At 69.4% G+C, this 56,996-nt stretch carries 43 protein-coding genes and 1 pseudogene; 25 read left to right on the forward strand and 19 right to left on the reverse strand.

Annotated features, from left to right (window positions below; translation table 11 throughout):
• Window positions 1-126: 126 nt before the first annotated feature.
• Window positions 127-477 (forward strand): hypothetical protein, encoded by a 351-nt coding sequence (locus INT49_RS16355; RefSeq protein ID WP_193118828.1) that lies wholly within the window; start codon window positions 127-129, stop codon window positions 475-477.
• A gap of 189 nt (window positions 478-666) precedes the next feature.
• Here INT49_RS16355 and INT49_RS16360 read toward each other — a convergent pair whose 3' ends face one another.
• The 11 genes from INT49_RS16360 to INT49_RS16410 form a co-directional block, all read right to left on the reverse strand.
• Window positions 667-1,779 carry a type IV toxin-antitoxin system AbiEi family antitoxin domain-containing protein gene (locus INT49_RS16360; RefSeq protein ID WP_096164501.1) on the reverse strand — a complete coding sequence of 371 codons (1,113 nt, stop codon included), beginning with the start codon at window positions 1,777-1,779 and terminating at the stop codon, window positions 667-669.
• Between the two features lie 231 nt (window positions 1,780-2,010).
• Window positions 2,011-3,840, reverse strand: coding sequence for a hypothetical protein (locus INT49_RS16365; RefSeq protein WP_096164502.1), 1,830 nt, complete (start codon window positions 3,838-3,840; stop codon window positions 2,011-2,013).
• A gap of 162 nt (window positions 3,841-4,002) precedes the next feature.
• Window positions 4,003-4,632 carry an OmpA family protein gene (locus INT49_RS16370; RefSeq protein WP_096164503.1) on the reverse strand — a complete coding sequence of 210 codons (630 nt, stop codon included), beginning with the start codon at window positions 4,630-4,632 and terminating at the stop codon, window positions 4,003-4,005.
• Window positions 4,629-5,342 carry a hypothetical protein gene (locus INT49_RS16375; protein WP_141393698.1) on the reverse strand — a complete coding sequence of 238 codons (714 nt, stop codon included), beginning with the start codon at window positions 5,340-5,342 and terminating at the stop codon, window positions 4,629-4,631. The genes INT49_RS16370 and INT49_RS16375 overlap by 4 nt, the downstream gene beginning before the upstream one ends.
• 118 nt (window positions 5,343-5,460) lie before the next feature.
• Window positions 5,461-6,714 carry a serine/threonine-protein kinase gene (locus tag INT49_RS16380; protein WP_096164505.1) on the reverse strand — a complete coding sequence of 418 codons (1,254 nt, stop codon included), beginning with the start codon at window positions 6,712-6,714 and terminating at the stop codon, window positions 5,461-5,463.
• Window positions 6,714-7,382 carry an RNA polymerase sigma factor gene (locus tag INT49_RS16385; RefSeq protein ID WP_096164506.1) on the reverse strand — a complete coding sequence of 223 codons (669 nt, stop codon included), beginning with the start codon at window positions 7,380-7,382 and terminating at the stop codon, window positions 6,714-6,716. Before INT49_RS16385 ends, INT49_RS16380 begins: the two co-directional genes overlap by 1 nt.
• A 136-nt stretch (window positions 7,383-7,518) precedes the next feature.
• Window positions 7,519-8,361, reverse strand: coding sequence for an ATP-binding cassette domain-containing protein (locus INT49_RS16390; protein ID WP_096164507.1), 843 nt, complete (start codon window positions 8,359-8,361; stop codon window positions 7,519-7,521).
• Entirely contained in the window at window positions 8,358-9,161 is an 804-nt protein-coding gene (locus INT49_RS16395) for an ABC transporter ATP-binding protein (protein ID WP_096164508.1), read from the reverse strand. The genes INT49_RS16390 and INT49_RS16395 overlap by 4 nt, the downstream gene beginning before the upstream one ends.
• On the reverse strand, window positions 9,158-10,105 hold the full coding sequence (locus INT49_RS16400) for an ABC transporter permease (protein WP_096164509.1): 948 nt from the start codon (window positions 10,103-10,105) through the stop codon (window positions 9,158-9,160). The genes INT49_RS16395 and INT49_RS16400 overlap by 4 nt, the downstream gene beginning before the upstream one ends.
• Window positions 10,102-11,169 (reverse strand): ABC transporter permease, encoded by a 1,068-nt coding sequence (locus tag INT49_RS16405; protein ID WP_096164510.1) that lies wholly within the window; start codon window positions 11,167-11,169, stop codon window positions 10,102-10,104. The genes INT49_RS16400 and INT49_RS16405 overlap by 4 nt, the downstream gene beginning before the upstream one ends.
• A gap of 11 nt (window positions 11,170-11,180) precedes the next feature.
• Complete coding sequence (locus INT49_RS16410) at window positions 11,181-12,779, reverse strand: ABC transporter substrate-binding protein (RefSeq protein ID WP_193118829.1); 1,599 nt, start codon at window positions 12,777-12,779, stop codon at window positions 11,181-11,183.
• A gap of 138 nt (window positions 12,780-12,917) precedes the next feature.
• Here INT49_RS16410 and INT49_RS16415 point away from each other — a divergent pair, with 138 nt between their 5' ends.
• Window positions 12,918-13,496 carry an Lrp/AsnC family transcriptional regulator gene (locus INT49_RS16415; RefSeq protein WP_096164511.1) on the forward strand — a complete coding sequence of 193 codons (579 nt, stop codon included), beginning with the start codon at window positions 12,918-12,920 and terminating at the stop codon, window positions 13,494-13,496.
• A gap of 31 nt (window positions 13,497-13,527) precedes the next feature.
• Here INT49_RS16415 and INT49_RS16420 read toward each other — a convergent pair whose 3' ends face one another.
• Window positions 13,528-13,872 (reverse strand): hypothetical protein, encoded by a 345-nt coding sequence (locus INT49_RS16420; protein WP_217990150.1) that lies wholly within the window; start codon window positions 13,870-13,872, stop codon window positions 13,528-13,530.
• A gap of 585 nt (window positions 13,873-14,457) precedes the next feature.
• Here INT49_RS16420 and INT49_RS16425 point away from each other — a divergent pair.
• The 6 genes from INT49_RS16425 (at window position 14,458) to INT49_RS16450 (ending at window position 22,050) form a co-directional block, all read left to right on the forward strand.
• Window positions 14,458-15,825 (forward strand): aspartate kinase, encoded by a 1,368-nt coding sequence (locus tag INT49_RS16425; RefSeq protein ID WP_193118830.1) that lies wholly within the window; start codon window positions 14,458-14,460, stop codon window positions 15,823-15,825.
• Entirely contained in the window at window positions 15,822-16,949 is a 1,128-nt protein-coding gene (locus tag INT49_RS16430; RefSeq protein WP_193118831.1) for an aspartate-semialdehyde dehydrogenase, read from the forward strand. Before INT49_RS16425 ends, INT49_RS16430 begins: the two co-directional genes overlap by 4 nt.
• A gap of 110 nt (window positions 16,950-17,059) precedes the next feature.
• A complete protein-coding gene (locus INT49_RS16435) occupies window positions 17,060-17,848 on the forward strand; it encodes a TetR/AcrR family transcriptional regulator (RefSeq protein ID WP_226850766.1) in 789 nt (262 codons plus the stop codon).
• 14 nt (window positions 17,849-17,862) lie between these two features.
• Window positions 17,863-18,438: a PRC-barrel domain-containing protein gene (locus INT49_RS21425; protein ID WP_193118833.1), complete on the forward strand. Its 576-nt coding sequence runs from the start codon at window positions 17,863-17,865 to the stop codon at window positions 18,436-18,438.
• Window positions 18,435-19,727, forward strand: a complete 1,293-nt coding sequence (locus INT49_RS16445; RefSeq protein ID WP_193118834.1) for a glycosyltransferase family 4 protein — start codon at window positions 18,435-18,437, stop codon at window positions 19,725-19,727. Before INT49_RS21425 ends, INT49_RS16445 begins: the two co-directional genes overlap by 4 nt.
• Before the next feature lie 280 nt (window positions 19,728-20,007).
• Entirely contained in the window at window positions 20,008-22,050 is a 2,043-nt protein-coding gene (locus tag INT49_RS16450) for an acyltransferase family protein (RefSeq protein WP_319021669.1), read from the forward strand.
• 26 nt (window positions 22,051-22,076) lie between these two features.
• Here the strand turns inward: INT49_RS16450 and INT49_RS16455 are convergent, their stop codons facing one another.
• Entirely contained in the window at window positions 22,077-24,257 is a 2,181-nt protein-coding gene (locus INT49_RS16455; protein ID WP_193118836.1) for a potassium transporter Kup, read from the reverse strand.
• A gap of 107 nt (window positions 24,258-24,364) precedes the next feature.
• A complete protein-coding gene (locus INT49_RS16460; RefSeq protein WP_193118837.1) occupies window positions 24,365-26,335 on the reverse strand; it encodes a glycoside hydrolase family 127 protein in 1,971 nt (656 codons plus the stop codon).
• A 174-nt stretch (window positions 26,336-26,509) separates the two neighbouring features.
• Here INT49_RS16460 and INT49_RS16465 point away from each other — a divergent pair, with 174 nt between their 5' ends.
• A complete protein-coding gene (locus INT49_RS16465; RefSeq protein ID WP_319021670.1) occupies window positions 26,510-27,517 on the forward strand; it encodes a LacI family DNA-binding transcriptional regulator in 1,008 nt (335 codons plus the stop codon).
• A 199-nt stretch (window positions 27,518-27,716) separates the two neighbouring features.
• Here the strand turns inward: INT49_RS16465 and INT49_RS16470 are convergent, their stop codons facing one another.
• Window positions 27,717-28,838 carry an adenosine deaminase gene (locus INT49_RS16470; protein WP_193118838.1) on the reverse strand — a complete coding sequence of 374 codons (1,122 nt, stop codon included), beginning with the start codon at window positions 28,836-28,838 and terminating at the stop codon, window positions 27,717-27,719.
• Between the two features lie 252 nt (window positions 28,839-29,090).
• On the opposite strand from INT49_RS16470, the gene INT49_RS16475 reads away from it, so the two are divergent.
• The 7 genes from INT49_RS16475 to arr all read left to right on the forward strand — a co-directional run bounded on the left by INT49_RS16475 (window position 29,091) and on the right by arr (window position 37,240).
• Window positions 29,091-30,665: an alkaline phosphatase D family protein gene (locus tag INT49_RS16475; RefSeq protein WP_193118839.1), complete on the forward strand. Its 1,575-nt coding sequence runs from the start codon at window positions 29,091-29,093 to the stop codon at window positions 30,663-30,665.
• A 52-nt stretch (window positions 30,666-30,717) separates the two neighbouring features.
• Window positions 30,718-31,563, forward strand: coding sequence for a hypothetical protein (locus INT49_RS16480; RefSeq protein ID WP_193118840.1), 846 nt, complete (start codon window positions 30,718-30,720; stop codon window positions 31,561-31,563).
• Between the two features lie 150 nt (window positions 31,564-31,713).
• Window positions 31,714-32,598, forward strand: coding sequence for a glucose-1-phosphate thymidylyltransferase RfbA (gene rfbA, locus INT49_RS16485; protein WP_193118841.1), 885 nt, complete (start codon window positions 31,714-31,716; stop codon window positions 32,596-32,598).
• Window positions 32,599-32,747: 149 nt separating this feature from the next.
• Window positions 32,748-33,749 (forward strand): dTDP-glucose 4,6-dehydratase, encoded by a 1,002-nt coding sequence (rfbB, locus tag INT49_RS16490; RefSeq protein WP_193118842.1) that lies wholly within the window; start codon window positions 32,748-32,750, stop codon window positions 33,747-33,749.
• The gene (locus tag INT49_RS16495; RefSeq protein WP_193118843.1) at window positions 33,746-35,143 is read left to right on the forward strand and encodes a sugar nucleotide-binding protein; all 1,398 of its coding nucleotides are present in this window, start codon (window positions 33,746-33,748) and stop codon (window positions 35,141-35,143) included. Before rfbB ends, INT49_RS16495 begins: the two co-directional genes overlap by 4 nt.
• Window positions 35,144-35,288: 145 nt before the next feature.
• Window positions 35,289-36,797 carry a sodium:solute symporter gene (locus tag INT49_RS16500; protein ID WP_193118844.1) on the forward strand — a complete coding sequence of 503 codons (1,509 nt, stop codon included), beginning with the start codon at window positions 35,289-35,291 and terminating at the stop codon, window positions 36,795-36,797.
• Window positions 36,798-36,838: 41 nt separating this feature from the next.
• Window positions 36,839-37,240 carry an NAD(+)--rifampin ADP-ribosyltransferase gene (gene arr, locus INT49_RS16505; RefSeq protein ID WP_404801955.1) on the forward strand — a complete coding sequence of 134 codons (402 nt, stop codon included), beginning with the start codon at window positions 36,839-36,841 and terminating at the stop codon, window positions 37,238-37,240.
• Between the two features lie 53 nt (window positions 37,241-37,293).
• On the opposite strand, the gene INT49_RS16510 is transcribed toward arr, so the two are convergent.
• The 3 genes from INT49_RS16510 to INT49_RS16520 form a co-directional block, all read right to left on the reverse strand.
• Window positions 37,294-37,713: a ribonuclease HepT family protein gene (locus INT49_RS16510; protein ID WP_193118846.1), complete on the reverse strand. Its 420-nt coding sequence runs from the start codon at window positions 37,711-37,713 to the stop codon at window positions 37,294-37,296.
• Complete coding sequence (locus INT49_RS16515) at window positions 37,710-38,171, reverse strand: helix-turn-helix domain-containing protein (RefSeq protein WP_193118847.1); 462 nt, start codon at window positions 38,169-38,171, stop codon at window positions 37,710-37,712. The genes INT49_RS16510 and INT49_RS16515 overlap by 4 nt, the downstream gene beginning before the upstream one ends.
• A gap of 91 nt (window positions 38,172-38,262) precedes the next feature.
• On the reverse strand, window positions 38,263-38,982 hold the full coding sequence (locus tag INT49_RS16520) for a hypothetical protein (protein WP_193118848.1): 720 nt from the start codon (window positions 38,980-38,982) through the stop codon (window positions 38,263-38,265).
• 515 nt (window positions 38,983-39,497) lie between these two features.
• On the opposite strand from INT49_RS16520, the gene INT49_RS16525 reads away from it, so the two are divergent.
• The 9 genes from INT49_RS16525 to INT49_RS16565 all read left to right on the forward strand — a co-directional run bounded on the left by INT49_RS16525 (window position 39,498) and on the right by INT49_RS16565 (window position 55,870).
• Window positions 39,498-41,366, forward strand: coding sequence for a glycosyltransferase (locus INT49_RS16525; RefSeq protein WP_193118849.1), 1,869 nt, complete (start codon window positions 39,498-39,500; stop codon window positions 41,364-41,366).
• Entirely contained in the window at window positions 41,356-42,249 is an 894-nt protein-coding gene (locus INT49_RS16530) for an ABC transporter permease (RefSeq protein WP_193118850.1), read from the forward strand. Before INT49_RS16525 ends, INT49_RS16530 begins: the two co-directional genes overlap by 11 nt.
• Window positions 42,250-42,364: 115 nt before the next feature.
• Window positions 42,365-43,285 carry an ABC transporter ATP-binding protein gene (locus INT49_RS16535; RefSeq protein WP_226850768.1) on the forward strand — a complete coding sequence of 307 codons (921 nt, stop codon included), beginning with the start codon at window positions 42,365-42,367 and terminating at the stop codon, window positions 43,283-43,285.
• Between the two features lie 27 nt (window positions 43,286-43,312).
• Window positions 43,313-44,485 (forward strand): non-hydrolyzing UDP-N-acetylglucosamine 2-epimerase, encoded by a 1,173-nt coding sequence (wecB, locus tag INT49_RS16540; RefSeq protein WP_319021671.1) that lies wholly within the window; start codon window positions 43,313-43,315, stop codon window positions 44,483-44,485.
• Between the two features lie 43 nt (window positions 44,486-44,528).
• On the forward strand, window positions 44,529-48,614 hold the full coding sequence (locus INT49_RS16545; protein ID WP_193118852.1) for a glycosyltransferase: 4,086 nt from the start codon (window positions 44,529-44,531) through the stop codon (window positions 48,612-48,614).
• A 37-nt stretch (window positions 48,615-48,651) separates the two neighbouring features.
• Window positions 48,652-50,421 carry a heparinase II/III domain-containing protein gene (locus tag INT49_RS16550; protein WP_193118853.1) on the forward strand — a complete coding sequence of 590 codons (1,770 nt, stop codon included), beginning with the start codon at window positions 48,652-48,654 and terminating at the stop codon, window positions 50,419-50,421.
• 78 nt (window positions 50,422-50,499) lie between these two features.
• Window positions 50,500-52,233 (forward strand): asparagine synthetase B family protein, encoded by a 1,734-nt coding sequence (locus tag INT49_RS16555; protein ID WP_193118854.1) that lies wholly within the window; start codon window positions 50,500-50,502, stop codon window positions 52,231-52,233.
• Window positions 52,230-55,031, forward strand: a complete 2,802-nt coding sequence (locus tag INT49_RS21430; RefSeq protein WP_193118855.1) for a heparinase II/III family protein — start codon at window positions 52,230-52,232, stop codon at window positions 55,029-55,031. The genes INT49_RS16555 and INT49_RS21430 overlap by 4 nt, the downstream gene beginning before the upstream one ends.
• Window positions 55,028-55,870 (forward strand): hypothetical protein, encoded by an 843-nt coding sequence (locus tag INT49_RS16565; protein ID WP_193118856.1) that lies wholly within the window; start codon window positions 55,028-55,030, stop codon window positions 55,868-55,870. Before INT49_RS21430 ends, INT49_RS16565 begins: the two co-directional genes overlap by 4 nt.
• Window positions 55,871-55,876: 6 nt before the next feature.
• Here INT49_RS16565 and INT49_RS16570 read toward each other — a convergent pair.
• Window positions 55,877-56,996 (reverse strand): annotated as a pseudogene (locus tag INT49_RS16570) (hypothetical protein); the annotation flags it as partial.

The following is a 56,996-nucleotide window of genomic DNA, read 5'->3' on the forward strand; positions in this document are numbered from 1 at the left end:
ACGACAGCATAAGAAATCAACCGAATCCGCTGTCCGAAATCACCGCAGCAGCTCAGACTTCCCGGACGGATCACACCACGCCAAGCCTGGGACGCGACTGAGCCGGCACCGTCTCCCCGGCCTGTCGTGGAGCCCAGCCTGATCATCGAGTCCGTCGGGGACAGCAAGAAGCGTTCCCGGAAGCTCCCCCGGGAGCGGGTCATCCAGACCGGTGAACGAACACGGGTGGTGAACAACAACGGCACGATCACCCTCCACGGCGTCGCGTTCCAGGTCTCCTACCCTCATGCCCAGCAGGAAGTGCACGTCCTCGTCGAACAGGCCAGCGTCACGTTCGTCGACCTTCACGGCGAGATCCTGGCCGAGCACGCTTGGCCCCCGCTCGGCATCCGATACGCCTCCAAGCACACGGGTCAACGGAGCGGCAAACGCCGAGGCCGGCCACCGAAGAACCCCGAACCGTCACCGATGTCCTGAGACATCAACTGTCACCGATGTCCTGATACAGAACTGTCACCGAAGTCCTGAGACATCACACCTCCCGTGCGCAGCAGCAAGGCACTTCCTCCGAGCACCATCCATTGATCACCGTCCACGCTAAAGAATCTGCGGTAGAGCAGTGCGAACGCGAACTGCTTGCGGATCGGGTCCGAGGCGACTCCGCGCTCACGAGCCTTCGCGTTCAGCTTCGCCTTCAGGGACATCCTCAGTCCAGCTGGCGTCTGCGGCCTGGATTGCTTCGTCGCCATCGCTCACTTTCTTTCGTTCCGAGGCCTGGACATCCATGCCCTGGCCACCCGAAGGGTTCGTGGCCCATGGGGAGCCTAGGCGCATCGACTTGTTCAGGTCGCGGAGGGTCGAGGAGCGGAGAGCATCCAGAGCGGGCATCCGGAATGATTCGAGCACATTCGACGTGGTGGCTCTCCATCGTGTAGCCGTGTGCTGAGCGGGAAGGCTCCGGATAGCGTCGAGGGCCGGTGGGTCGGCAAGTCCCCATAGGGTGCTCGCACGATCAGCGGTGAGGGTCTTCCACTGGTCCGCGAACATGTCGCCGAAGGTCTTCTCCATCAGCTCGCGGACCGCATCGCCCCCGAGGGTCCGCATGAGAGATTCGCGCGCAGACGCGAGATTCTCCGCGACTGGCGGGAGCCCAGCGCGCTCAAGGCACGCCTCGACCAGAACGTCGCCGTCCTCGAACCCGTGGCGTGCCGCCGCCCTGTCGAGGCGGCGTGCCAGATCGCGTGGCCGGACCTGCGGCGACGAGAGCGCGTCTCGCACGACGTAGGCGAGATGGTCAAGGTCGACGCCGCCGTCGGCGATGTCGCCAACGGTTCGCGGGATCGAGGTCACAGGGAGGCCACTGATGATGGCGACGTCGTCGTCGGGCAGATCACCGCGGTGGATACGCACGTCGGGCTGACTGGTGCGCCGCCTGATCGTCGAGGTGAACTCGTGGTGGGGGGCCACGAGATCGCCGAGACCATGGACTCGAGCGGCTGAGACATGAGAGACGGCGACGTCGGGCTGGCCAAGGCGCTGCTCTGCAATCTCTGTGGGATCAGTGCTCAGCCATGCGGCGTGAAGGTCCTGAAGCGACTCGTCCCCGGCGGTGGGAAGTGCGTAGACGCCTCGGCGGGCCTGGTAGATGAGCTCGCGCTCTCGGAGCCTCCCGAGAGCGACACGGGAGATTCCGTACTGCTCTGCCTGGCTGGTGGTCACGAGTCCTCGCTGACTGGAGCCCAGCTCCTGTAGCGTCGCTAGCGCATCGACTGACCTCATCGCACACCTTCCTGGCTCAAATGTTACATCTGAGTGTTACATCTTTGCCATCAATGTGCCAGGGGGTGCCCCGAAAGTAACAGAGGTCGCGGCGTCAGGGCAGACTGTGCAACTCAGAACTCGGTCACCGACGCAGCGGACTCGCCGTCGGCGACGGGGCCTTGGTGCCCGAAGATGTGTTCGTCGAGGGGCACGATGACGTCAACTGGGCAGAGCTGACCACGTCGCCCCTCACTCCGACTGCAGCACGTCCCGCTCCTGCAGCAGCTTCGCACGCATGGAGCCCAGCAGCAGCCCGGGATCGGCGAGCGCGATGCCGGCGAAGCGATGGGGGAGCGCGGCCGCCTGCGCCAGCGTGCGAGCGCGCTGGCTCGGGGCGCTGCGCAGGTCGAAGGCTGCCCGCAGGTCCTTCTCGTGCAGGGGCGCCGGCGCATACCCCATGAGGTCGTTGCCGCGGGCGATGATCGAGACGACCGCCGCAGCGGTGTTGCGGGTGCTCGCCTTCCGTCGCAGCACCGCATCATCGAGCTGGGCGACGCGCACCAGCAGGCGCCGGCAGGCGGTGAGGAGCTCGTTGAGATCGGCGGATCCGGGGTGGTGCTCGAGAAGCGCGGACGCCCCCTCGATCAGGTGCGCGTCGATCTCGGCGGCGAGGTCCCGCAGCTCCTCGGGGAACTGCTCGAGAGCGAGCTCCTCTGCAGGCAGCGGCGTGGTGTTCAGCGTCGCGAGCGCCTCGACCCCGCCCGCCCGCAGAGCGAGATCCGCCAGGCGCAGCGCGCTGGGGTCCTCGAGCTCGAGCGCGAGGTCGACCTGCTCCTCGAGTCGGCGAGCGCGCATTCGCGGATCGGCGTGACGCGCCGGGAACTGCTCGAGCACCGGAGCGATCGCGCTCAGGGTGCGCGCACGCACGGACGGATCCTCGTCGGTCCGCTCGAGGGACCAGGCGATCAGCGCCGGGAGGGCGGACGGGATCAACGTGACCGCGTCCTCGGAGAGGAGCGGGCTCGTGGGCAGCACGTCGGTGACGATCCACTCGGTGAGCTCCGGATCCCAACCCAGCGGATCGCCGAAGCCCGCGTCGAGCAGGATCATCAGGTACGCGACCAGATCATCCAGCGCCTTGCCGTGTGCGAGGCCCACGGCGTGCTCGGAGGCGGTGAACTCCTCGATCAGGTCGGTGCCGTCCTCGAGGAGCCACGGCGGGCGCTCGGGGACGGGGCGAGCGGCATCGCGGGAGACGCCGGCACCGAGGCCGTCCTGGTCGTACCCCGTCCCTCCCTCCGGCATGAGGGTGACGACGAACTCGACGAAGGGTCGCAGCATCGGCCACTGTTCCCAGTCACGAGACTGCTCCACATCCGCCGCAGTGGACGCGAGGGCCTGGTGGAAGCGGGCGCGCGCGTCCGCCGGGTCAACGATCTCGAGGACCTCGTCCAGCGACGTCCCGTCGTTGGCCATGATCTCCCGGTACTTGTCGGTGACCTGCTCCATCGGCTCGCCGATCACGAAGGCGTCCTTCACGTACGGTGCGGGGCTCCACGGGATGTAGGCGATGAGCACGGCCCGCACGCCGCGGGGAAGGGCCAGCTCCACCATCAGGTTCTCCCCGGCACCGTCGGAGAAGGCGACTCCCTCGGTGACGGAGGCCTGCGCGAGCCCGGAGACCTGCGGCGGCATCGGCTGGCGGCGGGCGGTGACTCCCACCCGCGCCCGGGAGCGGAGCTCCGCATCGGGACACATCGCCGCGACCATGTGCAGCAGTGCGGTGGTCTCGGCGACGTTGATCTCGAGGAAGGTGTCCAGCAGGTCCACCCCTTCCGGCAGCTCCTCGGAATGGTGCTGCAGGTCCGCGATCTCCGTGACCAGCGGTGCTGCGGCGACCCAGAACGCGGTGGGATCGTCGGAGCGCAGCGCCGGGCGGAGCACCTGGATCAGGGGGTTCTCCGCCGCCGGTTCGGCGGGAGTGGTCGCGGGCCGCGCAGGGTGCGCGGTGCGACGGTGCGGGTGCTGGCGGGCGGCGCCCTGCCCGAGCGGGTTGCGGTTGCGAGGGCGTGGACTCATGGGGCCATTCCATCAGGTGCGGGCCGACAGGGCGAGAAGGTGACGGTGAGGCGCGAGAACGGGAGAGCCCGGCCTCGCGCCGGCTACCTCGCACCCGGGCCGCCGACTCTCTGCCCCGGCGGGCGTCCGAGCACGGCCACGAGGTGGGCGCCTTCGACCGGCTCAGTCCCCGTAGCGCATCTCGACCCGGCGATTGGCCGCGTAGGAGGACGGGTCGTCGGGGTCCTCGGTCGCGGCCAACTGCTGGCTGCCGTGTCCGGTCACCTCGAGGGTGAGGTCGGGGCGCTGCGCGGTGAGCGCGTCGGCGACAGCCTGGGCGCGGTGCTCGGAGAGCTCCTGGTTGTCGAAGTCGTACAGTGCCTGGTTCACGGGGCGGGAGTCGGTATGCCCTCCCACCTGGACACTCGCCCCCTCGGGGATCTCGGCGGCGAGCTCGGCGATGCGGGCGGTGGCGCTTCCCGGCAGGTCCCAGGTGTTGGAGGCGAACAGGATATCGGCCTCGAGCACGATCACCTGGTCGTCGGCCGGTTCGGTGCTGCCCAGCGAGGTGATCGAGCTGGGCGCGACGTAAGTGGTGATCGAGTCGTCCAGGACCGTCTGGGTGATCTCGAAGGGCTGCTCGGGCGGCCCCTCCGCCTCACCATCAGCGAGTGCCGGTGGACTGGCGATCGCCAGGACCAGCAGCGCCGCCGCGCATGCGGCGAGGCGGCCCACGGGATGTCGGTCGAGCGCGATGCGCAGGTCGGGCCTCCGGGCGGGGGAGCGGCGCGTCGTGGTGTCGGTCATCGTCATCCCTCCCCGTCCTCGGCGCCGGGCTCACCCGTCGCATCGCTCGGGCCCTGCTCGATCGGGACGTCCTCGAACTCGGGGCCGGCCGGTATGCCGACGTTGACGGTGTCGATCTCGTCCACGGGTGCGGCGTAGTTCGCCCAGTACGCCTGGGTGTCGCCGGAGGCGAGCTCGTGCACGGCCTGCTTGCTGTTCCAGACCCCCTCGGTATCCCAGCTGCCATTGGTGCGCAGGATGTCGTAGCGCTTGAGGTTGACGCGGTCGAAGAGCGCCGGCCCCACGTTGCTGTGGTTCTCCCCGTGCAGCTCCCAGAGCGTGAACGCTCCGGGCTCGGTGAACTCCGGGGTGAAGGTGAGCAGCAGCTCCATGGTGTCGCCGCGCACGCGCAGATGGTGCAGGCCGACGGTCATCGTCCCGTCGATGTCGCCGCTCGGCAGGGTGTAGCTGATCGTATCGACCGCGTCGGCCGGATCGATCACGGCGGCGGGCTCGGCCTCGTCGGCCTCCTGCGAGGGATGCTCCTGCCCGCCGCCGTCTGAGGCATCGGATCCGTCGGCCTGCTCGTCGGCGGTGGGCTCGTCGGCGGAATCCTCGAACTCAGCCTCGCCGCCGCCGCCGGAGCAGGCCGTCATCGACAGCCCGGCCAGCGAGGTGAGGGCCAGCACGGCCTGGCGCCGCGTGGGCCGGAGAGTGCGGCGGTCTGTCATGGTCATGCTCCTTCGGTCGGGCGCCGGCTGCGCGGACGCCATCGATGTGGTCTCACGGTGTATGTCGTCGCGGAGGGCGGTTCGGTTGCATCGGATCCCGAGAAAGTTCTCAGCCGCCGCGAGGTCACTCGAGAACCCGCACCGTGCGCCGTGCCTCCAGCTCCTGCCCGTCGGGGGCGCGGGCGCGCAGCACCACCTCCGCGGTGCCGGGCCCGGAGGCGGTGAGGACCGTCTGCTCGGCATCGACGAGGTGGGAGCCGGTGGGCAGGGACCACACCCAGGAGTCGGCACCCTCCACCTCGGCAGTGAACACCGCCTCCTCACCGACTCTCACCTCGTCCGGACCCTCGATCGCCAGCGAGACACCGCCCGCTGCCGACGGCACGGCGCCGCGGAGGTCCAGCAGGCTGCCGAGCCCCAGCCCGGTGACCAGGGCGAGCACCAGCAGCGCTCCGAGGACGGCGCGACGGCGCAGGCGGTATCCGACGCCGGCGCTGGCCGAGAGCGACGAGGCGGACGACGGCTCGGGGCCGACCGGCGAGGCGGCCGACGGCTCGTGCGCGGCCGGTGCAGTCTCGAGGGCCAGGGCCTCCTCGACCTCGCCGAGCCATGTCGTCGCGTCGGCCTGGCGGGCGCCGGGATCCTCCTGCAGTCCGCGCTCGAGCGTCCGGTGCAGCGCCGCGGGCAGGTCGGCATCCTGGACGAGCCAGCGCAGCACGGAGGACATCGCCCAGATGTCGGCGCGGATGTCGACCACAGCGGGCCGGGACTGCTCGGGTGGACGGAACCCGTCGGTGCCGGCGGCGACGGTGAGGCCGGAGCTGACGGCGAGGTCCTTGCACATCCCGAGATCGGCGACCAGCAGGCGCTCGTCGGCGCCGAGCACCGACGCCGGCGGAGTGACGGCATCGCCCTGAGTCACACCGGCGACTCCGCCGGTGCTGGTCAAGAGCAGGTTCCCGGGGCTCAGATCGCGGTGGACCAGCCGGGCCCGATGCACCGCCCCCACCGCGGCCGCCAGCGGCCGGGCAAGAGCCAGCGCATCCTCTCGGGTGGCGCGCCAGCCCTCGGCCCGCAAATTCTCGACGCGCTGACGCAGGGTGCCGCGGTCGGCGATCTCGAGCACCAGGTACGGCTGCTGCCGGGAGGTCTGGCCGATGTCGTGGACCGTGACCAGGTGCGGGCCGCCGACGCGGCGCAGGGTGCGGCCCTCGGCGATGAAGCGCTCCCGGATCTCGGGGTTCAGGCTGTGGTTCTCAGCCAGGACCTTGACGGCCACGGAGGCGTCGAGTCGCTCGTCGTGTGCGCGGTGCACCGTGGCGAAGGAGCCGACACCGAGCACCTCGTGCAGCCGGTAGTGGCCCAGCAGCTCTGCCATCAGAGCTTCTCGGGAGCGGGCTGGTCCGCGCCCAGCCGGCCGGCGAGCATCGCGCGGCCCCGGCTGACCTGTGACTTCACGGTTCCTTCGGCGCGGCCCAGCCGTGCGGCGATCGCCGCATAGGGCAGCTGCTCGAGGTCACGCAGCTCGACCGGCGCCCGGTAGCGGTCCGGCAGACCGGCCAGCACCTGCTGCACGCTGACCCGGTCCGCGATCAGCGAGCTCATCCGTGCCGCAGGGCGGTGCTGCTCCTCGAGCTCCACGGTGCGTCGCTGACGGCGCAGATGGTCCGCCACCCGTCGGCGCACGATGCTGTGTACCCAGGTGGTCACCTTCGACCGGCCGTCATAGCTGTGGATCGACTGCGCGATCGAGATCAGGGAATCCTGGGCGACATCATCCACGGCGGGGGGATCCAGCAGTGCGGCGCCGGCGAAACGGCGCACCACTCCGGTCGCATCGAGGGTCTCGACGAACAGCTCGAGTGCTTCGGGGAGCGTGACAGAGAGCTGCGCGAGCGCGGCCAGCACCTCGTCCTGCGCGCCCGCGCCGAGGAGAGCGTCGGCGGTGCGGCGGGCGGCGTCGATCCGGCCCGTCGTCAGGTATCGCTCCAGCTCATCGCATGCTCGTGCCGCCGCCTCGGCCGGCGACCCCCGTTCCGTCCCCATGTGCGCGAGCCTATCGTGCGGGTCGTGGCGGCCGGTGCCGGACGTCGCAGGCTGGACTGTGCCGATCTCGAGCCCGGGGGCGGCACTCCGCTGAGGGCGAGGTCAGGGTGCCCCATCACGCAGGGACCCCACAGGCTCACCCCCGGTCCAGCGCCCCCGGCAGCTCCTCGTGCCACTCCGCCGGTGCCTCGGCCGCCGGGGCCGCCGGCAGCACGCCCTTCCCGTCCGGGTGCGGGATCGCTCCCAGCAGCGCCTTCGTGTAGGGGTGGACCGGATCGGCCCAGACCATCGCCGTCGGCCCGGATTCGACGATCCGGCCGCGGTACATGACGGCCACGCGGTCGGCCATGATCCGCACGACGGACAGGTCGTGGGAGATGAACAGCATGCCCGCTCCGGCCTGGAGAACCAGTCGGCGCATCATCGAGGCGACCTCGGACTGGCTGGAGGCGTCCAGTGCGGAGATCGGCTCGTCGGCGACCAGCAGGTCTGGCTGTGCGGCCAGGGCCCGGGCGATCGCGATCCGTTGGCGCTGACCGCCGGAGAACTGGTGCGGGTAGCGGGTGACCATGTCGGGGTCCAAGCCCACGGCGCCGAGCCACTGACGGGGAGCGTCCGAGGACAGGCCGCGACTTCGTGCCGCGGTGACTCCGTCGGCGATCTGGTCCCCGACCCGCTTGCGCGGGTTCAGCGAGGAGTTCGGGTCCTGGAACACCATCTGCATCGCTGTGAGCTCGGCCTTCCGGCGGCGCAGTCCCAGCGGCGGCACCGGTGCTCCCCGGAATCGGATGTCCCCGGAGTGGGGCTTCTCCATGCCGATCACGGCGCGGGCGGTGGAGGATTTTCCGCAGCCGCTCTCGCCGACCAGCGCCAGCACCTCGCCGGCGCTGATCGTCAATGAGACGCCGTCGACCGCCCGCACGGTGCGGTGCCCGCGGTACTCGACCGCGAGGTCCGTCGCTTCCAGAACGGTGCTCATTCGTCGTCCTCCACGAGTGACTGCTGCGCATCGGGCATCGACTCCAGCAGCGTGCGCGTGTAGGCGTGCTGGGGCGTCGTGAAGACGTCGTGGGTGCTGCCGGATTCGACGATCTGTCCGTGGCGCATCACGGCGACGTCGTCCGCGACGGCGCTCATCACGCCGAGGTCGTGGGTCACCAGCAGCACGGCCAGGTCGCGCTGGTCCACCAGTTCCCGCAGGAGATGGAGGATCCCCGCCTGGACGGTGACGTCGAGGGCCGTCGTCGGCTCGTCGGCCAGCAGCACCTCGGGGTCGCAGGCCAGGGCGACGGCGATCGCGATGCGCTGGCGCTGACCGCCGGAGAACTGGTGCGGGTACCTCCGCAGCGCCTCGGCGGGGTCGGGCACGTGCACCTGGGTCAGCAGGTCGATCGCCCGCTGCCGGGCGTCGCGCCGGTTCAGGCGCAGGTGCGCACGCACGTGGTCGGTCAGCTGTGCCCCGATGGTCAGCTGCGGGTGCAGGCTGGCCGAGGGATCCTGGAACACCATGGCGATGCGCCGGCCCCGCACCCGGTTGAGCTCTCGGGGGCGCAGCCCGACCAGTTCGGTGGTGCCCAAGCGGATCGAGCCACCGACCTGCGCGGTCGCCGGCAGCAGCCCGAGCACGGCCATGGCGCTGACGGTCTTCCCGGAGCCGGATTCCCCGGCGAGGCCCTGGATCTTCCCGGGGGAGAGGTCGAGCGAGATGCCGGAGACCACCTGCACGGGGTCATGGCGTCCGAAGGCGATCGTCAGGTCGCGGATGCTCAGGGCGCTCATCGTCCCTCCTCCGTCGTCGGGTTCTCGACGGCCGCCGGTTCCTCGTGCTCGGTGCCGCCGGCCGCGCCCTCGCGCTCGGCGGAGGAGAGCGGGTCCAGCGCATCGCGCAGCGAGTCGCCGATGAAGTTGAACGCCATCACCACGGTGAGGATCGCCAGGCCCGGGAAGACCCCGAGCCACCAGGCATCGATGTGGCTCATCGCGCCGGAGATCATCGAGCCCCATTCGGCGGCCGGCGGCTGGGCGCCCAGGCCCAGGAACGACAGACCGGTCAGCAGCAGGATCGCGGTGCCGATGTCGAGGGAGGCGAGCACCAGCACGGGGCCGGCGACGTTGGGCAGGATGTCGCTGCGCAGCGATCTCCACGGGGAGTAGCCCAGCAGTCGTCCGGCGATCACGAAGTTCTGGGTGCGCAGACTCAGCACGAGCGAGCGCACCACGCGGGCGTACTGCGGCCAGGACACGACGATGCCCGCGATCACGGCATTCAGCAGCGAGGGACCCAGCGAGGCGGCGATGATCATCGCCAGGATGACGGTGGGGAACGCCATGATCAAGTCGGTCAGGCGCATCAGCGTCTCATCGACCCAGCCGCCCACGAATCCGGCGATGGAGCCGATCAGGGTGCCGAGCACGGTCGCGCTGACCACCATGAGCAGGGCCAGCGGCATGGTCACCCGGGCACCGGTCAGGAGGCGGGAGAACACGTCGCGTCCCACCTGATCGGTGCCGAGGACGGAGGCATCACCGGGGGCTGTCAGGCGGGGGAGCTGTTGGGCGAGCGGATCGTGGGGCGCCGCCCAGGGAGCGATGAGCGCGATCACGATCCAGGCCAGAGCGATGATCGCGCCGACCATCGCCAGGGGAGTGCGCCAGGCGGTCGGGATCGCACGGAACAGGCGGCCCCGACGGAGGCGCGTGCGGGGGGAGGTCGATGCGCTCATGCCAGCCTCACCCGGGGATCGAGGACCCCGTAGAGCAGGTCCACCGCGAAGTTGATGACAAGGTAGATCACGCCCACCACGAGCCCCACGCCCATCACGCCCGGCAGATCGAGGTTGATCGCGGAGTTGAACGCATAGGTGCCGAGCCCCGGCCAGGCGAAGACGGCCTCGACCAGCACGGTCCCGGACAGCAGCACGCCGAAGGCGACGCCGACGACGGTGAGGATCGGCAGGGAAGCTCCGCGCAGCACGTAGGCGCCGATGACCCGGCGACGGGGCAGCCCCTTGGCGCGGGCGGCGCGGATGTAGTCGGTGTCCAGCACCTCGAGCACGGCGGCTCGGATGAAACGGGTGAGCAGGCCGATGGTGAACAGCGACAGCACCAGCACGGGCAGCGCCAGATGGGCGAGCGCGTCGAAGAAGCCGACGGGGTCGCCGCCCAGGATGAAGTCCACGGTGTACAGCCCGGTGACGGTGGGCGGCGGGGTGAATGTGGGGTCCAGCCGCCCCGCGCCCGGTGCGACGCCCAGGCGGAGGAAGAAGGTGTGGTACGCCATAATGGCCAGCCAGAACGTGGGCACGCTCAGGCCGAGCAGGGAGACGACCCGCAGCACCTGGTCGGTCGCGCGGCCGCGGTGGTGGGCAGCGATGGTGCCGAGAGCGAGGCCGACGGCGAGGCTGACGACGATCGCACAGAGCGCGATCTCCACCGTCGCCGGGACGGCGGTGGCCAGTTCGGTCGCCACCGGGCGGCCGGTCTTGATCGAGGTGCCCAGATCGCCCTGGAGCAGAGCCGCTAGGTAGATCAGGTACCGCTCGGGGATGGACTTGTCCAGTCCGTGCTCCTCGACGTACGCGGCCACCGTGGCGGGGTTGCTCGCCGCACCTTCGCCCAGCGCTGCGGCGACCGGGTCGCCGGGCACGAGCGCGGTGAGCACGAACGTCACCATGGTCACGCCGAGCATCAGCAGCACCGAGGTGCCGAGGCGGCGCAGGATGTACCCCAGCAGCGGCCAGCGCTGCCAGAGCCGGGCAGGCTTCTGCGATGTGGTGGTGGCGGTCATCGTGGGGGAGCTCAGCCGGCGGGCTGGAGCAGCGGGATGTCGAGAGTCCAGTTGGTGTTGTTCTGGACGTTGGTGACGGTGGCGCTGCTGGCCAGGTTGATGCCGGGGACGATCAGGGGCACGAAGGGCCCCTCCTCCTGCATCGCGGTGGCGTACTCGCGCATCGCCTGCTCGCGCTCCTCGACCGAGGTCGCGTTCGCGGCGGTGCTCACGAGCTCGGCGATCTCCGGGTCTGCGTCGGCCTCCCAGCCGGCGCGCAGGCCCACCTTCTCGCCGGGGCCGAAGGGCAGGAACGAGGACGAGTCGGCGAAGTCGGGGCCCCAGTACCACATGGAGAAGGCTTCCTGGCCGCCCACGTACGGCTCGATCTGGGAGGCGAAGGGCGCCGGGGCGAGCTCCACGGTGATGCCGGCGTTCTTCAGCTGGGCCTGGACCCGTTCGGCGACGGGGGTGAACTCCACACCGCCGACGGGGTTGTCGCTGGGGAACTGCAGCGTGATGGTCTCACCGGCGTAGCCGGATTCCTCCAGCGCCGTCTTCGACCGTTCCAGATCCTCGGCGACACCGCTGTCCAGCGCGCCGGTGAACATCGGCGGGATCACGCCGGTGGCCTGCACCGAGCCCTCGCCGGCGAGCTGCAGGAGCTCCTCGTAGTTCAGGGCGTAGCGGACGGCCTCGGCGAACTTGGGATCGGCGGTGACCTGGCCGACCTCCTCGTTCTGATTGACCAGCAGGAAGATGGTCTGGGCGGAGGGCTTCGAGGTGACGGTGAAGTCCTCACCGAGCTCGGCGACCTGGTCGCCGTTGAGGTCGACGGCGAGGTGGGAGTCCCCGCCCTGGAGGTTGATCAGCTGCGTCGCGGACTCGGTGACGTTCCGGATCACGATGCGCTCGAACCCGGGCGCGTACTCGCCGTTGTACTCGGGGTTGGGCACGAGCACCGCGCGGGAGGTGATGTCCATCGAGTCCAGCAGGTAGGGTCCGGAACCGGCGGAGGCGCTTCCCAGGAAGTCCTCGGCGGCGTCGTCGTCTCCCGTGGTGCCGCCGTTGTCCTGGACCAGCTCCGAGTTGAGGATGGACAGCGCCGGGTTCGTGACGATCGCGGGCAGCTCGAGGGAGGGGTCCTCGGTGGTGAGGGTGATGGTCATGTCGTCGACCTTCTCGACGGTGATGCCGTTCATCAGGAAGTTCGCTTTGGACTCGGTCATCCCCTGCACGCGGGTCAGGGAGAAGACGACGTCGTCGGCGTTCACGGTGGAGCCGTCGGAGAAGGTGCGCCCCTCGGCCAGGGTGAACGTGAAGGACGTCGCGTCCTCGTTCTTCTCCATGGTGGCCAGCGAGGGGATCGGCTCGTCCTCCTCGGAGCCCTCGAAGGTGAGGAGCGTGTCGTAGACGGCGTGCAGCATCATGTTGCCGGTGGGCACGTAGTTGCGGCCCGGGTCCCCGGTCTCGAGGGAGAACGCGGTGTCGATCACCAGCGTGGACGAGCCTTCCCCGCCGCCCCCGCCCCCGGAGGAGCCACCGGCGGAGTTGCCGCCGGAGCAGCCGGCCAGTGCGAGGCTCGCGCCGAGCCCGAGAGCGATGACGGTGCGACGAGAGGTGCGGTGCACGGAAGCCTCCAACGGTGGGTCACCCGCGATGGACGGGTGGTGGAACTGCGGGTGTGACAGGGAACTATATGTCCTCCCTCACGACCCGGATCGATCATCTCTACCTACTGAGACGTCACCTGCGGCAGAATGTCCAGAATGAACAGCGATCCGACGAGGACTTCAGGACGTTCCGCCGCAGGAATCGACGACATCAGCTTTCGCATCCTCCAGGTGCTGCGAGATCACGGTCGAATCTCGATAGCGGCACTGGCCCAGGAGGTGGGCGTGTCCCGGTCGAACGCCTATGCGCGGGTCGAGGCGCTGACGGACGCAGGGGTCATCACCGGCTACGCCGCGCAGATCGATCCGGTGAGGGCCGGCCTCGGGGTCTGCACCCTGGTGTTCGTGACGGTGCACCCGCAGCGGCTGCCGGAGTTCCTGGAGGAGATCTCGGGGATCCCGGATGTGGAGTCCGCCAAGATCACCACCGGCGAGCACGACGTCATGCTGCTGACGCGCGGGGCGGACGTCGAGGGCGTGCACAGCTTCGTGGTGGGCGTGGTGGCAGCGCTGCCGCAGGTCAAGAGTGTGGAGACGGTGCTTGTACTCGACGAGGTGTTCGACCGGGGCCGGCTGCTGCCGCCGGATCTGGGCGATCACCAGCAGGTGGCGGCCGAGCGGGGGCTGCTGCGCTACACCCGCACCAATCCGGACCGGCCCAGCAGCATCGACTGAACCGCAGGCGGCCGACGGGTCGGGCGCACGCTCAGACCTGCAGGCAGACGCTCTCATGGGCCGCGCCGTCCTTCGTGAACTCCTCGATCAGCGCGATCGTGCCGTCGCGCTCCTCGACGCGGCTGGTCGCCTCCCCGCGCACCACGCTGCGATCGGCGACCAGCTCATGGGCGAAGGAGATCGCGAGCTCCGTGCCGGCCAGCTGCCCGACGAAGCGACCTTCGGTGACCGTGTCCCCGGTGTAGCTGCCCCATACCAGTTCGCCCTGCTGGTGGTAGACGAAACGGGTGGGGGAGGTCGGGTCCACGACGGAAGCGGTGGAGGAGGCCATGTCGAAGACGAGGCCGTCGAGAGAGAGGGAGGAAGGGGTTGGCATGGGGTGAGTATGGCGCACCCGGAGGAGGCGTGCGAAGGCGGGAGCGCGGTGCTGTCACACGCGGCCTCGGGAGCTCTCGGCCGTAAGGTGGCGGACGCCTGTCGAACTCTCCGGGGTTTGTGCGTCTTGGCTCCCGCGTAAACTCAATGTTATGTCGCAGGACATCGGTCGTAGGGACACAAAACTGGATGCCGGTGGCGAGGTGGCGAGGTGGCGAGGTGGCGAGGTGGCGAGGTGGCGCGCGGGGGGCAGCCTCGCCCCCTCGCGTGGAGGGGATCGCTGCGGCGCGCGCGGGGGAGTGTTGGGTGGGCCACGTCTCGAAAACACTGTGACCTGGGGCTGCGTCTCGACAGATGGGGTCATGAGCGTCTGGGCGGGCGCCCTCGTAGACTGGTCGGCGGTTCCGTGTGCCCGATGCCGTCCGCGTGCTCGATGCCGGGAGTGCTCTTCGCCTCCTGCGCCGTGCCGCCTCCCGTGCTGGGCCGCCGGCTCTGCCGTGCCGCCGGGTCCGCTCGAGGGCGGTCCCGGAGCAGGAACGTCTGATGCTTTACCTCCGATGCCCGCAACCGTGAAGGAAATCGTCCCATGAGCCTGGTCGTCCAGAAGTTCGGAGGATCCTCCGTCGCCGACGCCGACTCGATCAAGCGTGTCGCCCAGAGGATCTCCCTGTACTCCAAGGCGGGCCACAAAGTGGTCGTCGTCGTCTCCGCCATGGGCGATACCACCGATGAGCTCATCGACCTCGCCGAGCAGGTGAGCGACCAGCCGCCCGCCCGCGAGCTCGACATGCTGGTCACAGCAGGCGAGCGCATCTCCATGGCGGTGCTGTCGATGGCGCTGAACGATGCGGGCGTCGATGCGCGTGCCTACACCGGCTCGCAGGCCGGCCTGATCACCGACGAGGTGCACGGCAAGGCCCACATCCTGCGCGTCACGCCCGGCCGCATCCAGGAGGCCCTGGACGAGGGATCGGTCGCGATCGTCGCCGGTTTCCAGGGCGTCTCGCAGACCACGAAGGACATCACCACGCTGGGCCGCGGCGGTTCGGACACCACGGCTGTCGCGCTCGCCGCGGCGCTCGAGGCGGATGTCTGCGAGATCTACTCGGATGTCGACGGCGTGTTCAGCGCGGACCCCCGCGTCGTGCCTGCCGCCCGCCGTGTCCCCTTCATCTCCTGCGAGGAGATGCTCGACCTCGCCGCCAACGGCGCCAAGATCCTCATGGTGCGCAGCGTGGAGTACGCCCGCCGCTATGGGGTGCCGCTGCACGTGCGCTCCTCGTACTCGGGCCGGTTGGGGACGATCGTCTCCGACGACCCCGAGCGCATCATCCCCATCGACCCCGATGTCACCCTCCGTGCCGCGGACGTCGCCCGTCGCGACGCCGCCGACCCGACCAAGGAGCTCCCCATGGACGACCATTCCGATCCCGGCCTCGAAGCCCCCATCATCTCGGGCGTCGCGCATGACCGCAGCGAAGGCAAGATCACCGTCGTCGAGGTGCCGGACGTCCCCGGCCGCGCGGCGCTGCTGTTCGACGTCGTCGCCGGCTCCGGCGCGAACATCGACATGATCGTGCAGAACTCCTCGACGGTGGACGACACCGTCGCGATCTCCCTGACCCTCCCCGAGCAGGACGTCCCGGCGGCGCTGAAGGCCATCGAGGTGTCGCGCGAGGCGATCGGCTACTCCGAGGTGCGCTACAACGACCAGATCGGCAAGGTCAGCATCGTCGGCGCCGGCATGCGCTCGCACCCGGGCGTCTCGGCGACCCTGTTCCGCAGCCTCGGCGAGGCCGGCATCAACATCAACATGATCTCGACCTCGGAGATCCGCATCTCCGTCGTCACCGAGCAGTCGCGGCTCGACGACGCGGTGCGCGTGATCCACACGGCGTTCGGCCTGGATGCCGAGCAGACCGAAGCCGTCGTGTACGGAGGGACCGGACGATGACCAGCCAGAACACCCAGGACACCCAGGACACCCAGACGATCGACTTCACCGCCACCCCCGGGTACGCGGCCGACGGGCCGGTCATCGGCGTCGTCGGTGCGACCGGTCAGGTGGGCCGGGTGCTGCTGGCCCTGCTCGCGGATCGCGCCGTGCCCCATAGCGCGGTGCGCGCGTTCGCGTCGGCCCGCAGCGCCGGCTCGACGGTGCAGTACGCGGGCCAGGACCTGATCGTCGAGGACGCCACCTCCGCGGACATCACCTCCGAGGGCGCGACGGTCGACATCGCGATCTTCTCCGCCGGCGGCTCGACGTCCACGGCCCTCGCTCCCCGGTTCGCCGAGGCGGGCGCGACGGTCGTGGACAACTCCTCGGCATGGCGCCGCGACGGCGAGGTGCCGCTGGTGGTCTCCGAGGTGAACCCCGAGGCGATCACCGATCTGCCGCGCGGGATCATCGCGAACCCGAACTGCACCACGATGGCCGCGATGCCCACTTTGAAGGCCCTGCACGACGAGGCCGGTCTGGCACGGCTGAAGGTCGCCACCTACCAGGCCGTCTCTGGCTCCGGCGTCGCCGGGGTCGCGGAGCTCGCCGGGCAGATCCGGGCCGGGGCCGACGACGTGGAGAAGCTCGCGCTGGACGGTTCCGCCGTCGACCTCGGCGAGCCGGGCGTCTACGCGAAGCCGATCGCCTACAACGTGCTCGCGCTGGCCGGGAACCTGGTCGAGGACGGCTCCGGGGAGACCGACGAGGAGCAGAAGCTCCGCCACGAGTCGCGCAAGATCCTGGGCCTGCCCGAGCTGCCCGTCGCGGGCACCTGCGTGCGCGTGCCGGTGATGAGCGGTCACGCGCTCGCGATCCATGCCGAGTTCGATCGCGAGATCACGGCCGATCGTGCCCGTGAGCTGCTCGAGGCCGCCGAGGGCGTCTCCGTCGTGGACCTGCCCAACCCCCTGGAGGCCGCCGGTCAGGACGGCACGTTCGTGGGCCGGATCCGCCAGGATCAGTCTGTTCCGGGCGGAAAGGGTCTCGTACTGTTCGTCGTAGCGGATAATCTGCGCAAGGGCGCTGCCCTCAATGCCATCCAGATCGCCGAACTGATCGCGAAGGGACAACCTCGATGACGCTTGCCGCGACGAGCGGCCCCCCTGGTGCGGGGACCGGGCCATCGCCGTTGTCCGCTGTCTTCTCCGATCGTGCCGGCGATGAATCGTTCGACGGGAACTCGGTGAACATGAGCGTGGACCCCCTGGCGCAGGCACTGCGCACGCTGGACTCGATCTCGGCCGCGGAGCTCGAGGTCGGGACCGATCTGCGGACCATCGTCGGCGCCCCGACCGAGGTCTCGGCGGTGGCGCCGCCGGCCACGACCGGGGATGCCGCCCCTGATCTCGCGATGGTCCTCCAGGATCCCGGAGTCGCCGACGCGCCGTTGTCGACCACCCCGGGTCAGGCCCGACGGGAGGCGATCCTCGACGGTGCCGCCGCGCTCTTCGCCGAGCGCGGCTATCACGGGGCGAGCCTGCGCGACATCTCGCGCCGCGTGGGCATCTCGCATCCGGGGATGCTGCACCACTTCGCCTCGAAGGAGGTGCTGCTGGGCGCGGTCGCGGACCGGCTGGAGGCCCATGCCCAGGGCCTGCTGGACTCCGTGGAGTCGCTCCAGGGATCCCCGAAGGCGCTGCTCGCGGCGCTGGCCGGCCCGTGGAACCCCACGCAGCACTCGATGGCGCTGCTGGCCACGCTGGCCGCGGAGACCGTGAACCCGGATCATCCGGGCCGCTACCGCATCTCGCGGCTGCGTCTGGTGCACGAGCACGTGCTCGAGCAGGTCTTCACCGGGCACGCCGAGCGGGGTCTGCTGGTCGAGGGCGTCGAGCCGGCGTTCATGGCCCGCAGCCTGTTCTCCCTGCTGCTGAGCCTCACGGTGCGCGAGCATTCGGTGCGTGAGCTGCAGCAGGACCGCACGGCCGACCCCATCCGCGACGTGCACGACTTCGTGCGTCTCTGCATCGTCGATTGAGGCGGGGCGCGAGCGTGGCTGAGGTATCCGGAGGTACGGCGTCCACGGACGATGCCGTCGGGTCCGTCGGGTCCGACGGGATCGCCGGGGCGGACCGGGCCGACGGGGCTCGCCCGTCCGATGGGGCCGATGGGGCTCGCCCGTCCGATGGGGCCGACGGAGCCGACGAAGCTGGCCCGGCCGACGGAACCGACCGGGCCGACGGGGCTCGCGCGTCCGACGAGCAGGGTGCCGGCCCGGCGGGACGACGGGCGCGGCTGCTCGCGCTCGCCGGGCTCACGGTGCTCGGCAGCGAGGGCGATACGGTGGGTCGCGTGCGCGATATCTACCTGCACGATCCGACCGGTGAGCTCGCGGCGGTCTCTGTGGTGCGTCGTCAGCTCAGCTCCCGCCACGTGGTGATCCCGTCGGCGGCGATCGCCGAGCTGCCTGCTGCGGAGCCCGACGAGAGCTCGCAGTCGATCCGTCTGCAGATCTCCGCCGAGACCGCGCGCACCGGTATCCGCCCGCCGCAGACCGCCCATCTCACCCCCGAGCTGCTGCGCGAGGCGCACCAGGTGCTCGGGCTCGAGGAGTCCGCGACCGCATGAGGATCCTGCTGCTGACGCACTACTACGCCCCCGAGTTCGGGGCGCCGCAGCGTCGATGGTCCGCCCTGATCGAGCGCTTCATCGCCGCCGGCCATCGGGTGACCGTGGCGGCGCCGGTGCCGCACTATCCCAGCGGCCGGCCCAACAGCACCCAGCGGCGCACCCATCGCGTGGGCGGGGTCGAGGTGGGCCGCCATGGCGAGACCGTGCTGCGCACCGCCTATCTCCCGCACCTCGCGGACATCGGCACCCGCACCGCCGATCATCTGGTGGCCGCCGCGGATTCGCTGTGGCGCCTGCGTCGGCGGTTCTCCCGCCCCGGGACCCGGCCCGATGTGGTCATCGCGACCGCCCCCGCGATCCCGACGCTCATGGTGGGGCGCGCGCTCAGCTCTCTGTGGGACGTTCCGCTCGTGGTGGAGATGCGCGATGCCTGGCCGGATCTGGTCACGCACGTCGGCCCCGCTGGTGCGCTGCTCGCGGAAGCCGCCCATGCCCCGCAGCCCAACGCCGCCCGAACCAGCCTGCGGTGGGCGATCGCGCTGGCCAAGGGCATGGTGCACCAGCAGGTGACCAGCTGGCAGAGCGGTGCGCAGGCCGTCGTGACCACCACGGATCGCTTCGCCGAGGTGCTCGAGGAGCGCGGCGTCACCGAGATCGACGTGGTGCGCAACGGCACCGATCTGGCGGCGGTCACCCCGCGTCACGATCACCTGCCCGGTGATCATCCGGAGCTGCGCTGCCTGTACCTGGGCAACATGGGGCGCTCGCAGGGTCTGGACACCGTGGTGCGCGCCGCGGCGCAGCTGCATCGCGAAGGGGTGAACCTGCAGGTACGCCTCGTGGGCCACGGGGTCGAGGCGTCGACCCTGGCGGCCCTGGCCGAGGAGCTCGACGCCCCGGTGGAGGTGCTGCCGCGCATCCCGCACCGCGAGGTCGGCGCGCAGTACCACTGGGCGGACACGGTCGTGGTGTCGCTGCGGGACTGGGCGCCGTTCCAGTGGACCGTGCCCTCGAAGCTGTACGAGATGCTCGCGACCGGGCGGCACATCACGGCGATGCTGGACGGCGAGGCGGCCGACGTGGTGCGGGCGGCCCGCGCCGGCCACGTGCTGCCCCCGCAGGACGTCGACGCGCTCGCGGACCTGTGGCGGGAGCTCGCCGCAGACCGTTCGCAGGCCGGCGTGCGGGCCAGCGGCCGGGCCTGGGTCTCCGATCATGCCGACGACGACGTCCTCGCGCGGAGGTACCTGGACATCCTCGCCCGCGTGATCCGTCGGACCGCCTGACTCCGTCTGGCCGTCTGACTCTGTCTGGCCGCCTGACTCCATTGGGCCGCGTGATCCCGTCGGGTCGTCTGACTCCTGGAGCTCTTGGAGACCCCGGAGTCGTCTGACGCCATCGACGCCTATCGACGCTTCTGACGCTTCTGATCCGACGACTGTGGACCGACCTGCCTGAGCATGCACCGTCGCGGGACTCATGACGCGACCGCGCGTTGCGCGTCCCCGCCATCGCGGAGCGCGGAATATACTCCACGGCCCGAGGACAACCACGGGAAGGACACCAGTGAGCGCTGACGCCAGAGCAGCGGCCGGAGCGCCCGCCGCGAAGAAATCCGGGTTCCGCCCCGACGTCCAGGGACTGCGGGCGATCGCCGTGCTGTTCGTGGTGCTCTATCACGCCGGGGTTCCCCTGATCACCGGTGGTTTCGTCGGCGTCGACGTCTTCTTCGTGATCTCCGGGTTCCTCATCAGCACCCACCTGCTGGAGTCGCTGGAGTCCCACGGGCGGATCCGTTTCGGGAGCTTCTACGCCAAGCGCGCCCGACGCATCCTGCCCGCGTCCTTGCTGGTGGCGCTGCTGAGCGTGATCGCGGCGTGGATCTGGATCCCTCCGCTGCTGATGAACGAGGTGGCCAAGGGCGCGGTGTCCGTCGCGCTGTACGTACCGAACATGCTGTTCGCGGTGCAGGGCACCAACTACCTGGCCGAGACCAGCCCGTCGGTCTTCCAGCACTACTGGTCCCTGGGCGTCGAGGAGCAGTTCTATCTGTTCTGGCCCGCGATCCTCGCGCTCGGCTTCTGGCTGTGCCGGCGCAGCGAACGGCGGCTGCTGATCGTCGTCTCGGTCCTCACGGCGATCTCGTTCGTGCTGTGCGTGGTGGGCATGGCCATCTCCCAGCCGTGGACCTTCTTCGCCCTGCCCACCAGGGCGTGGGAGCTGGGCGCCGGCGCCCTGGTCGCGTTCCTGCTGCGCTCCGGGGCGCCGTGGCTGCGTTCGGTGCGCACCGGGATGCTGTCCTGGCTGGGCCTGGCGCTGCTGGTGGCGGTGGGACTGCTGTACACCGACGCGACCCCGTTCCCCGGATACACCGCGGCGCTGCCCGTGATCGCGACGGCGCTGCTGATCGTGGGCGGCGCGGCACCTGGCGGCGCGAACGCGAACCGTCTGCTGGGCGTGCGCCCGATGCAGTTCGTCGGCGCGATCTCCTACTCGCTGTACCTCGTGCACTGGCCGCTGCAGGTGATCCCGCAGGTCGTCGCCGGGGAGGAGTCTCCGCTCCCGCTGTGGGTCAAGCTGCTGCTGGGCGCGGCGGCGTTCCCGCTGGCCTGGCTGCTGTTCCGCGTCGTGGAGCGCCCCGTGATCGCCTGGGCTCCGCTGCGGCAGCGTTCGCAGCTGTGGACCGGCGCCGTGGCGCTCGCGGCGTCCGCCGCACTGATCGCCACGGGTGGCAGCAGCTATCTCCTGACCCAGGAGGAGGAGGCGGCGACCGATGTCGCGGCGGCCGCGGAGGCACCGCGCCCGAACCCCGAGGGCACCGATTTCGTGCCCGAGAACCTCACGCCCTCCCTCGAGGAGGCAGAGGACGACAATCCCACGATCTACGCCGACGGCTGCCACCGCCAGGAGCCCGACACCGACCCCAGCGGCTGCCAGGTGGGGGACAACGAGGACGCTCCGCTGGTGTTCCTGTTCGGGGACTCCCACGCGGCCAGCTGGTACCCGGCCCTCGCGGAGCTCGCCGAGCAGGGAAAGATCCGGCTGGACACGAACACCAAGAGCTCGTGCACCTCGGCGGACCTCCGGCAGCTGGAGAGCGGCGTCGAGTACACCGAGTGCGATGAGTGGCGCGCCGGAGTCATCGACCGGATCAACGCCGAGCAGCCCGATCTGGTGCTGCTGACGAACTACCCTGGCGCCCCGCCCGAGCTGGTGGGTGGCAATGACGACTTCCCGGCGAAATGGCAGGCCGGGCTGGAATCCACGATCGGGAAGATCGACGGGCCGGCGGTCGACGTGCTCGCCGACGTCCCCAACCAGGGCAGCACCTCCGCGGTGTGCCTCTCCGCGCATCTGGAGGATGCCCGGGAGTGTGCGATCCCGGTCGGCGAAGCGTTCGAACCCTCCCTGCAGAGGACCACCGAGGCCGCGGCTGTGGAAAGCGGTGCGACGTTCCTCGACCTCTCGCGGTACTTCTGCAACGAGACGAACTGCCCCGCGATCATCGGGAACACCCTGGTGTACCGCGACGGCCACCACCTCACGGCGCACTTCAGCCGCGAGATGGCCGGGCCGCTGTGGAAGGAGCTCGAGCCGACGATCGGTTGAGTGGGGCCGAGGCGGGATCTGCCCCGCTACAGCACCGTCTCGGCGCCCATCACCACGGTGCGCGTGGGCGGGAGGTGCAGCACGTGCGTGCGGTTGGCCGAGGCCCGTTCGAGCTGACGGAAGATCGCCTTCTGCCAGCGTGGCATGGAGTGGTCCTGGCCTGGTTCGATGCGGAACACGGACAGGAAGTACACGGCGTTCTCGGGGTCCAGCAGCAGCTCCGGAACGTGCTCCACGCAGTCCGAGGCGCAGTGGTCGTGGAGGTGCCCGCGCAGCTCGATGGCGGCGCGCAGCGCGGCAGGGACGTCCTGCGAGTCGTGGAAGCCCACCTGGTAGGTGACCAGCACGATCCCGTCGGAGCCGTCGCCCAGCACATCGACCAGCACCCGGTCGTCGTGGTGCACGCGCGGCACCCAGAGGTGCTTCATGGTCACGATCACCACGTGCTCGTGGAGCACATGGTTCATCTCCACGCCGGTGCGCAGGGCCAGCGGCACCGTCGTCGGATCCCCGTGGGGGTACACGGCGAGCCCGCGGACCCGCGGGACCGCCCGAGCGGGCCCGGCCACGAAGTCCGCGATCGGTCCCTCCATCTCGCGGCGCCTCCCGAACAGGATCCGCGAGCCCCGCTTCCACACCAGCATGATCGTGGTGAGCACGGCGGCGACCACCAGCGGCAGCCAGCCGCCGTCGGGGATCTTCACGACGTTCGCGGCGAGCAGCACCAGTTCGAGGCCGCCCACGATCACGGCCATGGTGACCACGCTCCACAGCGGCCAGTGCCGGATCCGTCGGGCGTAGAGCAGGAACAGGGCGAGCACCAGGATGATCGTCGCGGTCACGGCCAGCCCATAGGCCGCGGCGAGGGCCTCGGAGCGCTGGAAGACGACCACCAGCGTCACCACGCCCACGAACAGCAGGGTGTTGATCGAGGCGATGTAGATCTGTCCGCCGTGCTCGCGGGAGGTCTGGGTGACCTTCAGGCGCGGCAGCAGGGACAGGCGCGTGGCCTGGCGGGCCACCGAGAACGCCCCGGAGATCACGGCCTGGGAGGCGATCACGGTGGCCATCGCGGCGAGCACCACCAGCGGGATGCGCAGCGCGTCGGGCACCAGGGAGAAGAATGGATTGGCGATGGCGGCGGGGTCGGCGAGGATCAGGGCGCCCTGGCCGAAGTAGTTCAGCAGCAGGGCGGGCAGCACCAGGCAGATCCAGGCCAGCGCGATGGGTCGACGGCCGAAATGGCCCATGTCCGCGTACAGCGCCTCGGCGCCGGTGATGGTCAGCACCACGGCGCCCATCGCGATGAACGCGACCACGGGACGGTCCACCATGAACGCCACGGCGTAGTGCGGCGACAGCGCACGCAGGATCGACGGGTTCGCGAGCACGTGGGGCAGACCCATCGCCGCGAGCGTCAGGAACCAGATCACCATGACGATCCCGAACGAGCTGCCGATGCGCGCGGTGCCCCAGCGCTGCACGGCGAACAGCGCCGTGAGCACGATCAGCGCGCCGGGCAGGATCACCGTGTTCGGGACGGAGCTGGCCACCTCGATGCCTTCGAAGGCGGAGAGCACGGAGATCGCGGGGGTGATCAGGGAGTCCCCGAAGAACAGGGCGGCACCGAGCACGCCGAGCACCAGAGCGACTGCCGCTTCCCGGGAGCCGATGAGCGAGCCGCCGGTGCCGAGCTTGCGCAGCACGAGCGCGGTGAGGGCGAGGATGCCGCCCTCACCCTGGTTGTCGGCGCGCAGGATCAGCCCGATGTAGGTGACGCTGACGATGATCAGCAGGCACCAGGTGACCATGGAGATCACGCCCAGCACGTCGGACTCGGAGGGGGCGACGGCGTTGTGGTGGGCGCTGAAGACCGTCTGCAGCGCATACAGCGGGCTGGTGCCGATGTCGCCGAACACGACGCCGAGCGCGCCGGTCACCAGGATCGCCAGCGGCTCCCGGGTGCGGGGCATGCCGCGCTGGTCGAGGTGGTGATGGGGGTGCTGGTGCTGATGGGGCGCGTGCGCGGGGTGCGGCCCCGGGGCGTGACGTGCGGCCGACGCGCGCTGCGCGCGGTGCGGGTGCTCCGGGTCGGAGTCGGTCGAAGGAGGGACCGGTGACTCGTGGTCGTCGGTCTGGGGGATTTGCTCGTGATCAGGGTCAGATGGCTCGTCGGAGCGGGGCGAGCGCGAGGTGTTCTCGGGCACGACGCTGATCCTGCCACTGCCCGGGCCGTTTGCACCCGACCGGACCGCAGCAGTTCTGTTCCCTGCGCCTCACCAGGGGCGGCGCAGGCCTGCGCGCCGCGAGAGCATCAGTCGGCCTCGAGGGGGAGCCACACGCGCATCGGGCCCACGCTGCGGTTGCCCCAGGCGTAGTACGGGATCGCCGTCCAGGTGGTGGGCGTGCGGGTGAGGGCCGCGTCCGTGCTGCCGTGGGCCGGGTACGGCCAGGCGGCGGCTGCGGCCGAGACGGTTATGGCGCTGCCGGTGACGGCGAGAGGCACGGCACCGTCCAGGGCGGGGAGCGGATCTCTGGCCGACGGGATCCGATGTGGATCGACGGCGGCGTCGTCGACGCTCGCCGCGCCGTCCTGGTCCTCGTTCTCGAGCGCGTAGACCAGCGGGCCGCGCTCGAGGGCGACAGCGCCGCGGGAGGCGTCGAGGCGGTGGTGGGCGCCGACGAAGCGCGGGGTGAGGTCCAGCTCCAGCTCGATCACGTCACCGGCGGTGAAGGCGGCACGGATCTCGGCGGGGGAGCCGTCGGACGGCACCGTGATCTGCTGCTCGGGCACCGAGGACGCCGTCCCGCGGAAGGTGACCTCGGCGGTGTCGCGCGACCACGCGGGGATGCGCAGCGACACCGTGCGTTCCGTGGCCGGGGCCTGGAGCACCTCGACGTGGACGCGGCCGTCGACGGGGTAGTCGGTGGTGACGCGGACGCTCAGAGCGTCGGCTCCCTCCCCGGCGCTCCAGGTGCCGGAGGCGAACTGATGGATCTGCAGGCCGTCGGCGGTCGCGGTCGCCGCGAGATGGTCGAGGCTCGCGACGGTGCGCATGATGTTGGGCGGGCAGCAGGCGCAGTCGAACCAGCCGCGTCGGCCGTGGGCGATCGAGCGGCCCTCGTCGGCCGTGGCGCCCTCGCGCAGCTGGAGGGAGTTGACGTAGAAGTACTCGGTCCCTGCGAGGGAGACACCCGGCAGGAAGGCGTTGAACAGCAGGCGCTCGATGACGTCGGCGTAGTGGCTCTTCCCGGTGGCCAGGAGCAGGCGCCAGGCCCACTGGATCGCACCGATCGCCGCGCAGGTCTCCGCATAGCCGCGGTCGGTGGTCATCTCGAAGGGGTCCCCGAAGGCCTCCCAGTCCCAGCGGGCGCCCATCCCGCCGGTGACGTACGTCTTGGAGGCCAGCAGGTCGGCGAAGACGGATTCCGTGGTGGCGAGCAGGGCGGCGTCGCCGTCCTCGACAGCCTGGTCGGTGGCGCCGGCGAAGAGATAGAGCGCGCGCACGGCGTGGCCCTCCACGGTGCGGGCCTCGCGCACCGGGACCGCGGCGGAGAAGTAGCCCGGCCCCGGGTTCACGCCGTCGAAGCGCTCCTCGCCGCCGCGCATGTCCAGGAAGAAGCGGGCGAGCTCCTTGATCTCCTCGCGGCCGGTGAGGCGGAACAGCTCCACCAGCGCCATCTCGATCACCGGATGGCCGCCCGTGGAGTGGCGCAGCTCGGGGCCGAACACGGTGCGCAGGTGCTCCACGATCCGCAGCGAGACGTCCAGGAGCTCCTGCTCGCCGGCGCTGCGGGAGAGGGCGACGGCGGCCTGGATCAGGTGGCCGTAGCAGTACAGCTCGTGGTTCCAGGCCATGTGCGAGTAGTGCTCGTCGGGGGAGTGTCGCAGGGTGTGGACGGAGTTGAGATAGCCGTCCTCCTGCTGCGCGCCGGCGATCATCGAGGTGACCTCCCGGGCCATGCCGCGCAGCTCGGGATCGTCCTCGCGGCCGAGTTCGAAGGCGACGGCCTCGAGCCACTTGTAGACGTCGGAGTCCTGGAAGATCATCCCGGAGGCCTCGCCCTGCTCCGCGCCGCCGACGATGCGGAAATTACGGAACGTGCCCGAGGCCTCGAGCTGCTCGTAGCCGGAGCGCAGGCCGGCGGTGCGGTTGCGCTGCTGGCGGGTGTGCCAGAAGCCGCCGGTGATCCGGGCGGCGCCCGGCTGCAGCGGACGCAGCGTGACGGCGGCCTGAGCAGTGGGGACCGCCGGGGCGGCGAGCGTGTTCGGGGACGTCGTCATCAAGGGCCTCACATGTGAGCTTCGTTGCGGAAAGTGCGGAAACCAAGTTTCTGTGTCGATAATGGCATGCTCCCTCCAGCGGGACAACCCCCGCCCCGGAACGCACGTCACCGCACGCCATGCGTGCCACCGCACGCTGCACACCGCACACCGTGCACGAGCCCAGGAGGCCCCGTGAAGACCACGCCGATGCGACCGTCGATGCCCGCCCCCCGCATCGCCGACGTCGCCGAGCTCGCCGGGGTCTCGATGAGCACGGCATCCAAAGCGCTCAACGACACCGGGCAGCTGCGCGAGGACACCCGGGCGCGGGTCAAGGAGGCGGCGGCGCAGCTCGGCTTCGTGGTCGGGGCCTCCGGTCGTGGGAGCGCCGACACCCGCACCTACACCGTGGGCCTGCTGACCACGGACAGCTTCGGCCGCTTCACGATCCCGCTGCTGATGGGCGTCGAGGACGCGCTCGCCGCAGGGAAGATGGCGATCATCCTGTGCGACACCCGCGACGACGTGCTGCGCGAACAGCATTACCTGCAGTCCCTGCAGGAGCGGCGCGTCGACGGCCTGATCATCACCGGGCGCACCACCGATCCGCGACCCTCCATCGCCCTGCCGATCCCGACCGTCTACGCCTTCTCCCCCTCGGAGGACCCCGACGACTACGCGGTGGTGGCCGACGAGGGCGCCGGGGCGACGATGGCCGCCGAGCACCTGCTGGCCATGGGCTCGCGGCGCATCGCGCACGTCACCGGACCGCAGCGGCACCATTCGGCCGACGCCCGGGCGCTCGCCGTGCAGCAGACGCTGGGGGATGCCCTGGTCGCGCCCACCCTCTTCGGGCACTGGTCCGAGGAGTGGGGCCGCGCCACCGTGGACATGCTGCTGGCCTCCCACCCCGATCTCGACGGTCTCGTGTGCGGGTCCGATCAGATCGCGCGCGGGGTGACGGATCGCCTGCGGGAGAAGGAGATCGACGTCCCCGGGCAGGTGCGGGTCACCGGCTTCGACAACTGGGAGGTCATGGCGCTCGCCTCACGCCCGCCGCTGACCACCGTGGACATGGGCCTGACCGAGCTGGGCCGGCTCGCCGGCCGCACCCTGCTCGATCTGGTCGAGGGGAAGCCCGACGTGCCGCACCAGCAGGTGCTCACGCCCCGCCTCGAGGTCCGCGCTTCCAGCCTCTGACCTCGGGTTTCTGGACGGGTCCCTGGCAAGCCTCCCTCTGATCGCCCAGTTTTGCGCCCCGGACGACCGATGCGCGGGGCAACATCGGTCGTGGCGCCACATAACTCGGTGCTCGGTGCTCGGTGCTCGGTGCCGGGTGCCGGGTGCCGGGTGCCCGGCACGTGGTGCCCACGTCGCTGCGAGCCCGGGCCGGCGCGGGTCAGGCCTCGCGGGCGGCGCGGTAGGCGGGCAGCACGACCTCTTCGCGCAGCGCCCGACGGTGCGGCTCGGGCGCGAAGCCGGCCTCGAGCCCGGTGAGCGCGACCTGCTCGAGATCCTCGAGGGTCCAGTCGAAGGCCTCGGTCACCAGCGTCATCTCCCGGGAGGTGGAGGTGCGGCTCATGAGGCGGTTGTCGGAGCTCAGCGCGAGGGCGAAGCCGAGATCATGCAGCGGGCCCACGGCATGACGCGCAACGACGGTGGTGTCGCTGGTCTGCAGGTTCGAGCTGGGGCACACCTCGAGGCAGATCTGCTCGCGGTGCACGCGCGCCGCGACGGGACCGAGCTCCTGGCCGTCGATGTCCTCGAGCAGGCGCACGCCGTGGCCGATCCGCTGAGCGCCGCAGTCCAGGGCGTCCGCGATCGAGGAGGGGCCGTCGGCCTCCCCGGCGTGGATCGTCACGTGGATGCCGTTCTCCCGGGCGAGGTCGAACGGCGCACGGAACCGGGACGCCGGGAAGCCCTCCTCGGGGCCCGCCAGGTCGATGCCCACCACGCCGCTCGAACGCCGATCCATGGCGAGCTCGACCAGGTCGTCGGTGGGCTCGAGGTGGCGGAGATAGGCCAGCAGCTGACCCACCACGATCCGTGAGCCGGCACTCGCCGCCGCGGCGACACCCTCGTCCAGCCCGTCCTGCACCGCCTGCACGGCCTCGTCGAGGGCGAGCCCGCCGGCGGTGTGCTGATGCGGTGCCCAGCGGGTCTCGGCGTAGACCACGCCGTCGGCGGCCATGTCCTCCACGAACTCGCGGGCGATGCGCCGCAGCGCAGGGGCCGTCTGCATCAGCGCGACGGTGCGGTCGAAGGTGGAGAGGTAGACGGGCAGGGATCCGGAGTCGGCGGCGTCGTGGAACCAGTCGGCCACATCCTGCGCGGTGGGGACCTCGGCACCGCCGGGCACGTCGACGCTGCCATCCGCCTCGCGCGCCGGAGCGATCGGTGGAGGGGCGATGCCCAGCTCTGCGCCAAGCTCGAGCACGGTCGCCGGGCGCAGTCCACCGTCGAGATGGTCGTGCAGCACGACCTTGGGCAGGGATCGCACAAGAGCGGGGGAGAGATGCATCCGTGCAGGATACGCCGGAGAACTGGGCGTGAATCGCGTCCTCGGGCCGGTGTCGTCGAGTCCGGGAGTCGGACCGCGGGCGGTCGAGGCGCGGGGTCACCGAGCTTCCCGAGACCATTCACGGGACTTTCCTCGTTCGTCATGCGCGCGAAACCCCCCTGTGGTCGGATCGGACGTGGACACGCTCGACTCGGAGAGCTCGAGCCACCTCCCCGAATCCCTTCTCCCACACCCCCACGCCCAGGAGACCCCATGCCGGCATCCGCCGCGCCCGCCTCTGCCACTGCCGCCGCGCCCGCCCCTGTCAGCCGCCGTCGGCTGCTCCAGGCCAGCGGTGCCTCCGCCGCCGTGATCGCCCTGGGCATCACGGCCCCGACCGCGAGCGCCGAGGAGGGGCCGCAGCCCGAGGGCCTGTTCTCCCTGGGTGTGGCCAGCGGGGCGCCCCGGCCCGACGGCGCGGTGCTGTGGGCCCGGCTGGCCCCGGAGCCGCTCGCCGAGGACGGCCACGGCGGGATGGAGCTGCGGGACGTCACGGTGCGCTGGCACGTCGCGAAGGATCCTGAGTTCCGGCAGATCGCGGCCCGCGGGCAGGCGCTCGCCCAGCCCGAGCTCGCGCACGCCATCCACCCCAAGGTCGAGGGCCTAGACCCCGCGACCGACTACTACTACCGGTTCTCGGTGGGGCGGCAGAACAGCCCCGTCGGCCGCTTCCGGACCCTGCCCGCGCAGGGCGCGGACGTCGAGTCCTTCAGCGTCGGCGTGGTCTCCTGCCAGGCCTGGTACCACGGGCATTTCACCGCGCACAAGCATCTGGCCGCGGAGGAGGAGCTGGACCTGGTGGTGTTCGTGGGCGACTACATCTACGAGTACGCCATCACCGCGTCGAACCTGTGGCGTCAGGGGGTCGAGGTGGGACCGGCGCATCAGGTCGAGACCGAGACGCTCGAGCAGTACCGGCTGCGCTACGCCCTATTCAAGCTGGATCCGCACCTGCAGGCGGTCCATGCCCGGGTCCCGGCGGTCGCCGTGTGGGACGACCATGAGGTGCAGAACGATTACGTGGGCGGCGGCTCCAGCACCGGCATCCCGGAGGATCAGTTCGCCTATCGCATCGCCGTCGCGTACCGCGCCTTCTACGAGAACATGCCGCTGGACATCGAGGCGCTGCCGGAGGGTCCGGATTCCGACATCACCACCGGATTCGACGTGGGCTCCCTCGCGCGGTTCTCGCTGCTGGACACCCGCCAGTTCCGGGACCCGGCGCCGATGGACGCCGAGGACCAGCAGGATCCGGACCGCACCATGCTCGGCGCGGAGCAGGAGGCCTGGGTGACCGAGCGCCTCGAGCAGTCCCCGGCGCTGTGGAACGTGATGGCCAACGGCGTGGTGGTCGCCGCGATCACCGAGGACCGCACCGACATGTGGGACGGATACCCGGCGGCCCGGCAGCGTCTGCTGGACGCGATGGTCGCCAGCAGCAACCCCGTGGTGCTCACCGGCGACATCCACAAGCACGTCGCCGCGGAGCTTCTGGCCGACTTCACGGATCCGGGCAGCGGCACCATCGGGGTGGAGCTGATCTGCACCTCGGTGGGCTCCGACGGCGACGGGGCGAAGACCGACAACTACACCGACGACTGGACGCAGCACGAGTACGTCAAGCACTACGACGGGCGGCGCGGCTACATCCACCTGCGCTTCACGCCCGAGGAGCTGGTCTCCAGCTTCTACGTCGTGGACTGGATCGAGGCCGACGACACCGCCCCGAAGCAGCTCTCGGCGCGCTTCACCACGCCCGCCGGCGACCCCCGCCTGATCCAGGCCTGACCCCGGCCCGACACGGCCTGACCCCGGCCTCACCCGCCAGAGAAGAGCAGCTATGAGCCCGCGCCCCGACACCGTCACCGACCTGCACGCCGAACCCGCCCTGGCCAGGACGCTCCTGTCCTGGGAGCCCCTGGGATTCGACCCCCTGATCGACCACTTCCGGATCTACGCGGTCCGCGGCGAGAGCGCCCCGGAGGAGCCGCAGGAGAGCGACCTGATCGCCAAGACCGTCTACCCGAACGTCGCGCACACGGACCTCGACCCGGCCGGGGAGACCTGGACCTACACCGTGCTCGCGGTCTCCGACGCGGGCCGGCGCGGCCGCCCCAGCGCACCGGTGACCGCGACCTCCCAGCCCTCGGTCACCGCGACCGGGCGGGAGATCGCGACGATCGGCGCCTTCGACGGCCGCACGCTCGAGCATCACCTGGCCCCGACCTCGTACGCGCAGATCCCCGAGGAGTTCCCCGACGCGGTCATCGAGTACGAGCAGGGCGCCGACGAGCCCGGCGCTGCCTGGCCGTACCTGCTGCCGGGCCCGGGCGACGCCTGGGCGGGGAAGAAGCCCTACCGGGCCCGCTGGACGCTCACGCTCGACGAGGCACCGCAGGCCGATCTCGACCTCGCGGTGTGGCTCGTGGACACCACGCGCCTGGGTGGGATCCTGCGGGTCAGCGCCAACCACGAGCACGTCACCGATATCGAGCTGCCCGTGGGCAGCACCCGTGGCTCCCGCGAGGGGGACGCGACCGTGCCGGGCTCGACGCTGCGGCGCTCCTTCCACGAGCCGGCCCTGCCCGCCGCGCTGCTGCAGGCCGGGGTGAACGTGCTCGAGTTCGAGCTGGCCGAGGGCGGCTGGGCTGCTTGGGACGCCGTGGGGGTGTTCGCGCGGGAGTAGCGGGAGCAGCGGGAATGTCAGGAGCAGCGGGAGCAGCAGCATCCCCGGATCGCGGGATCGGGCGCTGCCCGTCGCCTCCCTCGAAGCACCTCGAGATCCCCGCGTGAAGAAAAGGGTGCAAAACGGACAAAGCATGACATACTCCATAGTATGCGAGGCATCATCCTGGCGGGCGGAACAGGCTCGCGACTGCACCCCTTGACCATCGGCGTCTCCAAACAGCTCATGCCTGTCTACGACAAGCCGATGATCTACTACCCCCTGAGCACCCTCATGCTCGCAGGCATCCGCGACATCCTGATCATCACCACCGCCGACGACCAGCCCGCGTTCCAGCGGGTCCTCGGCGACGGCAGCCGCTTCGGGGTGTCGCTGAGCTATGTCGTCCAGCCCGAGCCCGACGGCCTGGCCCGTGCCTTCGTGCTGGGCGAGGAGTTCCTGGCCGGTGAACCGGCCGCCCTCGTGCTCGGCGACAACCTCTTCTACGGCCAGGGCATGGGCGAGCAGCTGCGCCGCTTCCACGACCTCGAGGGCGCGGCCGTGTTCGGCTACTGGGTCGACGACCCCAGCGCCTACGGCGTGGTCGAGATGGATGACGCCGGCAACGCGATCTCCCTCGAGGAGAAGCCGATCCGTCCCCGCTCGAACTATGCGGTGCCCGGCCTGTACTTCTACGACGCCACCGTGGTGGAGCGGGCAAAGATGCTGCAGCCCTCCGCGCGCGGCGAGCTCGAGATCACCGATCTGAACCGCTCCTATCTCGACGACAGCATGCTGCAGGTCGAGGTGCTCACCCGCGGCACCGCCTGGCTCGACACCGGCACCTTCGACGACCTCGCCGCCGCCGGAGACTTCATCCGCACCGTCCAGCAGCGCCAGGGCCTGTCCATCGGCGCGCCCGAGGAGGTCGCCTGGCGGATGGGCTACCTCAACGACGAGGAGCTGCGTGAGCGCGCCGAACCGCTCGTGAAGTCGGGCTACGGCCGTTACCTGCTGGACGTCCTGAGCCGTGAACGGGCAGATCGGCCCGTCTGACCATCCGGCTCGTCTCTCGGCCATCCCGTCTGATCATCCAGCCCGACTGTTCGTTCGGCCGTCTGACCATCCGGCCCATCCATCCTTCGGCCGACGCCACCCCGCCGGGCTCGTCGGACCACCCACCACCCACCGCGGAGGAACCCTCGATGTCGCGTCATCTGCTCGTCACCGGAGGGGCTGGCTTCATCGGCTCCGACTTCGTCCACTACGTCATGGCGCACACCGAGGACACGGTCACGGTGCTGGACAAGCTCACCTATGCCGGCAGCCGGGACTCGCTGGCCGGGGTGCCGAGCGACCGGGTGCGCCTGGTGGTCGGGGACATCGCCGACGCCGCGACGGTGGAGCCGCTGGTCGCGGAGGCCGACGCGGTGGTGCACTACGCGGCGGAGTCCCATAACGACAACTCGCTCGATGACCCCAGCCCGTTCCTGACCACGAACCTGATCGGCACGTTCACGCTGCTCGAGGCGGCGCGCAGGCACGGCACCCGTTTCCACCACATCTCGACCGACGAGGTCTACGGGGACCTGGCGCTCGATGATCCGGAGCGGTTCACCGAGGCTACGCCGTACAACCCGTCGAGCCCGTACTCGGCGACGAAGGCCGGCAGCGATCTGCTGGTGCGGGCGTGGGTGCGGTCCTTCGGGGTGCAGGCGACGCTGTCGAACTGCTCGAACAACTACGGGCCGCGCCAGCACGTGGAGAAGTTCATCCCGCGTCAGATCACGAACCTGATCGACGGGATCCGGCCCCGGCTGTACGGGGCGGGGCAGAACGTGCGCGACTGGATCCACGCCGATGACCACTCCAGCGCGGTGCTCACGATCCTGGATCGCGGCACGATCGGGGAGACGTACCTGATCGGGGCCGACGGGGAGAAGAGCAACAAGGAGGTCGTGGAGTTGATCCTGGACCTGATGGGGCGTGAGAGCACGGACTACGAGCACGTCACCGATCGTCCCGGCCACGACCTGCGCTATGCGATCGATTCGACGCGGCTGCGCACCGAGCTGGGCTGGCAGCCCTCGTTCCGCGACTTCGAGGCGGGTCTGGCGGCGACGGTTGCCTGGTACCGGGAGAACGAGGCGTGGTGGCGCCCGCAGAAGGCGGCCACCGAGGCGAAGTACGCGAAGGTGGGGCAGTGACGCAGCTCGCCGTGCACGAGACCCAGATCCCCGGCCTCCTCGTGGTGGATCTGCCGGTGCATGGCGATGACCGGGGCTGGTTCAAGGAGAACTGGCAGCGGCAGAAGATGGTCGCGGCGGGTCTGCCGGACTTCGGCCCGGTGCAGAACAACATCTCCTTCAACCAGGCCGTGGGCGTGACCCGGGGCATCCACGCCGAGCCGTGGGACAAGTACATCTCGGTCGCGACCGGGCGCGTGTTCGGGGCGTGGGTGGATCTGCGCGCCGGCGACAGCTTCGGGGCGACGTACTGGCATGAGATCACGCCGGAGGTGGCGATCTTCGTGCCTCGCGGGGTGGGCAACGCCTTCCAGACCCTGGAGGCTCCGGCGGCGTACACCTACCTGGTCAGCGACCACTGGTCCGAGGCGGCGCAGTCGCAGTACACGTTCCTGAACCTAGCCGATGAGTGGGTCGCGATCCCGTGGCCGATCCCGCTGGATCAGGCGGAGCTCTCCGCGAAGGATCTCGCCCATCCGCGACTGGCCGAGGTCACGCCGGCGCCGCCGCGCCGCACTCTCGTGGTCGGTGGGGGAGGGCAGCTGGGGCGTGCGCTCGCGGCCCGCTGGACGTATCGGTCCGACGTCGACGTGGTGGCCCGCGCCCAGCTGGATCTCGCCGATCCCGCGAGCATCGACGCGTTCGACTTCTCGCCGTACGGGACCATCGTCAACGCCGCCGCCTACACCGCGGTCGATGCGGCGGAGTCCGACGAAGGCCGACGCACAGCCTGGGCGGTGAACGTGAGTGGGGTGGGGCGCCTGGTGGAGGCCGCCCGCGCGCAGCGGGCCACGCTCGTGCATGTCTCCAGCGACTACGTCTTCGACGGGAGCGCCGAGGTGCACGGCGAGGACGAGGCCCCGAGTCCGTTGGGCGTCTACGGGCAGACGAAAGCCGCCGGCGATCAGCTGGTGGCGAGCCTTCCCGAGCACTACATCGTGCGCACCAGCTGGGTGATCGGTGAGGGCGGCAACTTCGTGGACACCATGGCAGGCCTCGCGGCACGCGGCGTCGACCCGACGGTGGTCGACGACCAGATCGGCCGGCTCACCTTCACCGGTGATCTCGCCGCGGCGATCGACCACCTGCTCACCGTGCGCCCCGCCCCGGGGGCGTACAACGTCACGAACGAGGGTGAACCGGTCAGCTGGGCCCGCATCGCCGCCGAGGTGTTCGCCCTGACCGGCCACGAGCGGGGCCGCGTCACGCCCGTGAGCACGCAGGACTACTACGCGGGCAAGGCCGGGATCGCCCCGCGACCTCGGCACTCCGCCCTGGACCTCGCGAAGATCCACGCCACCGGCTTCGCCCCCCGCGAGCAGTTCGCGGCGCTGGGTGAGCACCTCGCAGGGTGACCGGCGCCTGGCTGAATCGCGCGCCGGGTTGATCGTTCTCCCTCTCTGTGAGCCAATGGGCGGCGGCCCGGGCTGCACCGTCGACGGTGAGCTGCGGGAGGCAGCGCCGCACCCGGCCTGCCACCGACCTCGAGGGAGAGCGGACATGCAGACCATCGACCTGCTGGTGATCGCGGCCTATCTGATCGCCACCGCCTGGCTGGGCCTGAAGCTCAGCGGCAGGCAGACCAGCGTGAAGGGCTATTTCCTGGGCGGGCGTGACCTGCCGTGGTGGGCGGTGTGCCTGTCCGTGGTGGCCACCGAGACCAGCGCCCTGACCGTCATCGGCATCCCGGTGATGAGCTACCTGGGAAACATCTCCTACCTGCAGCTGGGACTGGGCTACATCCTCGGCCGCATCGTGGTCGCCTTCTTCATGCTGCCGCGCTACTACGACGGCGAGATGATCACCGCCTACGCCTATCTCGGCAAGCGGTTCGGAGCCAGCACCCAGACCACCGCGGGCGTGACCTTCCTGATCACGCGGCTTTTGGCCGACGGGATCCGCGTGCTCGCCGCCGCGATCCCGCTGAAGGTGATCCTCGAGGGCATGGGGCTGGATCTCAGCTACTTCGTGATCACCGTGATCCTCTCGGTGGTGACGATCCTGTACACCTTCATCGGCGGCATCACGGCCGTGGTCTGGGTGGATGTGGTCCAGATGCTGCTGTATGTGGCCGGCGGGATCCTGGCGATCATCGTGGTGCTGAGCACCGTGGGCAGCGGCTGGTGGGGTCAGGCCGTCGACGCCGGGAAGACCCAGCTGTTCGTCCTCTCCGACAACCCGATCAGCGGCCCCGATTCCTTCATCGCCTCTCTGATCGGCGGCGCGGTCTTCGCGATGGCCTCCCACGGCTCGGACCAGCTCGTGGTGCAGCGCCTGCTGTCCTGCCGCTCGAAGGCCGAGGCGCAGAAGGCGATCATCGTCTCCGGCGTGGTGGTGACGATCCAGTTCGCGATCTTCCTGGTGGTGGGCCTCGCACTGTGGGGCTACTACCAGCAGGCCACCCCGGCCGAGCTGGGGCTGACGAGGGACGACGAGATCTTCCCGCTGTTCATCGTCGAGGCCCTGCCTCCGGGCCTGTCCGGGCTGCTGCTGGCGGGCATCCTCGCCGCCGCGATGTCCACGCTGTCCTCCTCGCTGTCCGCGCTGAGCTCCTCCACGGTCACCGACGTGGTGGCCAAGCTGCGCAGTCGGCCGCTCAGCGACGAGCAGGGCCTGCGGGTCGGCCGCTGGGCCACGATCGGCTGGGGCCTGGCGTTCATCGCCCCCGCCACGATCTTCCGGTCCGACGAGGGCAGCATCGTGGTCCTCGCCCTGGGCGTCGCCGGCATCACCTATGGCGGACTGCTGGGGGCGTTCGTGTTCGGCATCGTCAACCGGCGCGCCCGCGCCCTGGACGCCAACATCGCCTTCGTGGTCGCCGTCGCCGTGAACGCCTTCTTCTTCCTCATGGAGAAGTATGTGGTGGGCGAGGTGTGGGTCGCCTGGCAGTGGTACCCGCTGCTGGGCGGGATCGTCACCTTCGCCGTGGGCGGGCTGCTGTCGCTGCGCCACCCGGCGGTGGCGCGCGCGACGGCCCCGGAGGAGACTGCCCGGAACAGCACCCGCTGACGGGGAAGGGGAGCACGATGACGGAGCCAGCACCCTTCGAGATGTTCGAGGAGGGCGTGTACCTGCACGGCACCCAGGCCGCGCTGGAGCCCGGTGAGCTGCTCACGCCGCGGCAGCCCTCGAACTATCGCCAGGACCTGGCGATGCGCCACGTCTATTTCACCCAGACGCTGGCCGCCGCGGCCTGGGGAGCCCAGCTCGCCAGGGGAGATGGCCGGCCCCGCATCTATGTCGTAGAGCCGACAGGGGACTTCGAGGATGACCCCAACGTCACCGACAAGAAGTTCCCGGGCAACCCCACGTGCTCCTATCGCAGCCAGGAGCCGGTCCGTGTGATCCGCGAGCTCGAGGGGTGGACCGGGCACAGCCCCGAGAGCGTCCGGGCCATGCGCAAGGGCCTCGCCGAGCTGCGCCGCAGCGCGAGCGACGAGATCATCGACTGATCCGTCGGGGTCCGCCTGTGTCAGGTGCGCGGCTCTGTCGGGTGCTCGTCGACTCAGGTTCGGGTCGTGGCGCGGATCCGTGTCAGCAGATCGGGCAGGAGTTCGGTCACCGTGCGCCAGAACACCTCGGCGTTCATTGCGCCGTAGCCGCGGTGCGCGGCGATGTTCCGGGTCGTCGTGATTCCGCGACGCTCCTCGGTCGTGACGACGGACAGGAACTCGGAGAAGCGCTTCTCCTCCTCGAACAGGGCGGCCAGCCGGAGTACGGCGACCGTCGCCCGGTCGTAGCTCTCGGACCCCTCGAGGAAGGCGTCGCGTCCCTGCGCGATGACAGCGTCGACGCGTCGCTCGATCCGGCTCAGCTCATCGAGAAGGACGTCGGCAGCCACGGGGGCGCCCTCGTCCGTCGCGCGGGTTCGAGGGCGCATCTCCCAGCGGGCAGCGTGATCGGGGTGGTCGCCGTGGTCGCTCACAGCGGGATCGCCGTCCGACGGATGTGCGCGGGGGCCTCGCGGTCATCGACGACGACGTCCACCGCGAAGCCGAGCAGTTCGGTCGCGTCGGCGACGAAGGTCGCGTAGGCGAGGGGGCCCGCGTCGGGATCCACGTCGATGAACAGGTCGATGTCCGAGGAGTGATGATCGGTGCCCCGCGCGACGGAGCCGAAGACCCGGATATTGCGGACTCCCAGGTCGGCGCCGAGGGCGAGCAACTCGTCGCGGTGCGCGGCAACGGCGAGGGAAGGGCGGTAGTCCGCCGCCGCGAGAAGCCGTGCCAGCAGGTCAGGGGATACGGGCCTGCGGCCTGACTCGATTCCGGCGATATGCGGCTGTCGGGCGCCGACGGCCTCCGCCAGGGCGCTCTGCGTCATGCCGGCGTCCTCGCGGGCGGCCCGGAGGACCCCGGGGGCGTCGTTCACCGTGCCCGTCATGCAGTGAATGATACCTGTCGTGGTATATGCCGCCCAGGGTGCTGTGCCCATGCCGAGATCGGCGGAGTTCGTTCGCCGAGCCTCCGCGCCGTCAGTGCAGCGAGAGCAGCTGTCGCAGCCAGGGAACGTGTTCGCCGATCAGGGCGATCGTGCCGTCCCCGAGCACCAGCAGCGCGATGATCGCCAGCACCACGGCGAGCCCGGCCTGCAGCGGGCGACGCCGTTCGGCGAACCAGTCCGCGAGGCGCCGCACCATCCGGTCGTGCCGGCCGACGGCCGCGATCGCGGTGAGGGTCACGAGCGGTGCCTGGTAGACGAGGTTCCACAGCACGAGGAGCGCGATTCGCAGGGCGAGCGACTCCTCCTGGGCGGCCATGCCCACCGCGAGGGTGAAGGCAGGATCCGCCAGCGCGGTCGTGGAGAAGGCGATACCGGCGACGAGCAGCGGCCACATCGCGAGCCGGGTCGGGGAGCTGCGCCGTGCGATGCGCCCGTGGGGGAGGGGCGGCCGACGCGCGGAGCGCCACTGGTGCAGGGCGAAGGCGCCGAGCGCGAGGCCGGCGGCCACTTCGACGCTGCCGATCGCGTTGTTCGAGTGCAGGATAGGGCGCAGCCAGGCGCCGAGCACGGTGAGCAGCGGATGCAGCACCACGGTCACGGGGATGATCACCAGCGCGTAGCCGCCTGCGAAGGCGAGCAGGTGCCGGAGCTTCCCGCCGCGCAGGAGGATCCCGGTGGCGATGACGCCGCCGAGCACGTCCATGGTGAGGATGGCGAGCCCGAGGAACGCGAGGACGCCGGGAAGAGTCATGCTCGGAGCGTACGAGGCCGGGAGGCGGCGTGCAGCGCGGTTCGCGCCCACTCGGGGTGGGGGTTATCCGGAGGCACGCCCATGCCGCACCCCGCGACGCCGCGGCCTCACGCCTCGAACACGACCTCGCCGTCCTTGATCGTGGTGAGCACCTCGAGGCCCCGCAGGTCCTGGTCACGGTGCAGGGGATGCGAGTCTGGGAAACGTCACGAGGTTCTATGGAGCGGCTGACCCGTGAGCGCACCGCCTGGCAGGGATGGTTCACGCCGGGGCCACGGAGGATATCGAGAAGGCCGTGCCTGCGGGGGAGGGGAAATCGATGTATCTGAATAGGGCTTACTTACTGGATGCACTGCCAGATCACATCGCGCGGCTCGAGACGGCGCGCGGCGAGCTCTGGCAGCGACTTGGCTGAACTCTGCGGCGAGGAAGTCGCTGGCCGTGGCTCACTCCGGCGGTCTGGCAACGAGAGGACCGCAGGGCGGCTCGCGGGCCCACCCCTGTATCCTCGACCCGTGAATATCGGATCTCGGGCGGGCACGGTCCTCGGCTCAGCACGGCAGCTCCTGCCCACAGGGGCCAGGAACGTCTCCGTCCTCGTACAGGCGGCATCCCAGCATCTCCTCGACGACCCCGCCCTGCTGGCGATCCAGATGAGCCGGAGGCTTCCCTTCGGTGCCCGGGTACGACTCGGTCGACTTCTCGAGGGGACCCGGCCGCTCTCGCCGGCTGTCAGTGCGCTGGGGTCCTTCATCGCCGGTCGCGACGCGACTGCGGTGAGCACGCTCGAGGGTCTGCACGCGGAGACTCGTCGACGGCACTCCCGCGTGGCGGGTGAGGTGGCGATCCTGCTGGATCGGCTCGATCTGATCCCCGCCGATGCCTCGGCGACGACGCACGCCCGTGCTGCGTGGTCGCGGGGTGACCTCGGCCGGGCGGTGCACCTCCTGGATCGGGGCGGTGCAGGCGGATCCCGCTACGCGAGGCGTCTGCGCAGCGAGCTGCAGCTCCTGCAATCGGGATTCCGACTCCCGACGAGCTCCCACCGCCCGAGGCACTCGCGCGCCCCGCAGGCCGCCGACGGAGCGCCGCGGGTGCTGCACCTTCTGACCAACTCGCTCCCGCACACCCAGTCCGGGTACTCGCTGCGCAGTCATCGGATCCTGACGGCGCTCCGGGACCAGGGCATCGAGTCCGTGGCTCTGACCCGCACCGGCTATCCGGTAATGGTGGGCCTGCCAGCGGCGCGCGACGAGGACGTTGTGGATGGCATCCGCTATGTACGGACGCTCCCCTCCCGACTGCCGCAGACCCAGCAGGAGCGGCTCCACGTGGAGGTCGAGCGCGCCCTGGAGCTGGTCGAGGAATTCCGCCCGCAGGTCATCCACGCGACCACCAACTACCTCAATGCACTGGTCGCGCAGGCAGTCTCCGACGCCACCGGAGTCCCCTGGGTCTTCGAGGTCCGGGGCCTCATGGAGAAGACCTGGGTCGCGTCGCATACGACCGACGAGGGACGCGAAGCAGCCACCGCCTCCGAGAAGCATCGCCTCATCGCGGCCAAGGAGGGCGAACAGGCCCGTGACGCGGACGCAGTCGTCACGCTGTCCACAACGATGGCCGACGAACTCGTCTCCCGGGGCGTGGACCGCGACACGATCACCCTGGTTCCCAACGGGGTCGACGAGTCCCTCTTCGAGGACCACGTCAGCACGTCCCGCGCACGAGAGATCGTGGGGCTGGGCGAGATGCCGGGCTTCGGGGCCGGCGCCTACCTGGTCGGGGCGGTCAGCGCCCTCGTGGACTACGAGGGGTTCGACGTACTGCTCCGCGCCGTCGCGCATCTCCTCCAGGACCGGAGCACTCCCGAGGAGCTCCGCAGCCGGCTCCGCGTCGTGCTGGCCGGCGACGGTGTCTCCCGACCGGCGCTCGCCGATCTGGCCCACGAGCTGGGGATCAGCGACCGTGTGCTCCTGCCCGGAAAGGTTCCGCGTGACGAGGCCCGTCGCTGGGTCGAGGCCTTGGACGTCGTCGTCGTGCCCCGCAAGGACGTGGCCGTGGCCCGCTCGGTCACTCCACAGAAGCCGATCGAGGCGCTGGCACTGCGGCGACCGCTGATCGTGTCGGACCTTCCCGCGCTGCGCGAGGTGATCCCGGAACCGGGTGAGGGGGCTGTCGCCCAGTGTGTCCCGGCGGAGGATCCGGAGGCGTTCGCGCAGGCGATCGTAGTGTCGAACGAGAGGGCGGAGGACGCGGACCCGTGTGAGGTTTCGGCCTCATCCGTGGTCCACGGGCGCTCGTGGCCCGGACAAGTGGGACGATACGCCGTGGTGTACTCACGAGTGACGAGCGGAGAGAAGGAGGGCGATACGCATGGCAGCTGATGTGAAGACTCCCCAGCAGATCGTCGACGCCCTCGATGCCCGCGGGTACCAGGCGGACGGTCTCACCCCGGTCGGTGTGCGGCCCCGCCTCGGCGAATACCTGGCCCAGTTGTGGGACCGACGGCATTTCATCTGGATGGACGCCCGCCACCGGGTGGCGACCCAGAACAGCCGGAATCGTCTGGGCAGCGCGTGGCTGATCCTGAAGCCGATGCTCGATGCGGCGATGTACTTCGTGATCTTCGCACTCGTCCTGAAGGTCACGCGCGGGATGGAGAACTTCGCGGGCTTCATCATCATCGGGGTGCTGATGTTCCGCTCCACGATGCAGGCGATCAGCCACGGGCCGGGTCAGTTGAATTCCGGTAAGGCGATGATTCGGGCCTTCTCCTTCCCGCGTGCTGCGTTACCGATCTCTTCTGAGATCCGCGAGTCCCTGCAGATGGTGTACACCGTGACGATCATGGTGGTGATGATCATGGTGGTGCCGAACCACGAGCAGCCGGAGCTGACCTGGCTCCTGGTGCCGGTGATCTTCATCTTCCAGTTCTTCCTGAACCTCGGGATCTCGCTCGTCATGGCGAGGATCGGCTTCTTCTTCCCGGACATGACGCAGTTCATGTCCTTCGTCGGCCGGTTCCTGATGTACGGCTCGGGCGTGATCTTCCCGATCGATCGTTTCCTCACGAACCCCATCGCCTCGGCACTGATCGCTGTGAACCCGATCTACCACATGCTGGTCCTGTATCGCGCGGTGCTCATGGACGGCACCGTTCCCGCAGCGGAGCACTGGATGATCCTCGGCGCCTGGTCGGTGGGGCTGACCGTGTTCGGATTCATCTTCTTCTGGCGAGGTGAGGCCACCTATGGCAACGAGCAGTGATGTGACGCAGGGCGAGGATAATCGCGGGACCGGACCGGCGGATGAACGCTGGCACGCCCCGGAGTCCTCTCCGGTGACGGTGGTCGCACACGACGTCCGGATGCGATACCGGGCCATGAGGACCGACAGAACCCCGCGGACCGGCCTGCTCGGGAAGTTCACGCGCAAGCAGATGGTCAACGTGGCGGCTCTGCGCGGAGTGTCCTTCACGGCCCGTTCCGGGGAGTTCGTGGGGATCATCGGGCGCAATGGGTCTGGGAAGTCGACCTTGTTGCGCGCCCTAGCAGGGTTGGAGTCCCCGAGCTCCGGCACCGTGCTCACCTCCGCCCGTCCGGTCCTGCTGGGGGTCAGCGCGGCGCTCATCCCAGAGCTCACCGGCGCGCAGAACGTGAAGCTCGGCGCGCTGGCCATGGGACTCACCCCGGCCCGTGCGGAGGAGATCTTCGAGCAGGTCGTGGAGCTCTCCGCGCTGGGCGAGGCGATCGACCTCCCCATGAAGACCTATTCGTCCGGGATGGGATCGCGCCTGAAGTTCGCGATCTCCCTGGCGGCGGATCCCTCGATCCTGATGATCGATGAGGCGCTGGCCACCGGTGACGCGACGTTCGCCGAGCGGTCCAAGAACGCGATGGACAAGCTGCTGGAGAACGCCGGCACCGTGTTCCTGGTGAACCATGCTGCGCAGACCATCGAGAAGATGTGCTCCCGCGCCATCTGGATGGAGCGCGGGCGGATGGTGATGGATGGGGACGCCGTGGAGGTGGCCCGCAAGTACCGCTGGTTCGCGCATAATCTGGCACAGGGCAACGAGGAGAAGGCGGCCGGCCTGCTCCGCGACGCCGTGCTGGAGGGAGAATCCCAGCGGCGAGCCGCGCAGCTGTTCCCCGCGGCAGATCTTGAACCGGCGACGGCGAAGCGCACTCGAGACGTCGCCCCGGAGTTCGAGCCCGATCCCTTCACGAAGGCCTACGACCGCAGCACTCCGTCGGTGAAGAAGCCCTTCCCTGCCACGATCTTTCCGCACGACGACAACTGAAGCATCCCGATCCCCAAGGAGAACACCGTGACTCTTCGAATCATGACCATCTATGGCACGCGCCCCGAGGCGATCAAGGTCGCCCCGATCATCAAGGCTATCGAGGCGGACGCCGACCTCGAGAACGTGCTCGTGGTCACCGGTCAGCACCGGGAGATGCTCGACCAGGTCAACACCATGTTCGAGATCGTCCCCGACCACGACCTGAACATCATGGCCGCGGGGCAGAGCCTCAACGGCATCGTGGCGAAGGTGATAAGCGGGGTCGACGCGATCCTGGAGAACGAGACACCGGATGCGGTGATCGTGCAGGGCGATACGTCGACCGTCATGGGGGCGGCCGTAGCGTCGTTCAACCGCCAGATCCCTGTTCTCCACCTCGAGGCGGGCCTGCGCTCGGGTGACATCAACTCCCCGTTCCCCGAGGAGGCGAACCGCAAGCTCACCAGCCAGATCGCGGCACTGCACCTCGCGCCGACATCCACCAGCAAGGCGAATCTGACGCGCGAGGATGTCAGCGAGAACGACATCGTCATCACAGGCAACAGCGTGATCGACACCCTGCTGCACGCCACCTCGACGCTCGAGGTGCGATTCGACGACGAGCGGCTGGAGAAGCTCCAGCAGAGCCTGGGCAACAACGGGCAGGAGCGCATCCTGCTGGTCACCGCTCACCGCCGCGAGAACCTCGGTTCCGCCATGGAGGACATCGGCGGCGCCGTGGCAGATCTGGCGCGCAAGTACCCGGATCTGACGGTCGTGTTCCCGATCCACAAGAATCCGAAGGTCCGTGCCTCGATCCGGCCGGCTGTCGAGGGGCTCGACAACGTGCTCCTCATCGAGCCGCTGCCGTACGCCCAGTTCACGCGTGCGCTGAGCCTCGCGAACATCGTCCTGACCGACTCCGGCGGCGTCCAGGAGGAGGCTCCGAGCCTCGGCAAGCCCGTGCTGGTCATGCGAGAGAACACGGAGCGACCCGAGGCCGTCGTCTCGGGAACGGTGAAGCTGATCGGCACGCACCGCCAGCGCCTCGTCGACGAGGTCTCCCTCCTGATGGATTCCCCTGAGGCCTACGAGGCCATGGCGAATGCCGTGAACCCCTACGGTGATGGCCAGGCAGCGGCCCGTACCGTGGCGGCGATCAAGTGGAAGTTCCTGGGTGGCGAGCGTCCGGCGGACTTCGGCACCCCTTCCGCCTGAGAGCACCGCAGCCTCAGCATCTGGCAGGACGAGCAGGAACGAGATGACGACTATGCGTGACCGACTTCGAACAGCGATCCTGGCGGCTGGAGCGGGGTGGGCGCTCTTCGTGATCGTCTTGGCAACCGCCGCCGCGATGGGCTCCTGGATCGTGGCGGTCATCGCCGCTGTCCTCGGGCTTGCTCTCGTGGTCTCCACCTGCTTCGTGGTGATGCGCCTCGCCACGCGTCTGAGCGGGACCACCGACCGCTTGGCGACCCGGGCGAAGAACCTCGAGACGCGCGCTGATGTCGTCGAGCAGCATGCGGACGCTCTCGAGCAGGGCGTGAACGAGGTCGGATCCCGCGTCGGCGATGTGGAGGTGCTGTCCGCCGACCACGATCGTCGGATCGTCGACACCGTCTCATCGGTCGCAGGGCTCGACGCCGGCCTCGCGGCGACCACGCATTCGCTCAGCGAGCTCGACGCCGGCCTCGCGGCGACCACGCGATCGCTGGGCGAGCTCGACGAGCGCGGCGCCCGCCAGGACGCGACGCAGAGAGAGCTCGTGGAGAGCCTCGATGCGCGCTTTGCCGCCGGCGACGAGGAGGCTGCGTCGCTACGCCGCTCGGTGGTGAACGCCCGCAACGCGCAGAAGAGGTCCGCGGAACGTCTCGACCTGGTCCGGAAGGATCTGCGGGTGCTGCGGAGCCGGGTTCCCAGCGGCTTCCTTGCACCCCTGGAGGGAGAGGTGTCCACCCTGCAGGATAGGTCCCGGGAGCACGCGCGCACCTCCTTCGAGACGGCGATTCAGCTCGGGCGCAGCCCGCGCTCCATCCTCACCGTCGAGAGTGCCAGGAAGCTCTTCCAGGACTACTACTCACGGGGCGACTACCTGCGCGTGCGCCCGCTGCTCGACAGCTTCGATCTGCTGACGGAGCAGAATCTCACCAGCTCCCGGGCGATCTACCGATACTTCCGGGGCACGGGGTACTGGGAACTTGCCGCTCAGGCGGTCGCGCGGGTCCATGAGAAATCCGGCCGCGAGAACGACGCGAGGGCCGTGGCGAAGATCGAGCACGAGATCTCGCTGTTCTCCCAGCCCTTGCTCGTGAGCCCCGAGCTGCCGGACGGGGATGCGCATGATCCCTCCGGTCCGATTCTGCATATGGTCGGGCGGGTGCTGCCCGAGACGCAGACCGGCTACACCCTGCGCACCCAGTACACGGCCCTCGCCCAGATCCGGAAGGGCCTGCCGGTCGCGATCGTCGGCCAGTCGGGGATCACCGAGCATGACGTCGAGCAGATCGAGCACTACGTGCAGGGCGGGGTCGACTACTACCTGCTGCCGGGTGCGGCCCGGAACGAGCTGCTCCTGGACGAATGGCTCGCCGAGAACATCCGCGGTCTTGCGCAGCTGGTGCTCGAGATCCGCCCGAGCGTCCTGCACGCCCAGTCGGACTTCTTCAATGCGCTCATCGTCCACGCTGTGGGCACGAAGTACGCCATCCCCACCGTCTACGAGTCCCGGGGCTTCTGGGAGGAGTCCTGGCTCTCGCGGACCATCGACGCGAACGGCTGGGGAGAGGGCGCCGACAACCTCTTCTCGATGTACGGACTGCCCGATGCATACTCCCTGAGGAAGCGTGCCGAGGAGATCGCCCGGCAGCTCCCCGATCACGTGTTCACTCTCGCGGAGGTCATGCGGGATCACATCATCGAGTCCGCGCACGGTCGGATCCCCGCGGGCTCCGTCTCGATCGTGCCCAATGCCGTCGAGGCGGCGAACTTCCCGGTCCAGGAGAGCGATCGCGAGCTGGCCGAGGAGATCGGTCTCCCGGAGGACGCGCTCGTGGTCGGCTACATTTCGTCGATCGTCGAGTACGAGGGGATCGACACCCTGATCGATGGCTATCGCCTCGCTGCGGCCACCTCGGATCGTCCGCTGTGCCTGATGCTGGTCGGGGACGGGGCGTACCTGCCCACCCTGCGTGAGCGCGTCGAATCCGCAGGGATCGAGAACGTCTTCTTCACCGGTCGCGTCCCCCATGAGGACGTGCTGCGGTACTACGGACTGATCGACCTGTTCGTGGTGCCTCGGAAGGCCTCCGCGGTCGCCGATCTCGTCACTCCGCTGAAGCCGTTCGAGGCGTTCTCGACGGGGCGCACGGTGATCCTGTCCGATGTGGGCGCCTTGCAGGAGATCGCCCGGCAGTCCGGCGCTGTCGAGACGTTCCGGGCCGGGGACAGCACCGATCTCTCCCGGAAGCTCCTCGAGCTCATCCAGGATCCCGAGCGACGCCAGGAGCTCGGCCAGACCGCCTCCCGCTGGGTTCGCAACTACCGGACCTGGGACAGCAACGTCAGCGAGTACTACCGGGTCTACAAGAAGCTGGGCTACACCGGCACCTCCTCGCTGAACCTCGAGGCAGAGGTGCGGCTCCGCGAGCGAGGCGTGAATGCGGGCGACCTCCTCGATGCCTTCGAAAAGCTCCCCGAGCCCCCTCTGACCGGCTGGTTCTCGCTCAGCGAGATGAAACAGGACGCGCAGGACATCGTCACGACGGGCTGGGTCTTCGAGGAGTTCGAGCCCGTCCGTGTCACTGAGCATCCGGATTGGGCCGCCGTCGGCGAGGTCAACCGCACCTGGGGATTCACTCTCCATTCGTGGCCGTTCATGGAGCCGCTGCTGCGGGAGCACTCACGGACCGGGGACCGTTCCTGGCTGGAGACTGGCCTGGACATTGCCCTGGACTGGATCGGGACGTACCTCGATCCCGCTGCTCCCGAGGATCCGATGGCCTGGTACGACATGGCCCTCGCCCTGCGGGCTCCCATGCTCCTGAATCTGCTGATCCGCACTGCACGCCACGAGGATCTGCATCCGCAGGCAGCCGTGCTCATCGACGCGATCCTGCGGCATATGGACGAGCTCCACGAGGACCGTGCGTTCAACCCGAACAACAACCACGGGTTCTACACCGCGGCATCGCAGTTGCACCTCGCCAAGCATGGCTCCCCCCTGCCGGGCGCCAGCGCTCTGCACGACGACGGCGCGGCACGCCTGCGCACGATGGCAGATCGCCAGTTCGCGCCGGACGGCGCGCATCTCGAGCATTCGCCGGACTATCACCGGATGCTCCTCGATTCCTTCGAACAGGTTGTGCTGGACGGACTCGTCGAGGACGAGGACATCTGCGAACGGATCCGGCGCGCCGCCGAGGTGCTCGGGTGGATGGTGCAGCCCGACGGGTATCTGGTGCAGTTCGGGGACACGCCTGCGACGTACATGACGGTTGACGGCGCGACCTCCATGGATCCGCACACGCAGTTCATCCTGAGCGATGGACGACAGGGCGAGGCACAGGGCAAGGAGCTCGCCGTGTACCGCGATGGCGGATACGCTTTCGTGCGCTCTCCTGCTCCGCAGGCCCCGGGGGAGCTCGCCGCAAGCGGTTATCTCGCCTTCAGCGCCGCATTCCACTCCCGTGCGCACAAGCATGCCGATGACCTCAACCTCGTCTGGTACGACCGTGGCACCGAGATCCTCGTGGACTCTGGCCGCTACGGCTACGGCGATCTGCTCCCTGCCGATTCGCCGCTGCGCAAGAAGGGGTTCTACTACGGCTCGCCGGAGCGTCAGTACGTGGAGGGCACCAGGGCCCACAACACGGTCGAGATGGACGGGGAGGATCAAGACCGCCGGAACCGGGCACCCTACGGCAGCGGCATCGCCGACGCCGTCCAGACGGACGGTGTGTTCGATCTGTCCGCCCGGGTGCACCATGCCGACTACATCCATCGCCGGCGCGTCGTGTACACGCCGGGCCGGCAGCTGCTCGTGAAGGACGCGGTCTTCTCGCAGTCCCCGGACAGCCGCACCGCTGTGGTCTGGTACAACATCGATGGCTCGTTCGAGCTGATCGAGCGCGACGAGGCGCTGGTGTTCGAGCGTCTGGTCGATGGCGAACTGGTGCGCCTCGAGGTGTCGGGACCAGGTACTCTCGTCGATCCTGTGCGGGGCGGGCAGGATCCGCTCCGCGGGTGGCGTTCCCGTCGGGATCGTTCCCTCGAGCCGGTCTGGTCGGTCGGATTCTCCGTAGCCGTCGAGACCCGGGCGGCGGTGGATACGGTCTTCCGGCTCTCGTGATCACCCTCCCGGGCTGTCCCCGCTTCGTTAGGACTCCATGACAGAGAACGATGACAAGACCGCGAAGGTCGATCTGCTCGCCGCCTCGGACACCGATCTGCGTCGGCGCGGTCTCGAGGTCGACCAGCTGCTGACCGCCCTGAGGTCGGCGCCGCTGCCCGACCTCACCGGATGGTTCACGATCCAGGAGATCAAGCAGAGCGCCGACGCGGTGCTCGAGGACGGATGGAAGTTCTCCCGCTTCGACCCGGTACCGATCGCCACCCTCACCGACTGGGCGCAGTACGGAGCCGCTCACCGGTCGTGGGGGTTCCATCTGCACGCCTGGGAGTTCATGGACCCGCTGCTGCGCGCGGCGGATGCTGACGACGGGGACGTCTGGCTGCGCCGGGTCGTCCGCATCGCGGTCGACTGGGTCCGGATCCATCGGGGCGCCGACGACGAGGCTGATCCGATGGCCTGGTACGACATGTCCCAGTCGTTGCGCACCCCACGGCTGATCGCCATCGCTCTGCGTGCCGCGCGGCACGCAGACCTGCGGGAGGAGACGGTGATCCTGGCTGAGGCACTCGCCTGGCATCTCGACGAGCTCCACGAGGACAGGGCCTTCAACCCGCGCAACAACCACGGCTTCTACACGGCGGTGTCCCAGGTTCATGCCGGGCGCTACCTCCGGATGCTGCCGGATGCTGCCCGGACCGCGGAGGAAGGCGAGGAGCGACTGGCTCTCATGGCCCGCTCCCAGTTCGCCGCCGATGGTGTCCACCTGGAGCATTCCCCCGATTACCACCGCATGTTGCTGAACTCCTTCGAGCTGGCGGTGCAGGACGATCTCATCCTCGACGAGGAGATCCGCGCACGCATCCAGCGTGCGGCGTATGTTCTGGGATGGATGATCCAGCCCGACGGCACGATCCTTCAGATGGGGGACTCCCCGGCGACTCAGGTCATCGGGAAGGTCCTGGACTCCATCGATCCCCACACGCGATTCCTGCTCACCGATGGGGCGTCGGGCGAGCCTGCCACGGAGGAGCTCGCGGCCTTCCCCGAGGGCGGCTACGCCTTTGTGCGCTCACCGCAGCCATCGGCCCCGGGCGAGCTCGCCCGAAGCGGCTATCTCGCCTTCAGCGCGGCGTACCACTCGCGGGCGCACAAGCACGCCGATGATCTGAACGTGGTCTGGTTCGACCAGGGCCATCAGATCCTCACGGATGCCGGACGCTTCGGCTATGGCGAACTGTTGGATCGGGAGTCCCCGCTCCGGGCGGAGGGCTACTACTACGCTGCACCGGAGCGCCAGTACGTCGAGAGCACGATGGCGCACAACACGCTGATGGTCGATGGCAGGAACCAGCAGCGGCAGGGGAGGAAGCCGTACGGCAGCGCGCTCACGGAATGCGTGCAGAAAGGCGCTCGCTTCGACCTGTCCGCGCGGGTCCGCCACTCCGACTACGTCCACCGACGCAGGGTCGTGTACACGCCCGGGAAGGAGCTGAGGCTCCTCGACGCGATTCATTCGAGCCGGTCGGAAGCTCGTGAGGGCGTGGTGTGGCTGAACCTGGACGGCAGCTTCGAGCTGGAGTCCGTGGGGGAGGAGATCGTGCTGGTCGCCGAGACGGAGAACGGCCCGCTGCGCGTCTCCGTGAGCGGCCCTGGTCGTCGGCTGGACCCCGTGCGTGGGCAGCAGGAGCCTCTACGAGGATGGAGATCCCGCAAGGATGGCTCTCTTGAGCCCACCTGGTCGCTCGGCTTCGCCTTCCCCCTCGAGACCCGGGCGTCGGTCGAGACCCGACTGCGCCTGCACTGACATCACCCTCGACCCCCCGCTCAAGAACGACAACACGAGCCAACGCATTCGCCGTTCCCCAGAAGTAGGTATCACGCCATGAACATCAACTTCGTCTGTGTCGCCCGCACACCCGAGGCCCGCACCATTCTGCCGACCCTCCTGGATGGCGTGGTCGAGGACGCTCGCCGGATCTTCGGCGAAGCCATCGATCACGTGTACCTCGACGAGTCCACAGCCCTGTTCAATGCGGACCGGATGGAAGGCGCCTGGCAGGTTCCGACCTGGTTCGAGGAGGGCGGTGACATCTTCGCTGTGTCCCAGCCTCCGATCCCCGTCGACCACGACACGACCCCTGGCGACTACTGGACGGGCCTGGCTCCGCTGATCCGCTCGGGCGCTCTCGGTCGCCTGCTCCCCAACCATTTCGGCATCCATCGGCGGGCGGATGGCTCGGTGCGGGTCTGGGCGGACACCCTGGGCCTCGGCCGGTGCTACTACGTCGTGACCGACGATTTCGTCGCGGCCTCGAACCATATCGGCGTGCTCGCGCACTTCGTGGATGGGCCGCTCGAGGCGGACACAGAAGCCATCGGCCGGTACGTGCTAGCCAGCTGGTTCACGAAGGATGACTCCCCGATCCGCGGCATCCACCGACTGCGAGAGGCGACGGTTCTCGATGTCTCCCCGAGCGGCGACGTCAGCTTCGGTGAGCACACCGATCTCACCGAGCTTGTGGGGGAGCGCGAGGCGCGACCGGACTACGACGAGGTCGTCGACCAGACCCGCACGATCGCCCGGAACCTCGATGCGCTGAGCGTGCGCACCTCCACGGTGTACCTCAGCGGTGGACGCGACTCCCGGATGACCGCCTCCATCTGGCTGAGCGGCGGGAGCAGTGCACGGGTCGTGACCTTGGGAACCCTCGAAGCTGAGGCCGAGATCGCGCAGGAGCTTATGGGTATCTACGCTGGCCAGGAGCGTGAGGGCCAGGAACTCCGGCACGACCTCACCTACCCGAACGCTTCCACCATCACGATGCCCCTGCGCGAACGTTTCGCGAACGCCTTCGCGATGTGGGACGGCGACGCCGCCCCGACCAATGCACGTTCGAACGTGGGAATCCCGGGTCGGCAAGCGGGGCTCAGCATTGGCGGCGTCGGAGGCGAGATCATGCACGGCTACTATTACCACCGACCCGGGGACCTCGAGAGGATAGCCCGTCTCGACCATCCTGTCGCCTACGCCGCCAGGAGCTTCCGCGGCACTTTCGTGACGCCCGAAGTCCACTCGTCCATGGACGGATTCTTCGATGAGTATTACGAGCGAGCGGTGCAGCACGGCCTGCCGGGCGTCGGCGCGCTCGACTATCTCTACCTGACCGAGAAGTTCCGCCGCTGGGGCAATCAGGCGCTCGGATCGATGGCGGCGGTCATGCTGTCCGGCCCCGCCTACGTGAGGGCCTGCTTCGATCTCGATCTGCAAGAGAAGATCGACAAGAAATTCCCCGACGAGATCGTGCGTCGCGCGGTCCCTGCCTGGGCTGACGTGGAATATTACAAGGCTCCGTCCTCGGACTCGAAGAAGTCGATGAAGAAGAAGCTCTCGACTTTCGACACCGATCCGGAGTACTTCCACGAGGTCTTCCGGAACCCTCGGGCATGGCCGCAGTACCTGGAGCGGGAGAAGGTCGAGGATCTTCTCCAGAAGATTCAGGGGGAGGATGCTCCGCCTGTTCACGAGGCGTGGCTGAACCGGGCGATGTGGATCGACCACATCGACGAGCACATCGCCGATCTCAACCGCCGCGTGCGGGAGGTGCGCACCCGATGACCCAGCACCCGCTTCTGACCCGGTTGGAGACCGGATACTTCGCCCCCCGTTCGAGCGACGCGAGAAGCGCCGGATTCCTGACTGACGGTCGAGTGCGCATGGGCGACGTCACGGTCGACGTCCATTCGCCGTCGTCGTTCGACGAGACCGGAGCGATGAAGCGGGTCCACGTCCTCGCGCTGCAGTCCCTGCGCTGGATCGATCCGCTCCGCCGTGCTCCGGAGTCGGTGCCGGCCGCTGCCGAGGCCTGGACGAGGATCGTCATGACCTGGGCAGCCTCCGCGGGGGCCCAGGATCCTGCGTCCGATGCGTGGCGCTCGATCCCGCTGGAGCAACGGGCGACGGCGCTCGCGCTGGGCACCCCGGAGGGGAGCGAGGCGATGTCGCTGATCCCGCTCCACATCGAGCGCCTCGCCCGCCTGGACGAGGACGCCAGCTCGGCGGAGCGCCGCCTGCAGCTGCTGCAGATCCGTCTCGCCCTCCAGGTGCGCCTGGGGGAGGGGCCGGAGGCACTCCGCGAGAGCGCGATCGCGGCCGCCGCCGGGGCCTTCACCGATGACGGCTATGCGGTGGCGAAGGACCTCTCCGAGGTCGCGAATGCTGCGCACGCCTGGCGAGAGGTGCTGACAGAGCTGGGGGTCCCGGAGAAGCACGACATCTTCGCTCGGATCGGTGCCACGGGCTTCTGGCGACAGGCGCTGGCGCCGGACGGCACGTTGATCCCCGTCGGCGGAGCCGTCCCGGATCAGATCCCCGGAGCCGACGACCCGAGAACCCGCTACGTGGTCACCGGGGGAGCGGAGGGATCAGCCCCGGCGGAGATCTCCCACGTCGACCCGACCGGCCTGGTGAGCCTGCGCAGCGGATGGGGAGAGACCGAGCGTGACGCGCGGGACGAGACCCTCGTGACCATGGTCCTCGGACCGGTCCGGGGCCGGGACGCCCATCATGATCCAGGGCGCGTGACCTACACCTCCCAGGGCCGAGCCTGGCTCGTGGACCCACTCGGCCCGGCTGCCGCCGAGGCCGATGCCCACTCCGTGATCGATGTCGAGGACGTGCGCTACCGCGTCAACGGCGGTGCGGAACTGATCCGGCACTACGCGGACGACAGCGTCGAGGGCATCGTCGCCAAGGTGAACGTGCACCTCCAAGTGCAGTGGTCGCGGCACCTGGTCTACGCGCGCACCGGGAACTACCTGGTCGTCGAGGACACGGTCCGCTCCTCCAAGGAGTACGCAGGCCATCTGCAGTGGATCGTCGCGCCGGATGCAGTGGTCGAGCCGTCTCCCAGCGGGTTCCTCCTGCATGCGGACGGGCGTTCCGTCGCGATCCAGGTCTCCGGGCTTCCTCTCAAGGATCACGAGATCACGGAGATCAGCGAGGAGTCCGGCGAGCGGATCGCGTGGCGGATCAGGGTGCCCATGGCGGGGACCAGCAGTCGCGTGGTGTCAGTCATCGCGGACGTCGTGGACCCGTCCGTGTTCGCTGCCCACAGGGTCGCGCGCGGGGGCAAGGAGTTCACCGTGAACATGCGCGACAAGCACCTGGACGAAACCCTGGTGGTGACGCCGGACCTCTCGATGGTGGTGGCCTCCGGGCTCGACCCGGACGAGGCCGTGTCCCGGACCATCGCTATCGGCGCCGCGGGGAACCTCACGCCGGAGGAAGCGCTGCAGCAGCGTATCGACGTCCGCCGCGCGATCGATACGGTGAAAGCGGAGGTGCACGCCGAGGGCGGTGACGTCCCGGCTCGACTGCGGGGTATCGAGCGACTCCTAGGCGCCGGCGAGGAGCTGCGGGTCAACGGGCTGCGGGACCACGGCTTCGGCGCCGCGCTCATCGATCTTGCCGGCACGGACCTCACCGGGCACGTCGCCGCGCACCCGCAGGTGGAGAGTCTGCGCCGGGGACCCCTGGTCCGTTTCTCGCAGGAGGAGCTGATCCAGCCGGGCTACGACGTGCCCGTGCGGACCACTCCCGATGCCGGGACGGTTCCCGACGATGTCGCCGAGCCGTTCGTCTGGAGCGTCGATCTGGGCCAGCTGGTGCCCTCGGCGTACCTCCACGACGGGGAGGGTGACGTGCTGACCGTGTACTTCCACGGCGCGACGGACCGCACGAAGTTCACCATGCCCCGGTACGAGCGCCTTCGGTCCATGCCGAAGCTGGGGCTCGGCCCGGTCATGTTCTTCTCCGATCCGTGCCTGGATCTCGATTCCCGCATGATGCTGTCCTGGTACGTGGGCACCGAGGACGTGGACCTGCATCGCGAGATCGCCCGGATGATCGACGCCTACGCTCGTCGTCGCGGCATCGAGAAGGTGCTGCTGGTCGGGAACTCCGGTGGCGGCTTTGCCGCGCTGCAGCTCGGCGCCTACCTCGAGGGGACCAGGGTGGTCTCCTTCAACCCGCAGATCCAGGTCGACAGGTACGTCCCGCGGATCGCGGAATCCGCGCACTGGGCACTGTTCGGTCGCGGCACGGTGAGCGATGACCCGGTGAACGCTCCGCGCATGGACCTCATCGAGCGGTATCGCCGCATCGGATTCGATCAGGACGTGCTGCTGATCCAGAACCCCGGGGACGATCATCATCACCAGGAGCACTTCCTGCCGTTCACCGAGGCGTTCAATGCGTCCGAGCGCTCCGACCGGATGCGCACACTGACCCCGTACCTGGGCCCAGGACACCGCGTTCCCGGCTCCGAGGAGTACCTGCAGATCGTCCGCGAAGAGGCCGCGGCGCAGTCCGACCAGCCCTGGGCGCTGCGCGGGCTGCGGGACCTGGGCTCATGAGCTCCTCGTCCGCGGTCCCGACCTCCGGTGACGCGTGGATCCAGCACCAGATCCGGCGCACCATGTTCGAGCATGCGATGGGAGGTGCGATCAATACCGGCGGCCTCGGGGCCGTCGCCCTGCGCTTCGATCATGGCCTGGTCAACCTGTCCCGGCACATCCTGCCGTTGACCAGCTCCCGTCACCTCCAGGTATCCCTGGCGCACAACCCGCGCACGGGTGACCTCCGGGAGAACCACGGCGTGGGCATGGACGAGGTCGACGGCTGGGTACGAGCACGGCACGTCGAGATCTGGAACCATTCCGCCTCTCACCGAGGCGTCGCCACCACCGAGGATCTGATGGACGAGGTCGTCGCGTCGATCGGAGAGATCGAGGAGCAGCTCCCCTCGACACAGGGCAAGGTGTGGGGCTTCAACCCGCCCGGGATCCCGGGGGAGGACTACGCCGGCTTCGCGAAGGGCTCCCGCCCGGAGGAGTGGACGACGGAGGCCGGGAGGATCATCCTGGCCCATCACGCGGTGGTCTCCGGGCACGTACCCGGCACCGCCCAGCGCCTGCTCGATGGCCGGCTGAGGGACGGCCTGGCCCACGTCACGATGGATGCCCGCCCGGTCGAGGAGATCATCGCGCGCATCGATGCCGCAGCCCGGAAGAGACGGGGCCTTCAGCTGATGCTCCATCCCTCGCGCCTCGGCCTGGACGGCAAGCTCAGCGTCGAAGGACTCACGGCGGTGCTCGACCATCTCGTGGAGCTCCGGGAACGGCGCGAGATCGTGACGCTGTCTCCCTACCAGCTGCTTCTCGCGGATGCGCGAGGTCACATAGCAGCTCGCTGAGACTGCTCAGCGGCGTTGCCGCAGGCGCGCGACAGTCTCCTCGAGCTTGGCGATGCGCGCGTAGGCCGTCTCGAGCCGACGCGGTGAAGGGTCGCTGGCCCAGTCCGGGTGCGGCCGAGTCCCTCGCGGGGCAGGCCGTGTGTACAGCTCTTCGAGAAGCTTCGCCGTCCCCGTCGCGGAATGCTCCGCCTCGACGTACCGGCGGCCGGCTGCTCCGAGCTCGGCGCGGCGAGAGGCATCGCCCAGGAGATCGGCCATGACCGCTCTGAAGGTCTCCGGATTAGCGCTCACCACCGGCATGGATGGGTGGCGGGTGCGCACTTCGTCGCGGATCCGCGCCACTGCCACGCGACCCATCGCCATCGCCTCCAGGGAGAGCACGCCGGCGTCGCCGCCCAGGAGCTTCTCGATGACGATGTCGGCCTGCGCGATCTGACGGAGCAGCTCGTCATGAGAGGCTCCTTCGACGATCCGGACCTCGATGTCGAAATGATTCTGGAGCTGCTGGAGCTCCGCCTCGATCATGTCCGTGCCTTTGGTGGCGCGACGCCGCGTCGCGTGCAGGACGACGGGACGAGAGCGATGGGGCATCGGCGTGGCCTCGTATGCCGTGAGATCGAGACTCTTGGGCAGGTAGGTGGCCTCGGGGACATACACCTGGTCGAGCACGGAGGACACGGTCATCACGTGCGCGTAGGTGCGGATCAGTGCCAACCGCGTATCGATCTTCTCCTCATCGCACGGGATATCCGCGAAGCGATAGAAGCTCCACGGGTCGTCGTCGAGGTGATGGCTCTTCTTGCGGATGTCGGAGCCGTGGAAGGAGACGACGATCCTCTTGCCCAGCGCACGCAGCAGAGGTAGGTCCCACATCTGCGGCAGTCCGTCACGGGCTGGCATGAGGGACCGGGCGGTGTGGAGATGGAAGACGTCGAACTCTTCCTCGAGGGCTGCCGTCAGCACGGCGAAGTAGTCCGCTGTCGATTCGGGATCCAGCTGTCGGTCCACACGGAACCCGTTCGGGCTGGCGCCGTAGTTCCAGATCTGCGCTTCATGACCGAGTGCGGCTAGCCTCGATGTTTCATCGGGGTTGTGAGCGGGGGCGACCGGCGTCGTTGCCGGTGTT

It is taken from the genome of Brachybacterium tyrofermentans, from assembly GCF_014897585.1.
In the GTDB taxonomy this organism is placed as follows: Bacteria; Actinomycetota; Actinomycetes; order Actinomycetales; family Dermabacteraceae; genus Brachybacterium; species Brachybacterium tyrofermentans.

Coding starts and splice junctions, on each gene's coding strand:
- INT49_RS16360 (WP_096164501.1), bottom strand. CDS start 1,779: ATGAGGTCAGTCGATGCGCTAGCGACGCTACAGGAGCTGGGCTCCAGT.
- INT49_RS16365 (WP_096164502.1), bottom strand. CDS start 3,840: ATGAGTCCACGCCCTCGCAACCGCAACCCGCTCGGGCAGGGCGCCGCC.
- INT49_RS16370 (WP_096164503.1), bottom strand. CDS start 4,632: ATGACGATGACCGACACCACGACGCGCCGCTCCCCCGCCCGGAGGCCC.
- INT49_RS16375 (WP_141393698.1), bottom strand. CDS start 5,342: ATGACCATGACAGACCGCCGCACTCTCCGGCCCACGCGGCGCCAGGCC.
- INT49_RS16380 (WP_096164505.1), bottom strand. CDS start 6,714: ATGGCAGAGCTGCTGGGCCACTACCGGCTGCACGAGGTGCTCGGTGTC.
- INT49_RS16385 (WP_096164506.1), bottom strand. CDS start 7,382: ATGGGGACGGAACGGGGGTCGCCGGCCGAGGCGGCGGCACGAGCATGC.
- INT49_RS16390 (WP_096164507.1), bottom strand. CDS start 8,361: ATGAGCACCGTTCTGGAAGCGACGGACCTCGCGGTCGAGTACCGCGGG.
- INT49_RS16395 (WP_096164508.1), bottom strand. CDS start 9,161: ATGAGCGCCCTGAGCATCCGCGACCTGACGATCGCCTTCGGACGCCAT.
- INT49_RS16400 (WP_096164509.1), bottom strand. CDS start 10,105: ATGAGCGCATCGACCTCCCCCCGCACGCGCCTCCGTCGGGGCCGCCTG.
- INT49_RS16405 (WP_096164510.1), bottom strand. CDS start 11,169: ATGACCGCCACCACCACATCGCAGAAGCCTGCCCGGCTCTGGCAGCGC.
- INT49_RS16415 (WP_096164511.1), top strand. CDS start 12,918: ATGAACAGCGATCCGACGAGGACTTCAGGACGTTCCGCCGCAGGAATC.
- INT49_RS16420 (WP_217990150.1), bottom strand. CDS start 13,872: ATGCCAACCCCTTCCTCCCTCTCTCTCGACGGCCTCGTCTTCGACATG.
- INT49_RS16425 (WP_193118830.1), top strand. CDS start 14,458: ATGAGCCTGGTCGTCCAGAAGTTCGGAGGATCCTCCGTCGCCGACGCC.
- INT49_RS16430 (WP_193118831.1), top strand. CDS start 15,822: ATGACCAGCCAGAACACCCAGGACACCCAGGACACCCAGACGATCGAC.
- INT49_RS16435 (WP_226850766.1), top strand. CDS start 17,060: ATGAGCGTGGACCCCCTGGCGCAGGCACTGCGCACGCTGGACTCGATC.
- INT49_RS16445 (WP_193118834.1), top strand. CDS start 18,435: ATGAGGATCCTGCTGCTGACGCACTACTACGCCCCCGAGTTCGGGGCG.
- INT49_RS16460 (WP_193118837.1), bottom strand. CDS start 26,335: ATGACGACGTCCCCGAACACGCTCGCCGCCCCGGCGGTCCCCACTGCT.
- INT49_RS16470 (WP_193118838.1), bottom strand. CDS start 28,838: ATGCATCTCTCCCCCGCTCTTGTGCGATCCCTGCCCAAGGTCGTGCTG.
- INT49_RS16475 (WP_193118839.1), top strand. CDS start 29,091: ATGCCGGCATCCGCCGCGCCCGCCTCTGCCACTGCCGCCGCGCCCGCC.
- INT49_RS16480 (WP_193118840.1), top strand. CDS start 30,718: ATGAGCCCGCGCCCCGACACCGTCACCGACCTGCACGCCGAACCCGCC.
- rfbA (WP_193118841.1), top strand. CDS start 31,714: ATGCGAGGCATCATCCTGGCGGGCGGAACAGGCTCGCGACTGCACCCC.
- rfbB (WP_193118842.1), top strand. CDS start 32,748: ATGTCGCGTCATCTGCTCGTCACCGGAGGGGCTGGCTTCATCGGCTCC.
- INT49_RS16500 (WP_193118844.1), top strand. CDS start 35,289: ATGCAGACCATCGACCTGCTGGTGATCGCGGCCTATCTGATCGCCACC.
- arr (WP_404801955.1), top strand. CDS start 36,839: ATGTTCGAGGAGGGCGTGTACCTGCACGGCACCCAGGCCGCGCTGGAG.
- INT49_RS16515 (WP_193118847.1), bottom strand. CDS start 38,171: ATGACGGGCACGGTGAACGACGCCCCCGGGGTCCTCCGGGCCGCCCGC.
- INT49_RS16520 (WP_193118848.1), bottom strand. CDS start 38,982: ATGACTCTTCCCGGCGTCCTCGCGTTCCTCGGGCTCGCCATCCTCACC.
- INT49_RS16530 (WP_193118850.1), top strand. CDS start 41,356: ATGGCAGCTGATGTGAAGACTCCCCAGCAGATCGTCGACGCCCTCGAT.
- INT49_RS16535 (WP_226850768.1), top strand. CDS start 42,365: ATGAGGACCGACAGAACCCCGCGGACCGGCCTGCTCGGGAAGTTCACG.
- INT49_RS16545 (WP_193118852.1), top strand. CDS start 44,529: ATGACGACTATGCGTGACCGACTTCGAACAGCGATCCTGGCGGCTGGA.
- INT49_RS16550 (WP_193118853.1), top strand. CDS start 48,652: ATGACAGAGAACGATGACAAGACCGCGAAGGTCGATCTGCTCGCCGCC.
- INT49_RS16555 (WP_193118854.1), top strand. CDS start 50,500: ATGAACATCAACTTCGTCTGTGTCGCCCGCACACCCGAGGCCCGCACC.
- INT49_RS21430 (WP_193118855.1), top strand. CDS start 52,230: ATGACCCAGCACCCGCTTCTGACCCGGTTGGAGACCGGATACTTCGCC.
- INT49_RS16565 (WP_193118856.1), top strand. CDS start 55,028: ATGAGCTCCTCGTCCGCGGTCCCGACCTCCGGTGACGCGTGGATCCAG.